The sequence below is a fragment of the Polaromonas sp. genome (assembly GCF_012927415.1).
In the GTDB taxonomy this organism is placed as follows: Bacteria; Pseudomonadota; Gammaproteobacteria; order Burkholderiales; family Burkholderiaceae_C; genus Polaromonas.
Genome location: NZ_JABBPF010000036.1, coordinates 1 through 46,590, shown reverse-complemented (window position 1 = coordinate 46,590; position 46,590 = coordinate 1). Strand labels below are relative to the sequence as shown.

The window sequence follows — 46,590 nt, the reverse complement described above, 5'->3', positions numbered from 1 at the left end:
TCCAATGCGGGTGCGCTGCGGCCAATGCCGGCGGTACGGGCGATGATGCTGGAGCCGCCAGGGTATTCCAGCTGGTCCATGGCTTCCTTGAGGTCGGCCCGGTCTTCGCCCTCAATACGGCGGCTCACGCCACCGCCGCGCGGGTTGTTGGGCATCAGCACCACATAGCGGCCGGCCAGAGATACAAAAGTCGTCAGCGCCGCGCCCTTGTTGCCGCGTTCTTCCTTTTCGACCTGGACCAGCAGTTCCTGGCCTTCCTTTATCACATCGCTGATGCGCGCCTGGCTGACCGGTACGCCTTGCGCAAAGTATTGCTTCGAGATTTCCTTGAAGGGCAGAAAACCGTGGCGGTCTTCGCCGTAGTCGACAAAACAGGCTTCAAGTGATGGCTCGACGCGTGTGACGACAGCCTTGTAGATGTTGCCCTTGCGCTGCTCGCGCCCTTCGATTTCAATTTCGTAGTCGAGGAGTTTTTGTCCGTCAACAATCGCCAGGCGGCGTTCTTCTGCCTGAGTGGCGTTTACCAGCATCCGTTTCATCGGGTATTCCTTGTCGTTCTTCGTTCTAATGCCCAAAAATGGGTCAACGACGCCAAGAGCAACGCTATGCGAACGTGGGGAATTGCCGGAGAGCCTTTGACAGCACGCTGGCCGACTGAAAAATCAGTCAGCCAAGTGGTCTGGGCGTGGGCGCGTGGATGGCGTGAGCAGGGGTCCGGCAGGAGGTTGCTACAAAAAAAATAGCTTTTTGCGCCCGTTGCACATGGACTACAGGCTGATTTGTGCCATAGAGCAGGGCCAAAAGGCGCCGCAGGCATGCAAAAACCAGACCGTTCCGTGTTGTCATCAGAGGCTTCCTGTCAATGGACTTGGTCTCACGTGGATCCGTGCGCAGTCGTCAGCCCGTGGCTAGCGGCTGCACACCTAATATTCCGTAGTTGTATTCGCAAAACGTCGCCTCGTCTGCGTAACAATTCCCGTGTCGCGAGGTGCCTGGCACTCATCGCCCGCGGGCAATTGCCACCAGTGGCATCGACCTTCCAGCGAGGCTGTTTGCAGGCCTTTTCAGGGGCTTTGGATTGGCGTGGATTAAACTCCAGACAAATCAACTACTTACAGCGCATCGCTAGTGAAATACATTATAGGGGTAGCGTCAGGCAAGACAAAGCGCCCGGCAAAAGCACCGGCCAGGCCAATCTTTTCGGCAGTTCAGCCCCAGACAAAAGCTCTGCCAGCGCAGCCAGTGCCCAAAATTTCTGAAGCTGTTGCGCCGGCAATGGCGCAAGCAACGCTGGTCACGGTGGACGAAGATTACGCGGGTCAGCGGCTCGACAATTTCCTGATCCGCCAGCTGAAAGGCGTGCCCAAAACTCATGTTTATCGCATCATCCGCAGCGGCGAGGTCCGGGTTAACAAGGGCCGGGCGCATGCGGATACCCGCGTCGAGGCAGGGGACCTCGTGCGCCTGCCGCCGGTGCGCACGTCAGAGCGGGCCGAACAGAAGGCCCAAGCCATGTTGCAAGTCATGACCGTGGTGGCGCGCCACGGCGCGAGTTCCACCATAGGCGGTCATGCGCCATCACGCGAATTTCCGATTTTGTTTGAGGATGATTTTTTGCTGGCGATCGACAAACCGGCCGGTGTGGCCGTGCATGGCGGCAGCGGCGTGAGTTTTGGCATCATCGAGCAGTTGCGCATGGCCAGGCCGGAGGCCGATTTTCTGGAGCTGGTGCACCGGCTGGACCGCGAGACCAGCGGAATTTTGCTGATTGCCAAGCGCCGCATGGCTTTGAAGCTGCTGCAGGAGCAATTCCGGGAGCGCGAGACCGACAAGGTCTACTTGGCGCTGGTCAGCGGCAACTGGCCCGCCAACCAGCGTGTGATTGACAAGGCGCTGCACAAATACCTGCTGCCCAATGGCGAGCGGCGTGTCAAGATCGTGCCCAATGACCATCCGGATGCGATGCGCTCAGTCACGCTGGTCAAGGTCAAATCTGTCATCGCCGCCAGTCCGCTGGTGCCGGCGACGCCTTTTACCCTGCTGGAAGTCACCATCAAGACCGGCCGGACGCACCAGATTCGCGTCCATCTGGCAGGCGCTGGTCATCCGATCGCAGGCGACGACAAATACGGTGACTTCGAGCTGAACCGGACACTGCAACGCAGCAGCCCCGGGGCGGCATCGTTGAAGCGCATGTTTTTGCACGCCTGGAGCCTGAAGTTCAACCACCCTAAAAGCAGAAAAGCGATTCAACTGCAAGCCGCCTTGCCCGAAGAGCTGCAGCAGTTTTTGCCGTCGCGCGCGGTGGAGCCCTGTTCCGGGCCCACCGCAGAGACTGAGAAATCCTGAGGAATTCGACCAGCAAGTCATGCCAAAGCGCTTCGGCCAGCGACAATCCGTGCATGGACACACGAAACTTTGACCTGATCGCCTTTGACTGGGACGGAACGCTGTTCGACTCCACCCAGATCATCGTGCGCTGCATCCAGGCGGCGGTATGCGACGTGGGTGGTAAAAAGCCGACCCAGAAGGCTGCGGCTTATGTCATCGGGCTGGGCCTGATGCAGGCGCTGGCGCACGCCGCGCCCGACGTGCCGCCTGAAAAATACCCCCAGCTGGGTGAGCGTTATCGTCACCATTACGCACGGCACTTCAACGACCTTAGCCTGTTTGCGGGGGTCTTGCCGCTACTCGATGCGTTGAAGGCGCGTGGCCATCTGCTGGCGGTGGCCACCGGAAAATCCCGTCACGGGCTGGACGAGGCGCTGCAAAGCGTCGAGCTGAAAGACGTTTTTGACGGCTCCCGCACCGCCGACGAGACGGCCGGCAAACCCGATCCGCTGATGCTGCATGAGCTGATGTCACAGTTTGACCTCCCGGCAGACCGCGTACTGATGGTTGGTGACACCACGCATGACTTGCAGATGGCACTGAACGCCGCCTGCCCGAGTGTCGGCGTGAGCTACGGCGCGCATGAGCCTGAGACATTTACGGTTCTTAAACCCCTTCATGTGGCGCATTCGGTGCGGCAGTTGCATGATTGGTTGCTAGTCAACGGTTAATTCGCAGCTCGAGCAACCATGAGTGAACTGCAGCTACTTTGCAATAGTTCGGATTTGCTGGAGAGCGGCTTGGCTGTGCCTTTTGACATCATCTATGCCGGACAGACCTGCCGCGCCTTCGCGGTGCGCTACCAGGGTCAGCCGCAGGCCTACCTGAACCGCTGCACCCATGTGGCGATGGAGCTGGACTGGCAGGCCAACCGCGTCTTTGACGCGAGTGGCCAATGGTTGCTGTGCGCCAGTCATGGTGCGGCTTACCGGCCCGATACCGGGCAATGCGCAGGTGGTCCGTGCCGCGGCGGGCTGGTCAAAATCACGCTTTCCGAGTGGACCGGTGTGGTTTTTTGGCATGCTGCTTACAACCTCAAGCCCGTCCTGTTTTAAATACTTCTCTAAACTAGTCCCATGAACGATTCAAACCGCACCGGCAACCCCGACCCTTCCCCAGAGTTTCCAAAAGAGCCCACATTTCAGCCAAATCAGCCTGATGTCCAATACTCACGGTTACCTGATGCTCCTGATTTCGTAGCATCAAAAACGTCGGGAGCTGGCCCGTCCGGTGGCCCGGGGTGGGAGCGCGAGACGCTGGAAAAACTGGCGTTTGCTTCGCTCAATGAGCAAAAAGCCACGCGCCGCTGGAAAACCTTGGTTCGCATGTCCTGGCTGGCATTCTTTGTTTTTCTGGTCTGGCTGGCCTTTCATCGCAGTGCCGCAACCACCGATGCAAGCACGCCTCACACGGCGGTGATCGAGATTAAGGGGGAAATTGCCGCGGGCGCCGATGCCAGTGCCGAGTTTGTCAATGCTGCGCTGCGTGCAGCGTTTGAAGATGAGGGTTCCAAGGGCATTGTGCTGCTCATCAATTCTCCAGGCGGCAGCCCGGTCCAGGCCGGCATGATGAACGATGAAATCCTGCGCCTGAAGGCCAAATACAAAAAGCCGGTTTATGCCGTCGTGGAAGAGACCTGCGCCTCAGCTGCCTATTACATCGCCGTGTCGGCTGACAAGATTTACGTCGACAAAGCCAGCATAGTAGGCAGCATCGGCGTGCTGATGGACGGTTTTGGTTTTACCGGCCTGATGGACAAGCTGGGCGTTGAGCGCCGCCTGCTGACCGCCGGAGAAAACAAGGGCTTCCTTGACCCCTTCAGCCCGCAAAGCGACAAGCAGCGTGTGTTCGCGCAGGCCATGCTGGACCAGATTCATCAGCAGTTCATCACGGTGGTCAAGCAAGGACGCGGCAAGCGTCTGAAAGAAACGCCGGAGATGTTCAGTGGCCTGTTCTGGAGTGGTCAGCAGGCGGTCGATCTGGGTCTGGCTGACCAGTTGGCCAATCTGGACTATGTCGCCCGGGAAGTGGTCAAGGCCGAGGAAATTATTGATTACACCCGCCGTGACAATGTGGCAGAACGCCTGGCCAAGAAGTTTGGCGCGGCGATGGGCGAGGGCGCAATGAAGGCATTCAAGGCGATTCCGGCGCTGCGCTGAGCGCTTTTTTTAGCTGATCAAAAATCCTGCTATTTCCGCTAGTCGCGGGATCCTTGATGTGCGTTGGCCAGCCGCAAGCAATCAGCGCCCAATACAAAACACGGTAGGAAGATCGAGCGGGAGTGTCGGCTTGTCACGCTTCCAGTGGCTCACCGGCGCACTGCGGGACATGCTGGTTCCAAGCGTCAGGCCGCAGCTCAGCGCGAGCCGTGTGTTGCCCTGAAGCGTTTGCAGCAGGCCTTGCAACAGTGCCGCGTTGCGGTAGGGCGTTTCAATAAAAAGCTGGGTCTGGCCGGTTTTCAAAGCCAGCGATTCCAGTTCCCTGATGCGCTGGGCACGGCCGGAAAGATCTTGCGGCAGGTAGCCGGCAAAGGCGAAATTCTGGCCGTTGAGGCCACTGCTCGCCAGCGCCAGCATCAGCGACATCGGCCCGGTCAGCGGCACCACCTGCAGGCCCAGATCATGCGCGGCGCGGACCACCGACGAACCCGGGTCGGCGATGGCCGGCATGCCGGCTTCGCTCACCAGACCCATATCGCGGCCTTCCATCGCCGCGACCAGCAGCGGCCGCGCATCGAAGTTGCCGGTGTGGTCCCCCTTTTTGTGAACTTCGCGTGGCAACTCCTGAATCTGTAGCGCCTGCACCGGGTTGGACAAGGGCTGCAGTTCGTTAATACGCTTCAGATAGGCGCGCGTGCTTTTTGCGTTTTCGCAGATCCAGCAGCAGAGCCGGGCCGCGACCTGCAGCGAGCTCAAGGGCATCACGTCCTGCAGCGGGGCTTGCACGTCACAGCCGAAATCAAGTGGTGCCGGGACCAGATAGAGCTTGCCCTTGGCGATCGCGGTCATGGCTTGACTTTCTTGCCGGCCAGCAGGGCGACGCCGGCAGCCCGAATCATGTTGCAGGTGCGGATCAGCGGCAGGCCGACCAGCGCGGTCGGATCGTCGCTCTCAATGGACTCGAGCAGCGCGATGCCCAAGCCTTCGCTTTTGGCGCTGCCGGCGCAGTCATAAGGCTGCTCAGCGCGCAGGTAGTTCTCGATCTCGTCATCGGCGAGTTCGCGAAACTTTACCCGGACCGCCGCCAAACTGCTTTGCTCGAAGCCGCTTTCCAGACACACAACGGCGACCGCAGTTTGAAAAATCACGGTTTTCCCACGCATCTGGCGCAGCTGAACGACGGCCTGTTCATGATTGCCTGGCTTGCCCAGCGGCAGGCCATTGAGGTCGGCCACCTGGTCGGAGCCAATTACGACGGCGTGCGGAAAACCATTTGCCACCGCGCGGGCTTTGGCCAGCGCCAGGCGTTCGGCCAGCCGGCGCGGATTTTCGTCCGGCAAAGGACTTTCATCGACATCTGGCGCGGCCACATCGAACGGGATTTGCAGGCGTTGCAGCAGTTCGCAGCGGTAACGTGAGGTGGAGCCCAGTACCAGCGATCGGGATACTGGCTGGCTGGCAGGTGTGATGTGGGGTAGCGCTGGAGATTCGGCGGCTGGACGAGATACAGGATTCATGCCTTGATTCTCTTACACTGCAGACATGTCCCAATTTAATCAAGCCAGCAGGCTCAACATGCAGGCCTTAGCCCTTGAAGGCGTACCTCTCACCGGAACCACTTTGCTGCAAGATATGGAGCGTCTTGCCCATGAGGTGCAAGTCGTTCAGCCCGATTCTTGTGTGAATTGGCAGGCCAGCGCAGAGTTGCGGCCGGGTTCTGGTGCCGAAGACGATGTCTGGTTGCATTTGCAAGCCAAAACGTCGGTTGCCCTGATCTGCCAGCGCTGCATGGCCACTGTCGCCGCGCCGCTTGAGGTGGACCAGTGGTACCGCTTTGTGGCAACTGAAGAGATTGCGATGGCGGAAGACGATGAGTCTGAAGAGGACCTGCTGGTGATGGAGCCGCAGTTTGACCTGCTGGCCGTGCTGGAAGATGAGTTGCTGATGGCGCTGCCGCTGGTGCCGATGCATGACGAGTGCCCTGTCCCCCCGGTGTTGCGGGCCGGCGATGAGGAACTTTCGGCTGAAACTGGCGAGAAGCCGAATCCGTTTGCGGTGCTATCCGGGCTCAAGAAGAAAAATGAGTGAAGAAATACTGATTTTTTCGATTGCGACGCGCTCGTTCGTGGCCATCGCGTAACAGCCCGGTCAGGCCTTGTCGGAAATTGCCGAGTCTCACGCTATAATCTGGGGCTTCGCGTACCAAGGTAGCGCTGTTGCCCCTTGCAGACTGATGCAGGGCTCCAGTCACCAGAAACTGAAATTTGGTGCGTAATTAACCAACACCACACCCCGTCAGGAGCGAATCATGGCTGTCCAGCAAAACAAAAAATCCCCTTCAAAGCGCGGTATGCACCGCTCGCACAATGCACTGAACGTGCCAGGCATCGCTGTGGAATCCACCACCGGTGAAGTCCATTTGCGCCATCACATCAGCCCCACCGGTTTCTATCGTGGTCGCAAGGTGTTGAAAACCAAAGCCGAAGCATAATTCCGGGTTTCAGGTACTGGCCCGCACTCATCCTGCGGGCCTTTCTTTTGCTCCATTTAAAATTTTGACGTCCGCAGTCTTCTCATGATCAGGATTGCTGTCGATGCCATGGGTGGGGACGTAGGCCCTGCGGTGACACTGCCTGCGAGCCTCGCATTTCTGGAGGGCCACCCTGAAGCCGCGTTGCTACTGGTGGGCCAGCCTGAACTCATGGCGGTGCACCCGCTGTACTCCCGGCTGCAGGCACACGCCCGATGCCAGATCGTCGCGGCCAGTGAGGTTGTGACGATGGACGATTCAATCGAAGTCGCGCTCCGGCGCAAAAAAAATTCATCCATGCGGGTGGCCTTGAATCAGGTTAGCGAGGGTGTTGCCCAGGCTGCCGTATCCGGGGGCAACACTGGCGCCCTGATGGCGATTGCGCGCTACGTGCTCAAAACGCTGGACGGTATCGACAGGCCGGCAATTGCCTCCCAGCTGCCCAATGCAGCTGGCCGGGCTACCACCGTGCTTGATCTGGGTGCCAATGTGGACTGCACCGAAGACCACCTGCTCCAGTTTGCAGTCTTGGGCTCGGCGCTGGTGGCGTCCATTGACGATAATCCGGCGCCCAGCGTGGGCCTGCTCAATATCGGCGAAGAGGCGATAAAGGGTGGTGAGATGATCAAGAAAGCGGGCAAATTATTGCAGGCGGCATCTAACTGCGGCGATATCAATTTTTTTGGGAATGTCGAGGGGAACGACATCTTCAAGGGCACTACCGATATTGTTGTATGCGATGGATTTGTTGGAAATGTAGCGCTCAAGACCAGTGAGGGTTTGGCCAACATGATTGGCGACTTCATCAAGGCAGAATTTTCACGCAATATTTTTACCAAAGCTGCGGCGCTCCTTTCGTATCCTGTGTTGAGCGCGTTTAAAAAGCGGTTTGACCATAGGCGCTATAACGGTGCCGCACTTCTTGGCCTGCGGGGCCTCGTCTTCAAGAGCCATGGCTCGGCAGATGCGTTCGCCTTTGAGCGGGCACTGAATCGGGCTTATGATGCTGCTCGGAACAATTTGCTGGAAAGGGTTCGTGAACGTATCGCGCATGCTGCGCCCCTGCTGGGCGCGAAAAGGCCCGCCACGTTAATCGAGATGGTTCCTGTGCTTGCCACCTTGCCGGCTGACCCACACGGTTCGACCACTGCACACTAATTTAAAGTAATGACCCGTTATTCACGCATTACCGGCACTGGCAGCTACTTGCCACCGCGCCGACTGACCAATGTCGATCTGGCGGCCGAGCTCGCGGCCAGGGGCGTTGAAACATCGGATGAGTGGATCGTGGAGCGTACCGGCATTCGGGCGCGCCACTTTGCGGCGCCCGACGTCACCAGCAGCGATCTGGGCGTGGAGGCCGCCAAACACGCGCTTGAAGCGGCAGGGCTGCAACCCGCCGAGATTGACCTCATCATTGTTGCTACGTCTACACCCGACATGGTATTTCCTTCGGCAGCCTGCATTTTGCAGAACAAGCTGGGCATTGCGGGTTGCCCTGCTTTTGACGTGCAGGCAGTTTGCAGTGGCTTTGTCTATGCGTTGACCATCGCCGATTCGATGATCAAGACAGGCTTGGCCAGCAAGGCGCTGGTCATCGGCGCAGAAGTGTTTTCGCGCATTCTGGATTTCTCCGACCGGACCACCTGTGTTCTGTTTGGCGACGGCGCGGGTGCGGTAATTCTTGAGGCGTCGGACACTCCCGGCATTCTTGCCAGCGACCTGCATGCCGATGGCAAGCATGTCGATATTTTGTGCGTTCCCGGTCATGTCTCGGGCGGTCATGTGCTTGGGAATCCGCTGCTGAAAATGGACGGACAGGCGGTGTTTAAATTGGCAGTAGGCGTGCTTGACAGCGCGGCACGTGCAACCCTGGCCAAGGCAAATCTCACGGCGGCGGATATCGATTGGTTGATTCCGCATCAAGCCAATATTCGCATCATGCGAAGCACTGCCAAAAAATTAAAGATGCCGTTCGATAAAGTAATTGTCACCGTAGATCAGCATGGCAACACCTCGGCTGCGTCGATCCCTCTGGCGCTGGATGATGCCGTTCGAAGTGGCAAGGTAAAAAAAGGCGACGTCCTGATGCTGGAAGGCGTGGGCGGCGGCTTCACTTGGGGTGCAGTGCTTCTCAAATACTGAGATGGCTGCATTGACCAGTCGGTTGACCTCTGACAGACAGGTGGCCGCTTGAATTTCCAATTGCCACACCGCACCGTGCAAAAGGACCGCTTTGCCGCGCTATTCCTGGTTGTGGCTTTTGTTTTGGCCGGATGGAAAATTGCCGGACGCCCTCCTGCCGAAAATTTCGCCACTGTCAAGCAGCCGACGGCAGCATCGACGAATGCTCGACATGCGGCTCCCGAAACCCCCGTGACGGCTAGCCAGCCACCGCCAAAGCTGTCTGCGGATCGCCGCTTCCGGGTTGACGCGGGCTTTGTTTCCTCCACACCCGGCGAAGCCGTGCATGCGGCCTCGGTGGTCGAGTTGCGCGATGGTGGTTTGCGGGCGGTGTGGTTTTCTGGCTCACGTGAGGGGGCTGCGGATGTGGCCATCAAGAGCGCCGTGATGGACGCCAAAAGTCTACGCTGGAGTGCTGAAAGCACGCTCTTTGAGCGGAAGAGACTTCAGCGCGGCCTTTGGCGTTACGTCAAGAAAATCGGCAATCCGGTGATTGCCCGCGCGCCGGATGGTTCGCTCATGCTCTGGATGGTGAATGTTTCGCTGGGCGGCTGGGCAGGCAGTTCCATCACCTGGGCGCGGTCTGGCGATGAAGGCGCAAGCTGGAGCGATCCCGCAAGGCTGGTGACCTCACCATTTCTCAATATCAGCACCCTCGTCAAAGGCGCACCGGTCTTTTACCGAAACGGTGAAATCGGATTGCCGGTCTACCACGAGTTTGTCAGTAAATTTGCAGAAATTCTGCGTATCAGCCCTGAGGGGAAGATTCTTGACAAAACCCGCATCCCCGGCAGCCAGGCCAGCTTGCAACCGGTGCTGCTGGTAGCCGACCCCGAACACGCGCAGATATATATGCGCTCCGGCCGTGCCACAGCCCTGATGACGTCAGCGACGGACGATGCTGGCAAAACCTGGTCGGTCACTCATGCCGCCAGCTGGCCCAACCCGGATTCGGCACTTGCAGGGGTGGTGACTGCAACCGGCCAGCAATGGCTTGCCTTGAACCCGGATTCCAAAAACCGGGAAATTCTGGCACTGTTGCACACTCATGCGGGAGGCTCCTTTGATGGTGTGAAGCCGTGGGTCGTGGAGTCGTCCGCCACGCCCCAAACGCGCCTCTCAATCAGCGATTACGAGCGCGTGCTGGACGAAGAACTCAAGGCCGGTGGTGCCAGTGGAGCACAGGCGCGGGCCTATATCGCCAGCGCCAGGCGTCAGCTGTGTGGCGCTGAGACTTGCTCCCAGGAGTTCTCCTACCCTTATTTGCTGCAAAGCCGTGATGGTTACCTTCACCTGGTTTACACATGGCACCGCAGCCGCATCAAGCATGTCCGGCTTGATCCCTTGCTAGTTCTTCAAGTCCCTCAAACTGTGCCGGTTGCCCCGGTATCCATAAACCATGCCCCCGCTAACTGATCTGCTGGCCTTGCTTGGCATTGATCTGGTGTTGTGCGCCGGAGGTTTGCGACTACTGAACGGCAAGCGTGGAATGGGCTGCTGGACCAACTGGATCGCGCTTGTCTGCTTCGTAATTTTCTGGCTTCCGGTGGGTGCAGCGCAGCTGCCGGTCCTGGCGTATATCCGCGGCGTGAGTTCGGATTTAAGCGTCACGCTAGTCTCGCTGGCTTGTCTGGGTTTGTGCCAACGGCTGTTTGGGGTTCCTGCCGTCGCGCAGCGGGAAAAAATCGCACTGTATGGGGCAGTCGCCGCCACTGCGATATTTTTATATCCCCTTTCCCTTGGTTGGGGCGACTGGGATGTTTATCGCGCCGGATGGGGCTCATACGGCATGTTGCTAGCGCTGCTCGGGTTGTCTCTGCTGTGTTTGAGTAAAGGATTTCGGCTTCTGCCGATGCTGGTGGGGCTGTCGCTGCTGGCCTGGAGTGCGGGTCTGATGGAGTCGGCCAATCTATGGGACTACCTTGTTGACCCCTGGCTGGTGATAGCCGCGTTTTTTCAATGCATGAAGACTGGCGCGCAAGGGTTGCTGCTTCAATTCAGATGGCCTGGGGCGGCTGCCAAGGTCATCCAGCCGCAGCGGTTCTGATGAAGCGCGATGAAAATGTGGTGCGGCTGTCCGGCATCTTTCTACAATGAGCGCAATTCATTTTTGCGATTGATAACCGGAGTGATCATTTGAAATTGTTTGCTTTTGTTTTTCCTGGTCAGGGCTCACAGTCTGTGGGCATGCTGGATGCTTGGGGCGACCATCCAGTGATCAGGCAAACCCTGGCGGAAGCTTCCGACGCACTGGCTGAAGATGTCGGCCTGCTCATCAAAAACGGCCCCAAGGAAGCGCTGGCCATGACCACCAACACGCAGCCGGTCATGCTGGTGGCCGCTGTAGCGGCTTATCGGGTGTGGATGACTGAAACAGGTGTTGCACCGGCGGCGGTGGCGGGTCATTCCCTGGGTGAATATTCCGCGCTCGTGGCCTCTGGCGTGTTGTCGCTGACGCAGGCCGCGCCCCTGGTTCGCTTTCGGGCGCGGGCGATGCAGGATGCTGTCCCGGTCGGTGAGGGCGCCATGGCGGCTATTCTGGGCATGGACGCTGCCAGCGTCATTGAAGGCTGCGCCGAAGCGGTGAGAACCTTTGGGCCGAACACGCCTGAAGTGGTGGAAGCTGTCAATTTTAACGACCCACTGCAAACCGTGATCGCCGGCAGCAAGGCTGCGGTCGAAAAAGCCTGTGAAATCCTCAAGGCCAGCGGGGCAAAACGTGCCCTGTCCTTGCCGGTCTCCGCGCCCTTTCATTGCAGTTTGATGAAGCCGGCGGCCGAAAAGCTCAGAAAAAAACTGGCTGACATCGAGTTTTCAGCGCCACAAATCCCCGTCATCAACAATATTGACGTTTCCGCCGAAACTGACCCTGAACGGATCCGGCTGGCGCTCTACCGGCAGGCGTTCGGGCCGGTGCGCTGGGTTGAGTGCGTGCAAGCCATCAAGGCGCGGGGACTGACGACCTTCATTGAATGCGGACCCGGCAAAGTGCTGGCCGGCATGGTCAAAAGAATTGATTCCGGTTTAACGGGCGCGCCCCTGTATGATCCGGCCTCGTTGGCGCAAGTGAAGGAAATACTGGCATGAGTGAAATGAAGTTCGAAGGGCAGGTGGCGCTGGTCACTGGCGCGTCGCGCGGCATAGGTGCAGCCATTGCGCTGGACCTGGCCCACAAAGGCTTGAAAGTGACGGGTACTGCAACCACCGATGAGGGGGCCGCAAAAATCAGCCACACGCTCGCCGCTTTTCCCGGCTGTGTCGGCAGAAAGCTGGATGTGAATGATGCGGCTGCAGTCGAAGGGCTCATTGACAGTCTGGTCGCAGAATACGGTGGGTTGCAAGTGTTGGTGAACAATGCCGGCATTACGCGAGACATGCTGGCGATGCGCCTCAAGGATGATGATTGGGATGCGGTTTTGGACACCAATCTGAAAGCGGTGTTCCGCATGAGCCGTGGGGTCATGCGCACCATGATGAAACAGCGTTATGGCCGCATCATCAGCATTACCTCTGTCGTGGGCGCGTCGGGTAATGCGGGGCAGGCTAATTACGCTGCTGCCAAAGCGGGCGTAGCCGGCATGACGCGTGCGCTGGCGCGCGAACTGGGTTCGCGCAACATCACGGTCAACTGCATCGCCCCAGGCTTTATCGAAACCGACATGACGGCCCGGTTGCCTGAAGCGCAGCAAAAGGCATTACTGGGACAAATCCCGCTGGGCCACCTTGGCAAGCCTCAGGATATTGCGCACGCCGTGGCATTTGTCGCGAGTCCGAAGGCGGCTTACATCACGGGCCAAGAGATTCACGTCAACGGTGGCATGTACATGTAGATGTTTTGCCAGAAGTATTTGCGCTGCCGTTTCCAGGAAAATAGCAGCCCGATAGTGTTAGAAGTAAAGAAAATCGAAGCCGGTTTCTCTCCGTCCGGCCCGGTGCTTGGGGCATCAGCTCCAACGCGGTAAAATCACGGATTAATTTACAACCCTCAGAGGGATTTATGAGCGATATCGAAGCACGCGTTAAGAAAATCATTGCCGAACAACTTGGCGTAGAAGAAGGTCAAGTCACCAGCGAAAAAGCCTTTGTGGCCGATTTGGGCGCTGATTCGCTTGACACCGTAGAACTGGTGATGGCACTGGAAGACGAGTTTGGTATTGAAATTCCCGACGAAGATGCCGAGAAAATCACGACCGTCCAGAACGCGATCGACTACGCGAACACGCACCAAAAAGCCTAACGCTTTTGCGCTTTTGTCGTCATCAACCTGAATAGCCATTTGTGGTCTTTTCAGGTTTTTTTCAGGATTTGTGAATGAACCGTCGTCGTGTCGTCGTGACAGGTCTGGGTTGTGTCAGCCCGGTGGGAAATACCGTCGCCGATTCTTGGGCCAACGTGCTTGCCGGAACGCCCGGCATTGACTTGATTACCCAATTTGATGCAAGTAATCTTGCCTGCAGATTTGCCGGTGAGGTCAAGGGTTTCAACATCACGGATTACATTCCTGAAAAAGAAGCGCGACACATGGATCGTTTCATCCATTTGGGCCTGGCGGCAGCATGTCAGGCGGTGGCTGATAGCGGTTTGCCGACCGGAGAAGCTCTCGGCGACGAGATGGCAACCCGCATCGGTTGCAATATTGGTTCGGGCATCGGAGGTTTACCGATGATTGAGCTGATGCACGGTGAACTCGTGAATCGCGGACCGCGCCGCATTTCGCCGTTTTTCGTGCCAGCCACGATTATCAACATGATTTCCGGCCACGTGTCTATCAAGTTTGGCTTCAAGGGGCCAAACATTGCGGTCGTGACAGCCTGCACCACAGGCCTGCATGCAATTGGCCTTTCGGCGCGCATGATCGAGTACGGCGACTGCGATGTGATGGTGGCCGGAGGGGCTGAAGCGACGGTATCAGCTCTGGGTATCGGCGGTTTCGCTGCGGCCCGTGCGCTTTCGACCCGTAATGAAGATCCTAAAACAGCGTCACGCCCCTGGGACAGAGACCGTGATGGTTTTGTATTGGGTGAAGGTGGAGGCGTTGTGGTGCTGGAAGAGTACGAGCATGCCAAGGCACGCGGCGCAAAAATTTACGCCGAAGTCATTGGCTTTGGCATGAGTGCTGATGCTCATCATATGACCGCGCCAGATATCGATGGTCCCCGCCGCTCCATGGCCATGGCATTGAAAAACGCGGGCGTCAATGCCGACCAGGTTCAATACCTCAATGCCCATGGCACCTCCACACCGCTGGGTGACTTGAATGAAACCAACGCCATCAAGGCGGCATTTGGTGCTCATGCCAGGGACATGGTGGTCAGCTCAACCAAATCAATGACCGGGCACTTGCTGGGAGGCGCTGGCGGCATTGAGTCGGTGTTTACTGTGCTGGCGCTCTATCACCAGAAGATACCGCCCACCATCAACATCTTTAATCAGGATCCGGAATGCGATCTCGACTTCTGCGCCAACACGGCGCGTGATGCCAACCTCGATGTCGCGGTCAAGAACAATTTTGGATTCGGTGGTACCAATGGCACTCTGGTATTCAAGCGAGTCTGAGGTGCTTGGCCGTCCACGGTTCCAATACGCGCCAAGCCACTGACTGCCTTGACCATGCACAACGCCCCGTCGGTCGTTTATCCGCTGGGGCGTTCGCGTTTTCTGAGCCGATTGTTGCTGGCGTTGTGGCTTGCGGGGCTGCTGCTGGCGTTGTTATGGCTTTATCTCGGCCAGCGACTCGACTGGCGAGTGGGTTTGGCATTTGCGGCCGTGCTGGGTGCCGGCGTGGCCGCGCGGGCGGGCTGGAGCAATACACCGACCGGCCAGCTGGTGTGGAACGGTGAAGTCTGGCGTTGGGAGAGCGCAAGCTACCAGACCGGAATCGCAGAACACGAACTTTACGTCATTGCCGATTTTCAGTCCATGTTGCTGTTGAGGCTGGAGAACCAGGCAAGCGCCAGCTTGTGGCTGTGGATGGAGCGAAGTGCCTTCCCGGAGCGTTGGCTGGATTTGCGTCGTGCGGTCTATTCTGCGCGCAAAGGGCCTGCATCCCCGCAGCAGCACGACTTGTCGCCGCCGGTTGTGGCAGTATCCGACGCTATGCCTCTGGTTGAAGTATCGCGAGTAAAGTCATGAGCACCGATCTGCCCCCCGTGTCACCCGAAAACGCAGCCGATAGCGATGCCATACTGGTGGAGCGCACTGTAGCAGGTGATCAAAAAGCTTTCGAGCTGTTGGTTATCAAATACCAGCGGCGCATCCAGCGGCTGATTGGACGCATGGTTCGCGACGTGGACTTGGTGGAGGATATCGCCCAAGAGACGTTTATTCGCGCTTACCGGGCTCTAGCCCAGTTCAGGGGTGAGTCCCAGTTTTACACCTGGCTTTACCGAATTGCGGTGAATACTGCAAAAAAAGCCTTAATGGACCTCAAACGCAATCCTACAGTCTCCGAAAATGCCTACAAATCAGCGGACGACGATGAAACTTCCCCGCTCGAAAACGAACTAACAACTTCAGAAACTCCAGATGCGGTGTTGGCCAGCAAGGAAATCGCCGAAATTATTAACGCGGCCATGGAGGCTCTGCCTGAAGAGCTCAGGCAGGCGATCACTCTGCGTGAGATCGAAGGCTTGAGTTATGAGGAAATTGCGGAAGCAATGATTTGTCCTATAGGCACGGTACGGTCCCGCATTTTCAGAGCACGGGAAGCGATTTCGGCGAAGGTCAAGCCCTTGCTGGAAAACCAGTCGGGAAAACGCTGGTGAAATCTTGGGTGCATCTGCCGTGAGGACGATGAACCAGGGCCAGTTTTACAGTTATTTAAATACCGGCACGTTACTGCCATGAACATCATGAAACCGTCTTTGCAAACCAGCGAACTCATTTCTGCCTTGGCCGATGGTCAGTTGGAAGGGGAAGAGTTTGCGCAAGCGCTTCAGACCTGTCGGCTTGACGAGTCCGCGCTGCCCTGCTGGAACACTTATCACCTGATTGGCGATGTTTTGCGCTCGCCAGGGCAAACGGCTTATTCCATATCCGGGGACGCTGGGTTGGCATTTGTCAGTCGGCTCAACAAGCGTCTTGTCGGAGAGCGACGGATTGATCTGGCGCCCGGCTTGGTAAAAGTGACTCCGGGTAAACCGGTAGGGGTGGCGGCAACGGTGTCTCATCATCGTGGTGCGGCGTCCAATGATGGAAATTTTCGCTGGAAACTGGTGGCGGGCCTGGCCTCTCTGGCAGCGATTTCAGCCATTGCATGGAATGCATCGGGCCTTCTGGGCTTCGCTGCTGCGCCGCAACTGGCCCAGGCCTCGCCCCCGCGAGTCATCGTTGCTTCCCCGCAGGGCCCGATGGTGAGAGATGCCAGGCTCGAGGAATTGTTGTCGGCGCACAAGCAATTGGGCGGGACTTCAGCCTTGCAGGAACCCTCGGGATTTTTGAGAAATGCCACTTTCGAGATGCAGCAGGACGCGCGTCGCTAAATGGCAGCTGAGTTACGAAAAAATCGTCACATTCTCATGAATTTCAAGAAATTTCGCGATGTAGTCCTTTGTTTATCGGCACTCATCGCTATGAGTTACGTAGCAGCCCAAGGCGCCTCGATTGCCACAAAATTGGTCGCCGGGTCATCCCAAAGAAATGTTGTTTCGCCCACCGAGGAAAAGTTTGGCGCAACGGTGAAGGCGCGCGAAGCGGCTGGCCAGGAGGCGAACCTCCCGGCATCCACGGCGGCTGCCGACTCAAGGTCTCTCAACGACTGGTTGATGCGCATTCACCAGGGTTCAAAAAAGCGCGACTATATCGGAACCTTCGTGGTGTCGGCGGGTGGCATCATGACAAGCGCCAAAATATGGCATGTATGCGAAGGCAATCAGCAGATGGAGCGGGTAGAAATGCTGACGGGCGCACCGCGATCAATTTTCAGGCATAACGACCAAGTCGTTACCTTCATGCCTGACCAAAAGCTTGTTCGCAGCGAAAAACGCGAGTCATTGGGGCTATTCCCTGAGTTACTCCAAGCGGCTGACAGCCATATCGCCGATTACTACAAGGTCCGGGAAGAGGGGATTGACAGGGTGGCCGGCGTCGAAACCAGCATTCTAGGTCTTGTACCCAGAGACAGGCTGCGCTTTGGCTATCGCGTCTGGACCGAGCGAAAAAGTGGACTGCTTGTGAAACTGCAAACACTGGATACCGACGGGAAATTGCTTGAACAGGCCGCATTTTCAGAGCTGGAACTTGATGCACCCGTGAAAATGGACAAGCTTGTCCAGATGATGGGCAAGTTAGAGGGCTACCGTGTCGAAAAGACGGTACTGGTCAAGACCACCGCTAGCGCTGAAGGCTGGACGCTGAAGGCGCCTGTCGCCGGCTTCAAGTCTGTAAGTTGCTACAAACGGCCGGTTGCAGCAGAAAATGGAGCTTCCGGTGGAGATCCTTTGCAGTGGGTTTTTTCCGACGGCCTGGCCTCCGTTTCCATCTTTGTCGAGCCGCTTGACCGGCAGCGCCACTACCGGGAGTCCACCCTGTCAATGGGCGCTACCCAGACGATGACACGATTGATTGAACCCTACTGGATTACGGTAATGGGAGAAGTGCCCGTGACGACCTTGCTGCTTTTCGCCAACGGGCTGGAACACAAAAAATAAACAAGCAAGAATGCTGTTGCTACTTCGCAAGAAGTTTGCCGCCTGGCGGTGCTTGTTTTTGTCCCGCCGATTTTTTTTACCGGCATGGCCGGCTTGCTGACCCCGATTATTTACGACGAGGCTGACGATGCTTGAATTGAACTTGAAACCCTTGCGACCTTTCCTGGCTGCCAGTGTGATGGCCATAGCCACCACGGTTGCCGTACTTCCCGTGACCCCCGTCTGGGCGCAAAACCGCACACTGCCCGACTTCACGGATCTCGTTGAGCAGGTGGGGCCCTCGGTGGTCAACATCCGCACCCTGGAAAAAGTCAAAGCGTCGACTGCGGGCGGTGTCGACGAGCAAATGCTTGAATTTTTCAAGCGTTTCGGCATTCCCGTTCCACCCAATATGCCCCGCGCCCCGCGACCAGACCGGGCCCAGCCCGATGAAGATCAGCCTCGCGGCGTGGGCTCTGGCTTCATTCTTACCACTGACGGTTTTGTCATGACCAATGCACATGTGGTCGAGGGCGCTGATGAAGTCATGGTTACCCTGCCCGACAAGCGTGAATTCAAGGCCAAAATCATCGGGACTGACAAGCGCAGCGACGTGGCGGTGGTAAAGATCGATGCAACAGGCTTGCCCGCCGTAAAAATCGGTGACATCAATCGCCTGAAGGTCGGTGAATGGGTAATGGCCATCGGTTCGCCGTTTGGCCTGGAAAACACGGTGACCGCAGGCATTGTGAGTGCCAAACAGCGTGATACCGGCGACTACCTGCCTTTCATCCAGACCGATGTGGCCATCAATCCGGGCAACTCGGGTGGTCCGCTGATCAACATGCGCGGAGAGGTGGTGGGTATCAATAGCCAGATCTATTCCCGCTCTGGAGGCTTTCAGGGTATTTCCTTTGCAATCCCGATTGACGAGGCGACGCGTGTATCCGACCAGCTGCGCAACAGCGGCAAGGTTACGCGCGGACGCATCGGTGTGCAGATTGACCAGGTTACCAAAGACGTGGCCGAGTCCATTGGTCTGGGCAAAGCGCAGGGCGCGCTGGTAAGGGGAATTGAAAGCGGAGCACCCGCAGAGAAAGCCGGTATGGAAGCTGGCGACATTATCATCAAGTTTGACGGCAGGCCGATTGAGAAAGCCAGCGACCTTCCCCGCATGGTCGGCAACGTGAAGCCCGGCACCAAGGCTGTCGTGACCGTATTCAGGCGCGGTGCGACCAAGGACCTGTCGGTTGCGATTGCAGAAGTCGAAGCCGAAAAGCCTGCCCGAAAGGTGTCAGGAACAGAGGCCGCGCCACCTGTGGCAATCCCCTCAAATGCGCTGGGCCTCGCCGTCAGCGAGGTAAACGACACCCAGAAAAAAGAACTCAAGATCAAGGGCGGCGTCAAAGTTGACGCGGTCGAAGGTGCGGCGGCCAAGGCTGGTCTGCGTGAGGGTGATGTGATTATCCAGATGGCAAACGCTGAAATCACCAGTGTGAAAGAGTTTGAAGCTGCGCTGCTCAAAGCTGGCAAGGCCAAACCCGTGACGGTGCTAGTACGGCGTGGTGAGTTTGCCCAGTATGCGGTGATCAAGCCGACGCGTTGATTTCTCCCTACTCTCGGTTGACCGCACCCAGCAGATCCGTTGCCGGGTTTCTCTAAGGGCGCCGTGAGTTTTGAAGGTTTCCAGAAGTCCAGAAAGCTTGATTTCTTAAAGTGCACCAGCATTCAAAAGCAAATTTTGAAAAGTCGTTAAACGGGCAGGGTTTTGCTGGTTTTCTTGTTGGTGTTCGCTAACATGAAATCACGATTGATACCAAGTTTGGTTAAAATAAATCAGAATTTGTGACTGGATTGGCTGTGTCGATTTTGATGACTGGCGGTATTTTCGAGAGATTAGTTCTAATCAGTGCCAATCTACGGATTGCCCACAAGTTACCCAAAGCCAAACAGTATAAAATTGTGAATAAGTTGTGTATAAGTTTCTTGTTGCAAGCCTGCAACGACAAAAATATGGCCGTTTTGGGACTATTCGCTGGCGGCTTTTTGCCTACAATGAAGCTCCAACTATCGCAGTTGCCATAGATTGTTGGTTCAGGGCGCGTCACATCGAGACGCGCCCTTTTTTATGGCCATCGCGATTGGCTTTTCATCTCTTCGCAATACAAACAAGCACTTAGGCGTTCCCGTTGATGAATCACATCCGAAACTTTTCGATCATTGCGCACATTGATCACGGTAAATCCACGCTGGCAGACCGGCTCATCCAGCGTTGCGGAGGCTTGCAGGATCGCGAGATGAGTGCGCAGGTTCTCGACTCGATGGACATCGAGAAAGAACGTGGAATAACCATCAAGGCGCAGACCGCTTCGCTGAACTACAAGGCACGAGACGGCGAGGTTTACAACCTCAACCTGATCGACACACCGGGCCACGTTGACTTTTCATATGAAGTCAGTCGCTCACTATCTGCGTGTGAGGGTGCGTTGCTGGTAGTGGATGCAAGTCAGGGTGTTGAAGCGCAGACCGTGGCAAATTGTTATACCGCGCTCGACCTCGGCGTGACGGTCGTGCCGGTGCTCAACAAAATGGATTTGCCGCAGGCTGACCCCGAAAACGCGAAGCAGGAAATCGAGGAAGTGATCGGCATTGATGCAACCGATGCGATTCCCTGCAGCGCCAAGACCGGCATGGGCATTGACGAGATTCTCGAAGCCGTGGTGGCCCTCATCCCGGCGCCCAAGGGCAACCCCGACGGCGCCCTGCGCGCGATGATTATTGACAGCTGGTACGACGCTTATGTAGGCGTCGTCATGCTGGTGCGCGTGGTAGATGGCCGTCTGGCCAAGGGCGACCGCATCAAGCTGATGGCCAGCGAAGCAACTTACAGCGCAGAGCAACTCGGTGTCTTTACGCCTCACACCGAAGCGCGCCAGTCACTCGAAGCCGGCGAGGTGGGCTTTGTGATTGCTGGCATCAAGGAACTTCAGGCCGCGCGCGTAGGCGACACCGTCACCCAGATCAAGGCTGGCAGCGGTGGCGCTGCTTTCACTGCGACTCAGGCACTGCCGGGTTTCAAGGAAATCCAGCCACAGGTATTTGCCGGCCTTTATCCGTCGGAAGCCAGCGAGTACGAGTCGCTGCGCGATGCGCTTGAAAAGCTCAAGCTCAATGATGCTTCGCTGCATTACGAGCCCGAGGTCAGCGAGGCGCTTGGTTTTGGCTTTCGCTGCGGCTTTCTTGGCTTGCTGCACATGGAAATTGTTCAGGAAAGGCTGGAGCGGGAGTTTGATCAGGACCTGATCACGACCGCGCCCAGCGTGGTGTATGAAGTGCTCAAGGCCGACGGAGAAATCATCAGGGTCGAGAACCCCTCGAGAATCCCCGATGCCGGGCGGGTCAACGAGATTCGCGAGCCCATCGTCACCGTGCATCTATACATGCCGCAAGACTATGTTGGCGCCGTCATGACACTGGCCAATCTGAAACGGGGCGTGCAGTTGAACATGGCTTACCACGGCAAACAGGTCATGCTGACTTACGAAATGCCGCTGGGCGAGATCGTGCTCGACTTCTTTGACAAGCTTAAATCCGTCTCGCGGGGCTATGCGTCGATGGACTATGAGTTCAAGGAGTTTCGCGCCTCCGATGTGGTCAAGGTTGATATCTTGCTCAATGGCGAAAAAGTCGATGCCTTATCCATCATCGTTCATCGCAGCCAGTCAGCCTACCGAGGAAGGGCTGTGGTGGCCAAAATGCGCGAAATCATTTCACGTCAGCAGTTCGACGTGGCGATCCAGGCAGCCATTGGGGCCAACGTTATTGCGCGTGAGACAATCAAGGCTTTGCGGAAAAATGTGATTGCCAAGTGTTACGGCGGCGACATTTCACGCAAACGCAAGCTCCTCGAAAAACAAAAAGCGGGTAAAAAACGCATGAAACAAATCGGTTCGGTGGAGGTGCCTCAAGAGGCCTTCCTCGCCATATTGCAGGTGGAAGATTGATGCGCGGCGCAATGAGTTCCATCACCGCCGTAGTGCTGGCCGCATTCGTAAGCTATGGCGCGGCGTGGTATTTCGGCATCGTAGAGGGCAACTTTTCGCTGCTGCTGTTTCTGGCGACGGTGGTGACGGGCGTCTATTGGCTGGCTGAGCAGTTTTACTTTTTGCCACAGCGGCGCAAGGCTGTTCTCGCGCTTGAAGCCAATGCCGTGAAGCGCAAGGCCGAGCTGGCCAAAATGGGCATCAACCAGGTTGACGACAATACCCGTGAAGTTGGAAGCCGGCTCATCATGCAGCCCTGGTGGCTGGACTGGACCGCTGGGCTGTTTCCGGTCATCATCATTGTTTTCCTGCTGCGTTCCTTCCTGTTTGAGCCCTTCAAAATCCCGTCGGGCTCGATGATTCCGACGCTGCTGGTAAATGACCTGATTCTGGTCAATAAATTTCACTATGGGCTACGCCTGCCGGTGCTCAATATCAAGGTGCTCGACAACCACAATCCCGAGCGCGGCGATGTGATGGTGTTTCGTTACCCGCCCAAGCCCAGCCTCGACTACATCAAGCGCGTGGTAGGCGTGCCCGGTGACGAGGTGGCCTATCTCAACAAGAAGCTCACCATCAACGGCAAGCCTTTGCCGAAGACCCCATTGGCTGATTTTTTTGACGAAGACGTGTTGCGCTACGCCAAGCAGTTTCAGGAAACCAATGGCGGCCGGACTTACCGCCTGCTCAATGACGATGACCGCCCGGCATTCATTGCCGGAGCCGACAATTTCCCTTTTAGGGAAAATTGCCGATACAGTAGCGAGGGCGTGGTTTGCAAGGTGCCGGAAGGTCAGTATTTCATGATGGGTGACAACCGAGACAACTCGCTTGACTCCCGCTATTGGGGCTTTGTGCCGGAGAAAAACATCGTCGGTAAAGCTTTCTTCGTTTGGATGAATTTCGGCAACCTCAAACGCATCGGGTCTTTCAATTAACTTCGGTATTGGGCAGAGGCTGCGAAGCTCCAAGCCTTGAATCCCCAAATTTCTCCAAGCAGGATAAAAAATGAAAAATCAGCAACGGGGCATATCCTTTATCGGCCTTTTGTTTGTAGGCGGCGTGGTTGCCTGCACCGGTATTCTGGCCGCCCAGGTGGTGCCGACGCTGATTGAATACCAGGCCATCACCAAGGCGGCGAACAAGGCGAAAGATGGCACCACGGTGGCAGAGGTGAAATCCATCTTCGACAAGGCCGCCGCGATTGACGACATCGCCTCGATTTCGGGAAAAGACCTGGAAGTCACCAAGGAAGGCAACAAGACCGTCGTGGCCTTCGCTTATACTCGCGAACTTCATATGGCGGGCCCCGCCTTTCTGCTGCTCAAGTACAACGGTCGATCCAAGTAAGTGCGAGCCAGCACTCCATCAAGCCCGGATTTGCCGGCATTGCAAAAACGGCTTGAACATGATTTTGCCAATCCCCGGCTACTGATACAGGCCCTGACGCATCGCAGCTTTTCGGCCGACCACAATGAACGCATTGAATTCCTCGGTGATTCGGTGCTTAATCTGGCTGTGGCCGGGTTGCTGTATGAGCAACTGAGCGAATTGCCTGAGGGTGATTTGTCCCGGGTCCGCGCCAATCTCGTCAAGCAGGACACGCTTCACAAGCTGGCCGTCGTACTGGGTTTGCCGGAAATGCTGCGGCTGGGCGAAGGCGAAGCCCGGTCTGGTGGCCAGAAAAGGCCATCCATCCTCGCCGATGCCCTGGAGGCGGTGATAGGCGCTGTTTACCTGGACGCAGGCTATGACAAGGCCGACCAGCTGGTGCGCCGGCTGTTCCGGGATGTGGAAGTCAATCCGCAGATGCAGGCGATTGGAAAAGACCCGAAAACCGAATTGCAGGAGTGGTTGCAGGGGCGAAAAATGAACCTTCCAATCTACCGGGTCGTGGGTACCATGGGCGCGGCGCACCAGCAGACATTTGATGTGGAATGCGAAATCTCTGAATTTGGCCGCGCTGAGCGGGGGATTGGCGGGTCACGTCGGGCCGGTGAGCAGGCCGCGGCAGCGGCCATGCTGCTGTTGGTCAAGACACTCGCTTCCTGACGCATCGCTGCAGGCCTTTGCAGAAACTTTGAAGAAGTCTCAAGAGGTCTCAGCCCAACCCTATTAATCTGATTATGAGCACCGGAAAAAAAGAACCCCACCAGTCCGCGAAAACTTCGCCACACGACGCTGCTGCGCTGCCAAAAACGTCTACCGAATCCGGGCAGAGCAAGGATGCGCTGGATGCAATGCTGAGCCACGCACTGCCGTCGCGCGGGCCCGCCTTACCGGCGGAAGAAGTTGCCAGCAACGCTGCGCCTGCTGGCGAACAGCGTTGCGGCCTGATTGCCATCGTTGGCAAACCCAACGTGGGCAAGTCAACCTTGCTCAACGCTCTGGTGGGCCAAAAAGTCAGCATTACCTCCCGCAAGGCGCAGACCACGCGTCACCGCATCACGGGTATGCGCACGCGGGATGCCACGCAGTTTGTCTTTGTCGACACGCCCGGCTTTCAGACCCGGCATGGCAATGCGCTGAACCGTTCGCTGAACCGCACGGTAGTGGGGGCGGTGAATGACGTGGATTTGATCGTTTTTGTGGTCGAGGCTGGCCAGTTCAATCTCGCGGACGCCAAAGTGCTGGCACTGCTGCCGGAAAAAACCCCCGCAATATTGCTGGCCAACAAGTTTGACCTGATCCATCGCCGTGCGGAAATAGCGCCCTGGCTCAGGTCCATGCAGGAGCGTCACAACTTTGCCGAGTTTGTTCCCATGTCGGCCAACAATGCCAAGGACGTCGAGCGGCTGTTCGGTATCTGCGAAAAATATCTTCCGGTTCAACCCTGGATGTACGGCGCCGACGAACTGACTGACCGCAGCGACCGCTTCATGGCGGCCGAAATTATTCGCGAAAAGCTGTTTCGCCTGACCGGTGACGAACTGCCCTATACCTCGACCGTCATCATCGACCAGTATGAAGAAGAAGGCAATCTGCGCAAGATTGCCGCCACCATCGTGGTCGAGCGCGACGGTCACAAGGGCATGATCATTGGCGAGAAGGGCGAAAAGCTCAAGCGCATAGGCACGGAGGCGCGGCACGAACTCGAAGTGCTTACCGGCGGCAAAGTTTTCCTGGAGATCTGGGTCAAGGTCCGTTCCGGCTGGGCCGATGACGAGGCGCGCGTCAAAACCTTCGGCTATGAGTGAAACAGGGCTAACGCGAGTCGCTTCGTGTCGTTCGCCGTCTGCCCCAGGGGTTGAATCTGGCCGGTGTGGCGCTGCGTCCGGTGGCTTAAGGCCGTGAGCCGTGGCTACCCAACGAATCAGCAACGAGCCCGCCTATGTGCTGCACCGTTACGACTGGAGCGAGTCCAGCCTGATCCTGGACGTGTTCACCCGCCAGTATGGGCGAGTGGCGCTGGTGGCGCGGGGAGCCAAAAAACCCAGCTCCAGCTTCCGGCCTATCCTGCTGCCGATGCAGTTGCTGCACGTTGCCTTCGGTGGTGACGCTGAAATCCGCAGCCTTAAAGGCGCCGAATGGCAGGGCGGCCATGTGATGCCCACTGGCGACGCGCTGTTGTCGGGCTACTACCTCAACGAGTTGCTGATGCGCCTGTTGGCACGCGATGACCCGCATCCGGTGCTGTTTGACGCCTACGCCGCCACGGTGCAACTGCTGGCGAGCCAGAACAGCGACACACTGCAGCTGGCGCTGCGCGCTTTTGAGTTGCGTCTGCTACGCGACATTGGCTTGCTGCCCATGCTGGATACTGAAACGGCCACGCTGCGCACCTTGCATGCCGACACGCACTACGTCCTGGTGGCAGAGGCCGGCCTTCGGCAGGCGCATGACGACGACCGCGTCAGCCTGCCCGGCGCACATTGGCAGGAATTGCAGCAGGCGCTCGGTGACAAAGCTTTGTTTTCTGATACCGTTCGGGCGTGCATACCCGGCCTCAATGAGCTGAAAATCCAGCTGCGCGCCCTGCTGCACTACCATTGCGGTGTGAAGGTTCTTAAAACCCGGCAAATGATGATGGACCTGCAAGCTCTTTAACCGTTAAATCCGCCATGATTGCACTATTTCACCCCGACCATCCGGCAACCCCTCCCGGGGCCCGCAAGACTGCCTTGTCGGTCAATGTCAACAAGGTTGCGTTGCTTCGCAATACCCGCCACCTTGATATTCCTAGCGTGACTCGCGCCGCCGAATTGTGTCTGCAGTCCGGTGCGCAGGGCATCACTGTCCATCCCCGGCCCGACGAGCGGCATATTCGTTCCGATGACGTGTACGAACTGGCGGCACTGATGAAGGACTGGCCGCATTGCGAATTCAATATTGAAGGCAATCCCCTGCAAAATCTGATGCATTTTGTCCGCGACCTGTCCGCCAGGGGCCTGCCGCTGCATCAATGCACTTTTGTGCCCGACAGTGAAGACCAGTTAACCAGCGACCATGGCTGGAACTTCCCGCAGGATGCCGAACGACTCAAGCCGCTCATTGAACAGGCACAGGCGCGGGGAGTGCGGGTGAGCCTGTTCATGGACCCTGTTCCCGAAATGATGGCCGCCGCCAAAGCGGTTGGCGCCGACCGGGTTGAGCTCTACACGGAAAGCTACGCCAGCGGCTGGTCCAGCAGCGCGAAAAACAAGGCTTTGAGCCGCTTTGTCCAGACCGCGCAAGCAGCGGCAACTGTCGGTCTGGGCGTGAATGCGGGTCACGATCTCAATCGTGACAACCTCACGGAATTCCTGCATGCCGTTCCCGGGGTGCAGGAGGTGTCGATTGGCCACGCCTTGATTGCCGACGCGCTGGAGCTGGGTTACGCGGCCACCGTCAAGGACTATCTGCGCTGCATCAACGAGGCGTTTGCGCCGGTCCTGCCTTCCTGATGATTTACGGCATCGGCACGGACATCTGCGACATACGCCGCATTCGCGCCAGTCTTGATCGCCACGGTGAGCGCCTGGCGCAGAAAATCCTGAGCGAGGGCGAACTCAAAACCTGGAGGGCGCGCAGCGCGCGCTGGCCCGACCGGGGCGTCAGCTACCTCGCCACACGCTTTTCAGCCAAAGAGGCTTTCAGCAAGGCGATTGGCCTCGGGATGCGTATGCCCATGACCTGGCGCCATTGCGAAATTGCCAAGGCCGCGAGCGGCAAACCCCAAATCGTGTTGCATGGCGCGCTCAAGAACTGGTTTGAGTCGCACCAGCTCACTGCCCATGTTTCCGTGACTGATGAAACCGACTACGCTGCCAGCTTTGTAGTGGTGGAACATCTGAATAACCCTGTTTGATCCATGACCCCCCACCTTACCGAACACGCCCCTCTTATCATCGACATCGCAGGGCTGTCGCTCGGCAAAGACGATCGCCGCCGTCTCAAGCATCCGCTCACCGGCGGCATCATCCTGTTTGGTCGCAACTGGAAAGACCGCCAGCAGCTGAGAGACCTGTGCGCCGACATCAAAAGCGTGCGCCAGGATTTGCTGATCTGCGTTGACCACGAAGGCGGCCGGGTGCAGCGCTTTCGAACCGATGGCATGACTCACCTGTCGTCGATGCGCGCGCTTGGCGAGCAATGGATGAAGGACCAGCTGGCCGCCACCAATGCCGCCACGGCTTGCGGCTATGTGCTGGGTGCCGAATTGCGCGCCTGCGGCGTGGACTTAAGCTTCACGCCCGTGCTTGATCTCGACTATGGCGAAAGCGGCGTCATTGGAGACCGTGCTTTCGGCCGCGACCCGCGCGTCGTCACGCTGCTGGCCAAAAGCCTGATGCACGGGCTGCTGCAAAGCGGCATGGCCAACTGCGGCAAGCATTTCCCCGGCCACGGCTTTGTCAAAGCTGATTCCCACACTGACATTCCGGTCGACAAACGCAGTCTGAAAAAGATTCTGGCCGACGACGCCGCACCCTATGAATGGCTCAACACCACGCTCACCAGCGTCATGCCAGCGCATGTGATCTACCCCAGGGTCGATGCCCGGCCCGCCGGTTTTTCAGAAAAATGGCTGACTTTCATCCTGCGTGGCCAGCTTGGTTTTGGCGGCGCAATTTTCAGTGACGACCTGAGCATGGCTGGCGCTCGCGTCATCGACGGCAAGCACGTCAGCTACACCCAGGCCGCCGTCGCTGCGCTCAACGCGGGCTGCGACATGGCGCTGCTATGCAACCAGTCGGTGGGTGGCGGCAAGCCAGTCGACGAGTTGCTCGACGGCATGGCCGAAGCGCTGCTCAAGGGTGAGTGGGAAGCGCTGGAGTCCAGCGAAATGCGCCGGCTCGATCTGCTTCCGACCCGCCCGGCCCACGATTGGGACGAGCTGATGCTGCACCCGGCTTATATGCATGCGATGGGGCTGATTTGCTGATCTTTGAGGAGGCTCAGGCCGCCGGCCAAGCCAGCTTCCCGGCCGTGTCGATATGCGTCAGGTAGACCCGCAGATCAAATTCGTACTGGTGGTACTGCGGCTCCATATGGGTGCAGAGCTGGTAAAAAGCCTTGTCATGCGCCTTTTCCTTGATGTGTGCCAGCTCGTGCACCGCAATCATTTTCAGGAACTCCATCGGCACCTCCTTGAACAGCGACGCGATGCGGATTTCGCGTTTGGACTTGAGCTTGCTGCCTTGGATACGTGACACGGTGGTGTGCGTTCCCAGCGCGTGGGTAATGATCTGGAGCTTGCTGTCAAACGCCACTTTCGACAGCGGTTCCGAGTTGCGTAGAAAATCGTTTTTCAGCGCCATCACGAAGTCATACAAAGCCTTGTCGGTTCGCACATTGTGCGCGAGGCGGTATTTGGCGAGCAGTGTTTCGCCGAGCCGGCCTTGTGTCAGCAGCTGCCGCACCTGCGCTTTGAGGCTTTCGGGGTAGCCTGTGAGGTATTTCATGGAAATCCGTATTGCTATAAATTTCATAGCATACTATGACGATAGTTATTGGACGTGGGGCAGAAATGACCATAAATCGGGTGATTTGTGCCGATTTGACTTTCGGTGGGCGTCGCTGGTTGCAATCTTAGCCCCGTCAGTCCGTTGACGCAGGGAAAGGGTCGACCGCAGCTTTCGGGTTCAGTCGGCGATATTTTGCTAACCTAGGGCCATGAATCAATCGACTGTTTCTGCTGACAAAAATCCGCTTCGCGCCAGCCCGCTGGTCAATCTGGCGCTGCAGGGCGGCGGCTCGCATGGAGCGTTCACCTGGGGTGTGCTTGACGCATTGCTGGAAGACGGCCGCATTGATATCGAAGGTGTGAGTGGCACCAGCGCCGGTGCCATGAACGCTGTTGTGCTGGCGCACGGGCTGACGCAGGCGCAGGGCCAGTCGAGGACCGGCCGAAATGACGCTGCCAGGCAGGCGCTGGGCAAGTTCTGGACCGGTATTGTGGATATGGGGGCCTTGTCTTCCTCGGTATCCAAATCGTTGTCCGATTGGCAACGCGCGCCTTTCAATGTCCTGTTTGGGCAATTGGGTCACGGGATCTGGTCGGGCAAATCCTGGAGCGATGAAATTACCCGTTACTGGTCCAGCACCTTATCGCCTTATCAGAGCAACCCGTTTGACATCAACCCGCTCAAGGGTTTTCTGGAGTCCCAAGTCGATTTCGAGCGGCTGGCGGCAGCGCCGCACCCGGCCACGCCCAGGGTTTTTGTGGTGGCGACGCGCGTCAGAACCGGCAAGGCCGAAGTGTTTTCAGGCAAGCGCCTGACGGCCGATGCGGTCATGGCATCGGCCTGCCTGCCGATGGTGTTTCGTGCGGTCGAGATTGACGGCGACCACTTCTGGGACGGCGGCTACACCGGCAATCCGGCGCTGCATCCCTTGATCTACGAGTGCTGGAGCCGCGACATCATGCTGGTGCAAATCAACCCCATCGAGCGTGCCGAATTGCCGACCCAGCCGGGGCAGATCGCCGATCGGGTCAACGAAATCACGTTCAATGCGGGCCTGGTTGCCGAGATGCGCGCCATTGATTTCGTCAAGCGCCTGCTGGCCGCGGGCAAGCTTGATCCCGCCCAGTACAAGGATGTGCTGATGCACCGCATTGATGGCGGCGAAGCGCTGGAGAAATACAGCGCCGCCAGCAAGGCCTCGACCGGGGCAGACCTTATTTATGCGCTACGCGACTTGGGCAAGCGCTGCGCCAAAGAATGGCTGGCCAAACGCTACAAAATGATCGGCGTCGAATGCAGCGTCAACATTGCACGCGACTATCTAGACGATTTGCGGCTGCCGGTTGAAAGAGCGCCTGGTGCTGTTGTCAAGCGGCCAGACGGACTCGCCTGAAGCGGCGATTCCGACTTTAGACCTCCCGGCGAAGCGCCGGGAACAGGATCACGTCGCGAATGCTCGGGCTGTCGGTCAACAGCATCATCAGCCGGTCTATGCCGATACCGCAGCCGCCGGTGGGCGGCATGCCGTATTCCAGCGCGCGGATGAAGTCATGGTCGTAGAACATGGCTTCGTCGTCGCCACTGTCTTTGGCTTCGACCTGGGCGTTGAAGCGAGCCGCTTGCTCCTGGGCATCGTTGAGTTCGCTGAAGCCATTGCCGAACTCGCGGCCGGTGATGTAAAGCTCAAAGCGTTCGGTCACGCCGGGATTGGTGTCGCTGGCGCGCGCCAGCGGCGAGATTTCGACGGGGTGCTCGCAGATGAAGGTCGGCTGCCAGAGTTTTTCTTCCACCGTTTCCTCAAAATACATCACCTGCAAGCTCGCCAGCGAGCGCGTTGACAAACGATTTTTATCCTCGTTAAGGCCGAGTTTTTTAAGCGCCTTGGTAAGCCAGGCCGGGTCGTCCACCTGTTCGCCCGCCTCGGTGTGCTTGCGGATGGCTTCGCGAATGGTCAGGCGTTCAAAGGGCTGGCTCAGATCGACCGGCTTGCCGGCATAGGTCAGCTGGAGCGAGCCACAGACTTTCTGGGCGGCATCACGGATCAGCGCTTCGGTGAAGCTCATCAAATCGGTGTAATTCCACCACGCCGCGTAAAACTCCATCATGGTGAACTCAGGGTTGTGGCGAACGCTGATGCCTTCGTTACGGTAGCTGCGATTGATCTCGAACACACGCTCGAAACCGCCGACGATCAGCCGCTTGAGGTAGAGCTCTGGCGCGATGCGCAGGTACATTTCCTGATCCAGCGCATTGTGATGGGTCTTGAATGGCTTGGCATTGGCGCCGCCCGGAATCGAATGCAGCATCGGCGTTTCGACTTCCAGGAAATCATGCGCCACCATGAAGTCGCGAATTCCGCTGACCGCCTTGCTGCGCGCCATGAAACGCCTGCGCGCGCCCTCGTCCATGATCAGGTCGACATAACGCTGGCGGTATTTGACTTCCTGGTCGGCCATGCCGTGGAATTTGTCGGGCAGCGGGCGCAGGCTTTTGGTCACCAACCGGATGCTGTCAGCGTGGATCGACAATTCACCGGTTTTGGTCCGGAACAGCAGACCGGTGGCCGCGATGATGTCACCGAGGTCCCAGTGCTTGAACGCCGAATGGACTTCTTCGCCCACGCCGGCGTTGTTGATGTAGAGCTGTATGCGGCCGCCGGACGGGCCGAACGAGGCGTCTTGCAGGGTGGCAAAGCTGGCTTTTCCCATGACGCGCTTGAGCATCATGCGGCCGGCGACATGAACTTTTACCGCCAGTGCCTCCAGCTCTTCGTTGCTTAGCTGGCCGTACTGCGCAAACAGGGCCTCGGCACGGTGTCCGGGCTTGATGTCGTTGGGAAAGGCTACCCCCTTGCCTTCAGCCTGGTCTTCACGCAAGACCTTGAGCTTTTCGCGGCGCTCGACCATGAGCTGGTTTTCGTCTTGGTGAACGGGGGCAATGCTGGCGGTAGTGTGCGAATTCGGCTGGCTGGACATAGGTCGGTATTCCGGGAAAGAGGATTGCTCAAGGGCTCAAGCGCAATGCCAACAAAAAAGTGGCAAAAGCGCCGAATCTTCGATTTTAGGTTTTAAGCAAGCATTTTTCCCGGCGGCATGATGCAAAAAGCGAATTTGCCCCAAGTACCGTTCTGTCTGCCGCAAGATTTCAGAATGAAATGCCGGTGCGTTCCAGCATGTCGCAGATCAGCTCCAGCCTCAGCAAAGGGTTGTCCAGTTCCATCAGGCGCTGTTTAAGATCCGGTGGCATGGGCAGCAATTCGCACCAGCGATTGGCGACCCAGCCACAGTCGTCGAGCTGGTAGGGCGCCAGCATCGGCATCTGATCGGATGGAACGTTGCGTTCCTGCAGGTTCTGAATCAGTTTTCCCAGCGCGTCGGCGGCTTTTTGCAGGTCGTCGGGAATCTTCACGGGCCGCTCGTCTTCCAGCTGCGTGACATCGGCAATCCACAGGCCGTGTTTCAGCTTCTCTTGTCGGGTGATCTTGAAGCGCCGGACACCGCTGCACTGAATTACCATCAGGCCGGGTTGGGGAACAGCAAAACCGGTAATGGTTGCAAGGGTGCCAATCGGGTTGAAGGCTTCGTGCGCAAAAGCGTCGCCGCTGGGCACGGCACCTTTGCCTGAAACGTCTCCGGGCTTGCGAACCTCGGAGCCTTCCGTCAGCGAGACCACGCCGAACGGCGCCCCCGTTTTGTGGCATTTGCCGATCATGTCCAGGTAGCGCACCTCAAAAATCCGCAACGGCAACGAACCGCCGGGAAATAGCACGGTGTCTAGCGGAAAGAGCGGAAGGGACATTAAAGTCAAAGCTTCGGACATGGTAGGGTGCTTCGAATTGCAGTGAATCACATCATCCCACAGGCAATTTATTCACGACAGGTTTGGCAAGCAAATACCGCCAATTTTTGCGAGTTTCTTTCGGCTTGGTGCCTGTCTTGCAGCAACTGCATGTGCCAAGCGTGCGCTCAAATTGTGCGCTTGAGCGACCCGGGTCGTCACCCCACAGGCTGATGCGGCAGGCCAAGGACGGTCCTGTCAGCACGACATTTTTGGCGCAGCGCGGCAGCTTTGGCACGCGAAGCACGCCGTTTTCCGTCAGCTCACCGCATCGGCTGGCTGCTTGAGTAGCATCGCCAGCGAACTGGCCACGGTTTTTCGCAATTCGCGGCGATCGCAGATAAAGTCAACCGCGCCCTTGGCGAGCAGAAACTCGGCACGCTGAAAGCCTTCGGGCAGGGTAACGCGCACGGTCGATTCAATGACGCGCGGCCCGGCAAAGCCGATCAGCGCCTTGGGCTCGGCAATCACGACGTCGCCGATAAAGGCAAAGCCGGCGCTTACGCCGCCCATGGTCGGGTCAGTCAGCACGCTGACGTAAGGAAGGTTTTTCTTGGCCAGACGGGTCAGCGCGGCATTGGTTTTAGCCATTTGCATCAGGCTCAGCAGCCCTTCCTGCATGCGGGCGCCACCGGTGGCCGTGAAGCAGATGAAGGGCACTTTTTGCTCTATCGCTGCATGGACGCCGCGTACAAAACGCTCGCCCACGACGCTGCCCATGCTGCCGCCCATAAAATCAAATTCAAAACAGGCCACCACGACGCCAATACTGTGCACGGCACCGCCCATCACTATCAGCGCATCGGTTTCGCCGGTGTTTTCCATCGCCTCTTTCAGGCGTTCGGGGTATTTTCGGCTGTCCTTGAATTTCAGCGCATCGACTGGAAGCACCTCCTGGCCCAGCTCATAGCGCCCTTCAGCATCAAGAAACGCATCCAGCCGGGCCCGCGCCCCAATACGATGGTGGTGGTTGCATTGTGGACAGACGTTCTGGTTTTTTTCGAGGTCAGTCTTGTACAGCACCGCCTCGCAACTCGGACATTTGATCCACAGGCCTTCCGGCACACTGCGGCGCTCGGTCGGGTTGGTGGGGCTGATTTTTGGGGGAAGGAGTTTTTCTAACCAAGACATGGTGTCAATCCTTGTTGATTCGGGCATGCATTAGCGGCGCTTGTTGGGCGGAAGGCGCCATTATGCGCCGCGCTTCTCCCGCTAAAAGTCAGTCCAGGGCAGTCCGGATTTCTTTCAGAAAATCATGGGCGACAGCTGCAACCTTGTCACGGGGCTGGTTTTCAATCAGCTGGATGATCTTGCTGCCAATGACGACAGCATCAGCCACCTTGCCGATGGCCTTGGCGGTTGCCGCGTCTCGAATGCCAAAACCCACGCCCACGGGGATGCCCACATGCCGGCGAATGCGCGGCAGCATGGCTTCGACAGAGTTGACGTCGAGCGTGCCGGCGCCGGTCACCCCCTTGAGCGAAACGTAGTACACATAGCCGCTGGCGACTTCGGCCACCTGGGCCATGCGCTTTTCTGTACTGGTGGGGGCGAGCAAAAAGATCAGGTCCATCTGGTGCGCGCGCAACCGGGCCGCAAACCCGACGCATTCCTCTGGCGGGTAGTCGACGATCAGCATGCCGTCCACACCGGCTGCGGCTGCATCGCGGATGAAGGCGCTTTCGGTGCTGCCCGCGCCATGCTTGATGTCATAGCGCTCCACCGGGTTGGCGTAACCCATCAGCACTACTGGTGTGGTGTTGTCCTGGGTGCGAAAGGCGCGGACCATATCGAGCACCTGGAGCAGGCCTACCCCTTGGGCCAAAGCCTTTTCGCCAGCCTTCTGAATCACCGGGCCGTCGGCGCTGGGATCGGAAAAGGGCACGCCCAGCTCGATCACGTCGGCGCCGCCCGCGACCATGGCATGCATCAGCTCGGGCGTAACGTCGGCATACGGGAAACCTGCCGTGACGTAGGGAATCAGCGCTTTGCGGCCTTGGGACAGCAGTGCGTCCAGCGTGGGTTTAATGCGGCTCATGGCTTGAACTCCACTACTTGTGAGCTCCCCTTGATGCTCTGGCCGTGGCAGGAAGGGCGGCAGTAAAAGTCGGCGCCCGACAGGTCGGCCACGGTGCCGATGTCCTTGTCGCCCCGGCCCGAGAGATTGACCAGGATGCTCTGGTCGCTGCGCATGGTTTTGGCGAGCTTCATGGCGTAGGCCACTGCGTGGGCGGATTCCAGCGCCGGAATGATGCCTTCGGTGCGGCAAAGGTAATGGAAGGCCTTGAGCGCTTCGGTATCGGTGATGCCGACATACTCGGCGCGTCCGATGTCCTTGAGAAATGCATGCTCGGGGCCGACGCCGGGATAATCCAGCCCTGCGCTGATGCTGTGCGTCTCGGTCACTTGGCCGTCGTCGTTTTGCAGCACATAGGTGCGGTTGCCATGCAGCACGCCCGGCAGGCCGCGCTGCAGCGACGCCGAGTGCTTGCCGCTGTCGAGGCCCTCGCCTGCGGCTTCCACGCCAATCAACCGGGTTTGCTCATGCGAGATGTAGGGATAAAAAATACCCATGGCATTGCTGCCACCGCCCACGCAGGCGACGACCGCGTCGGGCTGTTTGCCGGCGTTCATTTCGGGCATCTGGCTCAGACACTCAATGCCGATCACGCTCTGGAAATCGCGCACCATCATGGGGTAGGGGTGCGGCCCGGCTACGGTGCCAATGATGTAGAACGTGTTGTCGACGTTGGCGACCCAGTCGCGCATCGCCTCATTCAGCGCATCCTTCAGCGTCTTGCTGCCGCTTTCAACCGGCACCACGGTCGCACCCAGCAGGTTCATTCGGTAAACGTTGGGGCTTTGCCGCTTGACGTCCTCGCTGCCCATGTACACCACGCACTCCAGGCCGTAACGCGCACAAATGGTGGCGGTGGCCACGCCGTGCTGGCCGGCACCGGTCTCGGCAATGATGCGCGGCTTGCCCATGCGGCGCGCCAGCATCGCCTGGCCTATGGTGTTGTTGATCTTGTGCGCACCCGTGTGATTCAGGTCTTCACGCTTGAGGTAAATCTGCGCGCCGCCCTGCTCTCGGCTCATGCGCGCGGCATGATAGATGGGGGAGGGTCGTCCCACGAAATGCTTCAGCTCGTAGTGGAACTCGGCCAGGAATTCCGGATCATGCTGATATTTGGCGTAGGCGTCTTTCAGGTCGTTGATCGCGTGGGTCAGCGTTTCGGAAACAAAGCTGCCGCCATAAATACCGAAATGGCCAGCAAGGTCAGGTTGGTGATAGTCGTACATGATGAATAGGATTCTTTGCAAGTTGCTCGTCGGCAACGCGAACGGCTGCGACGAATTGACTGATTTTGTCGGCGCTCTTGATTCCTTTCGAAATCTCGACGCCTGAACTCACATCAACGGCCAGCGTTTTGCAACGCGGCCTGACTTGCAAAATACCATCGGTCACGTTTGCAGGCGTCAACCCACCAGACAAAACGAGGTGAGCGTTGACGTTTCGAGGAAGAAGTGACCAATTGAATGTTTTTCCACCGCCGCCATAACCCTCGACATGTGCGTCGAGCAAGATAGCTTGGGCTGCTGAATAATCTTGCGTGTATTTTAAGAGATCAAAGCGGGGCCTGCCTGGCTCGGGGTTTTCCTGCAGCGGGATGCGTGCCGCGCGCAGGAAAGGCCGGCCCGCCCGCAGACAGGCCTCAGGCGTTTCATCACCATGAAATTGCAGCACTGCGCACGGAATACGGTCGCAGGCCGCTATTATTTTTGTATCGGATTCGTTGACGAAAAGGAGCACTGGCGTCACAAACGGCGGCAGCCGGCGGACTAGCTCGGCTGCGCGCTCAAGCGTGAGATACCGCGGACTGGCTTCGTACAAGACAAAGCCGATAGCGTCCGCACCGGCTGCTACCGCCGCATCGACATCTGCTTCGCGGGTCAGACCGCAAATCTTGATGCGCGTTCGAGATGCGCCGCTTGTCGCTGCGTCTGCTTCGCTGTCCGAGGCGGCTGGACTTGCCAAGGCCAGCGTGGCGCTTCGGACAACGGCTTCCCTGTTCGTTGAAACTGTCATAGCAACCAATCATAAGCCGCCGTACTCGCTGGCAAATCGTAGTGGTCTTCATAGACCGGGCCAAGGAAATACAGACCGTGGGGGGAGAAGGTGGGCGCGGCCACATCGCGTCTGCGTGCGGCAACCACTTCGGCCATCCACTCGGGCGGGTGATTGCCCTGGCCAATGGCCAGCAGGCACCCCATGATGTTTCGGATCATGTGGTGCAGGAAGGCATTGGCTTCGAACTCGAAGCGCCAATATCCCGAAGCTGGCCCCTTGCGCCGGGAAATTTCAATCCGGCTGATAGTCTTCACGGGTGATTTGGCCTGGCACTGCGCCGCCCGGAATGAACTGAAGTCATGCTCTCCCAGCAAATGCGGTATGGACTGCTGCATCGCACGGCCATCAAGAGGGCGGTAGACCCAGCCGACGCGTCCGGCTTCCACGCTGGGGCGAACCGGCGACTCCAGCACCACATATGCGTAGCGGCGGGCTATGGCGCTTGCGCGTGAATGGAATTCATCAGGAACCTGCCGGGCCCACTGCACTGCTATGTCGGAGGGCAAAAAGGCGTTGGTGCCGCGTACCCAGGACGAAGTGTCACGCTGCACAGAAGTGTCAAAGTGCACCACCTGCATCAGCGCGTGAACACCGGCGTCGGTGCGCCCCGCGCAAAGGGTGCGCACGGGACGGGCGGCGAACTTCTCCAGCGCCAGTTCAAGCTTGTCCTGCACCGTTTTGCCGGAAAGCTGGCTCTGCCAGCCCTGGTAAGCGCAGCCGCCGTAACTGATACCGAGCGCAATCCTCACGAATAATATTCCGCCGATGAACGTCGGGGTTTCACGTCAGGGTAGCGAGCACACTAAACTTGGCTCACGAAAGGGCGTTGAGAAACGCCTGGGCCTTGACTTTCAAGGGGCCGCTGGCTTTGGAAAGCACTTCGTCAGCCAGCGATCTGGCGCCGTCGGCGTCACCCAGGGCGCGGAATTCTTCGGCCAGCAGGAATTTGATTTCAAGCGGGTCTTGCGGCTTGGCCGCCGTGGCCAGCTCTGGCGATTCTGTGGTGGGTCCAAGATCGAGCGACAGCGAACTCATGTCAAATTCGAGCATGCCTTTGTCTTCAGGCGGGGCGGTGAACGCTTTGCGTGTCGGGAGTGGCAGCGGCGCGGTAAGAGGCTCAGGCGTGAAGTCCATGCCTTCAGAGAGAAAAGTAATATCGGGTGAAGCAGGATTTTCAACTGTTGGGGGCTTCGCAGAATCGAAACCACCCGGCAGAGCCGCTATGGCACGGCCGAAATCCAGGTCCAGATCCAAATCGTGTGGGGAAACCGCCGCTGCCGAATCCTTGACGTGGGCAGAGCCGACGGGCTGATGTTCGTAGGGTGAAGAAACCGAGATGGCGGCAGGAGCAGTGGACTGCTCAGGCTGATCGTCCAGCGAGAAATCCAGGTCAAGGTCCACAGGGTGCACGGCTACAGGGGTGGGCACTGCGATAACAGCGCCGACCGCTGCTTCGTTGGCCCGCAGGTTGCCGGCTGGCGTTCCACGGGCTTGATACATCGGATTGGCTGGGTCGAGCTCCCGGCCCGCCTCTGCGATGTAAGCCCATTCAGGGCCGAAACCCTGTGTCAGCTTGAAAGCGTCAATGGCCACGCCCTCAAACGCTTTGCTGTCTCGGCGCTTGGCATAAATTTCCAGCAGTTTGGCATGAATTGCGACGCGCGCTGGATGGGTGCGCAGGGCCTCTTTGAGAATTTCTTCTGCCTGCAGGTCGCGTCCGTAGGCGAGATAAACATCCGCCTCGGCCACCGGGTCCACGTCTCCGGCTGCATCAAGCTGGCTGGAGGTGTAGGCCATGGACGAGCCCGAAACGTTGCTTTCGCTCGTATCGATGCGCTGTCCGCCGCTGGCACCGAAGAAGGAATCGGGTTGCAAACGGCTCTCGAGGAAAGAGCTGTCTACGTGGCCTCTTCTGCTGTTTTGGCGATAGCGATAAAAGCCCAAACCGGCCAGCAACGCCAGCAGAGCAATGGCACCGGGTAAAAGCAACGGGTTTTCAAGCAACTGATTCATGAAACCAGGTTCTGTCTGCGCTGGAGAAGTCGCCACCGCCGGCTTCTTGACGGCCACAGGAGCTGCCACGACTGCGGCCCTGGCTGTGGAGCCGGGCTGGGAGGCCGGTGCGACTGGAGCAACCGGAGCAGCAAGGGGCGCCGCGGCCGATGCCGCAGCAACTGGCGCCGTATCTGCGCTGCGGGCTGCAGCGCTGGCTGGCGGCACAACCGCGGGCGAGGCGGTTAGCGCAGAATTGACCACTGCCACTACCACCGGCGACGGTACAGAAGGCGTGGAGGCAGCAACGACTGACGCGGGCGCCGGGTTGGCGACAGGGGTTGCGGCAGGCGGGGCATTCAATTTGTTCAGGTCAGCGATATTTTTTGACAACTCGGCAATACGGCTGCTGGCAGCTTTTTCCTCCTGTGCCCTGGCAATCTTTTCTTCTGTGGCAATGCCGGCCTTGCCCTGAACGGCGCCCTTGGAAAGGGTCAGCTTGTCGGGGGTGGCGTTGGCCGGTGCGCGTTCTTCAACTTTTGCCTGCAGTTTGCCGCCAGCCTGGCGGTTTGCGCTGTCGACCTGCGTCGCGGGCACGCTCCGTGCCAGCTGGCGGCGAAAGGCGTTGAAGTCCCTGCTTTGCGCAACGATGATCTGGGTGGCCTCGCCGGGCGAGATGGCGCTTGCAGCTTGTGCACTCGGGATATCCAACACCGCGCCAGACTTGATGCGATTGATGTCGCCGCCAATGAAAGCCTCGGGATTGCTGCGCAGCAAGGCCACCAGCATCTGATCGAGCGACACACTGGTCGGCTTGGTTTGGGCGGCGATCTTCCCTGCGGTATCCCCGGCCCTGACCGTGAGCTGTTTCTCGCTTGCCGGTATTTTTTCAGCCGGACTGGCTTTGACGACAGGTGTCCTTACAACCGGTGCGGGCCGTGCAGCCGCTGAAACGGGAGGGGAATACGGGGTAGGCGAAGGGGGCCTGGCCGCTACCGGGGCGCTTGGCATGGCAGGCCGCGACAGTATTGCTGGGTTTGGCTCTACTGGGTTTGTATTGGACCGCAGGTTGGGCGGGTCGAGCAGCATGGTGTAGTCACGGCTTATACGGCCGGACGACCAATTGGCCTCAAGAATCAGGTCCACAAAAGGTTCGGTTACCGGGCGGCTGCTCGTCAGTCTGAGGTATGCCCGACCATCGGCGCGGCGCTGCAGCTTGACTTCGAGGCCCGCTGCCATCACGGCGTTGTATTCGAGTCCCGCTGCCTTGAAGGCTTCCGCCGGTGCGATACCAGCTTTGAGGCTGGAGGCTTCTTCGACATTGATGTCGGCAATGTCAACCTCTGCGCGGAGTGGCTCCCCCAATGCGGATTGAACGGTAATCCGGCCCAGCGCCAGCGCGTGAGCTTCAAGACTTGCCAGGCTACCCAGCAATGCAACGGCACTTGCCAGGGCGCCGATGCGCCAACGACCGCTATTTTTCATGGGGTTTTGAGCCTCCAGTGCTCGGTCTGCATGTAACTTCAAACTGCTTAAGCGCACAAAAACCTTGATACGAATTTTCGAAAAACAACCTTAACATCAAGGCATTAGGCTGACAAGCTAAGACATCGCTTAAGTTTTGACACATCGGGTAAGCATAGGCTTACAAGATCCGGTCGTTGTCTGAAGACAACGTATCGTGACATTTTGTACGGAGGGCGGTTGCAGCCAGACATTATCAATTTCGAAAAATGTTACAAATTTCAGGTTTGCAGGAGAATGCGCAACATGCGGCGCAGTGGCTCGGCAGCACCCCAGAGCAACTGGTCGCCGACAGTAAACGCTCCCAGATAGTCTGGCCCCATGGCCAGCTTGCGCAGGCGTCCGACCGGAATCTGCAGCGTGCCCGTGACGGCCACCGGCGTCAGGTCCTTGACGGACGCTTGGCGCGTGTTGGGCACGACCCGAGCCCAGGCGTTATCGGCCGCGATCATCGCTTCAATATCGGCCAGCGGCACGTCTTTTTTTAGCTTGAAGGTGAGTGCCTGACTATGGCAGCGCATGGCGCCAATGCGCACGCAAAAACCATCGACTGGCGTGGCAGCGGTGCCGAAAGCTTCACCCTGGCCCAGAATCTTGTTGGTTTCAGCGCCAGCTTTCCATTCTTCCTTGCTCATGCCGTCGCCCATATCCTTGTCGATCCACGGAATCAGACTGCCACCCAGAGGCACGCCAAAGTTGGCAGTTTCGAAAGCGCTCAAGGACTGCTGTTTGGCCAGGATGCGGCGGTCGATTTCCAAAATCGCCGATTTCGGGTCGTCCAGCAAGGCCTTGACTTCGCTGTTGAGCGTGCCGAATTGGGTCAACAGTTCGCGCATATGCTGCGCGCCGCCACCGGATGCCGCCTGATAAGTCATGCTCGTCATCCATTCAACCAGACCGGCCTTGTACAACGCGCCCACGCCCATCAACATACAGCTGACCGTGCAATTGCCGCCCACCCAGTTGTTGCCGCCCTTGGCCAGCGCGTTCTTGATGACCGTCAGGTTGACCGGGTCCAGCACGATGACCGCGTCGTCGTTCATGCGCAGGGTGGAGGCTGCATCAATCCAGTGGCCCTTCCAGCCGGCAGCGCGCAGCTTGGGAAACACTGCAGACGTGTAGTCGCCACCTTGCGCGGTGATGATGATGTCGCACTTCTTGAGGGCGTCAATGTCGAAAGCGTCTTTCAGGGTGGTTTCGTTCTTCGCCTGCGCCGGGGCCTTGCCGCCCGCGTTCGAGGTCGAAAAGAAGACCGGCTCGATCAGCTCGAAGTCGCCTTCGACCTGCATGCGGTCGATCAGTACCGAGCCCACCATGCCGCGCCAGCCGACGAGTCCGGTGAGATTGCTTTTGAGTTTCATGGGTTGCCCTTAAAAAGTACGAGAAATCGGCTTTTTGGCCCGGCTCATCGAGCCGGAAGGCACGACGAACCGGGCTTGTCAGCCTTTAATGGTGGTCGTTTGGGTGATCCGCGTAAAAACCGGTGCAGAGGTCACTCGCAAGGCTGCGTAGCAATGGAACGGTTCGCGGTTGGTAGGCATGGCATGCCATTGTAATCAGCCTTGACCGAAGACCCGCGCAGAGTGCAACGGAACCCCCGGGGTGGGAACTCGAAAGCGTGGTTTTAAGCCGGCATAGGTGTGGTTTTTCATTGAATGGCGAGAAAAAGCTTTAGGCCCGTTTTTTGATCCTGTAGCGTTGAGTGTTATAAATTGTTACTGACGGATAAACAGGTGTCGGGCTTTTGTCGTTTTGCCTGAACAGCAAGACTGCCATTGTTTGAATCCGGTGTGCTGTGACTAACGGTGTTCCCTGAGGCCAATCAGGATTTCAAATTTTCAAGGGATTTTTATGAGTGGATTCATGGGTTTTTTAGGTACGATTTTCCAGCTGTTGTTTTTTGGATTTGTGGTGCTGGGCGGTATCGCGCTGTGGGGCTACAACAAGCTGCGGAGCCTGTCGGAAGGCATTCGTGAGGCTTGGTCGAACATCGGAGTGACTGCGCGTAAACAGGTATCTCTGACCAACCAGCTGATTGAAATAGTTCGTGGATACCAGGAATCGGAAAAGCTCGTGATGTTGAAAGTGTCGGAGGATGCGTCCACGGCGGGCGGTATTGCGCAGATGCACCAGCAAGCGGGCATGGTCGTGTCAGCCATCTCGGGTATGGCGCAGAAATTTCCCGAGCTCAAGGCGAATCAGCAGTATCAGCAATTGATAGAAAGCATTCAGTCTTGTGAAGCCCATCTTGAACGCGTTCGGCAGACCTACAACGCGTCCGTCAAACAGTACAACATCAAGCGAAGTTCCATTCCCCATGTGCTTTACGCTTCCACGCTTGGCTTCAAGGCAGCGCCCTATCTGGAATTCAGCGGAGAGGGCGTCATGGCCGAAATGGGGGAACTCAAGAGCTTTGCTGCCGATGTCGACGGTGAACGCCTGAGCGCTTTGTTTGGTGCTGCCGGGGCCTCCGCAGTCCGTCTTGGAAACCGGGCATTGAGCGGCGGCAAGGTGCTTGCTGACGCAGCGCAGGAGCGCGCCAAACTGGCAATTGAAGCGCATAACGCAAAAAGCCGGGACAACCCCGAGGATTTAACCCGGGGATCAACCGATATTGAGCCGCACGCTCGATCCGGTACAGAACCGATTGTTAAATAGCCAGCGGTTCGGCGCTTCTCTCACCGCCAGCCCTTGACGATCTGCCGGCGGTGTGTCCTGCAGGTTAGCCGCAGGCAACTTCAAGGTCTCATGTCAGGGCTTTGACCACCGCATCGCCCATTTCAACCGTGCCGACGCGGGTTGTGCCTTCGCTGTAGATGTCGGGAGTGCGCAGGCCCTGGCTTAACACCTGGTCGACGGCTTTTTCGATGCGTACGGCGGCCTCGGGCTGGTTCAGGCTGAAGCGCAGCATCATGGCGGCGCTCAAAATTGTGGCCAGCGGATTGGCCACACCCTTGCCGGCGATGTCGGGTGCGCTGCCATGGCTGGGCTCATACAGGCCCTGGTTCTTGTCGTTCAGGCTGGCAGAAGGCAGCATGCCGATGCTGCCGGTCAGCATGGCGGCGGCGTCCGACAGGATGTCGCCGAACATGTTGCCAGTGACAACCACGTCAAATTTCTTCGGCGCCTGGACCAGTTGCATGGCGGCGTTGTCCACATACATGTGGTCCAGCGCCACGTCGGGATACAGAAGACCGATTTCAGTCACTACGTCTTTCCAAAGCTGGAAGGTTTCCAGCACGTTGGCCTTGTCAACGCTGGTGACGCGTCCTTCACCCCCTGAAGCTTTGCGCTTGCGTGCCGCCTGGAAAGCGACATGGGCAATTCGCTCGATCTCGGGACGCGAGTAACGCATGGTGTCAAAAGCTTCTTCTGCGCCGGGAAAATGACCGTCAGTGGCGATGCGGCGGCCGCGCGGCTGGCCAAAATAAATGTCGCCGGTCAGTTCGCGGATGATCAGGATGTCCAGGCCGGAGACCAGTTCGCGCTTCAGGCTGGAGGCGTCTACCAGTTGCGCGTAGCAGATGGCCGGGCGGAAATTGGCAAACAGTCCGAGGTTTTTGCGCAGGCCCAGAATCGCCTGCTCCGGACGCAATGGCCGGTCGAGCTTGTCGTACTTCCAGTCGCCGACCGCGCCAAACAGCACGGCGTCGGCGTCTTTGGCAAGCTTCAGTGTGGCTTCTGGCAGCGGGTGGCCATGTGCCTCGTAAGCAGCGCCGCCGACCAGCGCGGTCTCGGTTTCAAACTTCAAGTCCAGCACCTTCAGTACTTTGACGGCTTCGGCGACGATTTCGGTTCCGATGCCATCACCGGGAAGAATTGCAATTTTCATGAATGCTCTCTTTTTTATAGCTGCTTATAACCGTACTCATTGGACTAGAGCACGATTTGACTCATAAACACGATTAATTCGGGGGCGGGACAAGCGGCGAGGGCCAAGCCCGCCCGGTACCGGGTTTAAAGCCTGTGGCACCGGCAATCAGCCCGCCACTGTGTGGTTCAGCCAGGGTTTGGTCGCCAGCCGTTTGGCTTCAAAAGCCTTGATCTTGTCGCTCTGCTGCAGGGTCAAACCAATGTCGTCAAAACCGTTCAGCAAGCAGTATTTGCGGAAAGCCTGCACCTCAAAGGGCAGTTCTTCGCCTTGCGCCTTGACGATGACCTGGCGCTCCAGGTCAATGGTCAGCGTATAGCCGGGAAAGGCAGCTACTTCATCAAACAGCCGGGCCACCTGCGCCTCGGGAAGCACGATGGGCAGCAGGCCGTTTTTGAAGCTGTTGTTGAAAAAGATGTCGGCGTAGCTGGGTGCGATGATGGCGCGAAAACCGAACTGGTCTAGTGCCCACGGGGCATGTTCGCGCGAGGAGCCACAGCCGAAGTTCTTGCGCGCCAGCAGGATGGAAGCACCGGCGTAGCGCGGTTGGTTCAGCACGAAGTCGGGATTGGGCTTGCGGCTGGTCGGGTCCTGTCCGGGAAAGCCGGCATCGAGGTAGCGCCAATCGTCAAACAGATTTACCCCAAAACCGGTCTTTTTGATCGACTTGAGGAACTGCTTCGGAATGATGGCGTCAGTGTCGACGTTCTCGCGGTCCATCGGGGCCACAAGGCCTTGGTGTACGGTAAATTTTTGCATGCGAATCCCGGCCTGTTATTGGGCCGCATTAGAAACAGCGGAGCCGGCCCGCTGCACGTCCTGGCCAATGCCCCGGATGGTGTTGCAGCCAGACAGCGCGAAGGTGGAAATAAACAGGACGGCGATCGCCAGCAGCACGGTAGTTGATTTTTTCATCATGCACCTCAAACAAATTTACGGATGTCGACAAAATGGCCGTGCACGGCGGCGGCGGCGGCCATGGCCGGGCTGACCAGATGGGTGCGGCCGCCCGCGCCCTGCCGGCCTTCAAAGTTGCGGTTGCTGGTCGAGGCGCAGCGCTCGCCCGGCTCCAGTCGGTCGGCGTTCATCGCCAGGCACATTGAGCACCCCGGCTCGCGCCACTCAAAACCTGCGGCGACGAATATCTTGTCAAGGCCCTCGCGCTCGGCTTGCTCCTTGACCAGGCCAGAGCCCGGCACCACCAGGGCCAGCTTGACGTTTTTGGCGACTTTCTGGCCCAGCCGCTTGACAACAGCCGCAGCTTCGCGCATGTCCTCAATCCGGCTGTTGGTGCACGAACCGATGAACACCTTGTCGATGTACAGGTCGTTCAGCGCCTTGCCGGGCTCCAGGCCCATGTAAATCAGCGCACGCTCGATGGCGCCACGTTTGTTGGCGTCTTTTTCCTTGTCCGGGTCGGGTACGCGGCCATCAATCGACAGCACCATCTCAGGCGACGTACCCCAGGTAACCTGCGGCAGGATCTGGCTGGCGTCGAGTTCAACGACGGCGTCGAATTTGGCGCTGGGGTCTGAATGAAGCGTGTTCCAGTACGGCACGGCCATGTCCCACTCGACGCCCGTGGGTGACAGCAAGCGGCCTTTCACATAGTCGATGGTTTTCTGGTCAACCGCCACCAGGCCGGCGCGTGCGCCGCCTTCAATCGCCATGTTGCAGACCGTCATCCGGCCTTCCATGCTGAGCTCTCGGATGGCAGAACCGGCAAATTCAATGGTGTAGCCGGTTCCGCCAGCCGTGCCGATCTTGCCGATGACGGCGAGCACGAGGTCTTTGGCAGTGCAACCCCTGGGCAGCTGGCCTTCCACCCTGACGAGCATGTTTTTGGCTTTTTTGGCAAGCAGGGTTTGCGTCGCCATGACATGCTCGACCTCGCTGGTGCCTATGCCGTGCGCCAGCGCGCCAAACGCGCCGTGGGTAGAGGTGTGCGAGTCGCCACAAACCACCGTCATGCCGGGCAGGGTAGCGCCGTTTTCAGGGCCGATGACGTGCACGATGCCCTGCCGTTTTGACATGAAGGGGAAGAACGCCGCCGCGCCGAATTCCTTGATATTGGCGTCCAGCGTGGTGATCTGCTCCTTGCTGACCAGGTCGGTGATGCCGTCGTAGCCCAGTTCCCAGCCGGTGGTGGGCGTGTTGTGGTCGGCGGTGGCGACGATGGAGCTGATGCGCCAGACCTTGCGGCCGGCTTCGCGCAGGCCTTCAAAGGCTTGCGGACTGGTCACTTCATGGACCAGATGGCGGTCGATGTAAAGGATCGAGGTGCCGTCTTCCTCGGTGTGAATGACGTGTTCGTCCCAGATCTTGTCATACAGCGTGCGGCCGGGCGCTTCTTGATTCATGCTTGCCATCAGTTTTCCTTCGTAATCTCGTCGTAATTTTCGGTTAATTTTAGGCG

General features: G+C 58.2%; 47 protein-coding genes. 30 read left to right on the top strand and 17 right to left on the bottom strand.

The window, feature by feature from the left end:
- The coding region (locus tag HHJ19_RS04050; RefSeq protein ID WP_296904291.1) for a S1 RNA-binding domain-containing protein at positions 1-539 on the bottom strand (539 nt) is incomplete at its 3' end.
- A gap of 736 nt (positions 540-1,275) precedes the next feature.
- On the opposite strand from HHJ19_RS04050, the gene HHJ19_RS04045 reads away from it, so the two are divergent.
- The 4 genes from HHJ19_RS04045 to HHJ19_RS04030 are packed head-to-tail and all read left to right on the top strand — an operon-like array spanning position 1,276 to position 4,550.
- Positions 1,276-2,349, top strand: coding sequence for an RluA family pseudouridine synthase (locus tag HHJ19_RS04045; RefSeq protein WP_296904300.1), 1,074 nt, complete (start codon positions 1,276-1,278; stop codon positions 2,347-2,349).
- Positions 2,350-2,402: 53 nt separating this feature from the next.
- Complete coding sequence (locus tag HHJ19_RS04040; RefSeq protein WP_296904289.1) at positions 2,403-3,062, top strand: HAD-IA family hydrolase; 660 nt, start codon at positions 2,403-2,405, stop codon at positions 3,060-3,062.
- 18 nt (positions 3,063-3,080) lie between these two features.
- Positions 3,081-3,446 carry a Rieske 2Fe-2S domain-containing protein gene (locus HHJ19_RS04035; RefSeq protein ID WP_296904287.1) on the top strand — a complete coding sequence of 122 codons (366 nt, stop codon included), beginning with the start codon at positions 3,081-3,083 and terminating at the stop codon, positions 3,444-3,446.
- A 21-nt stretch (positions 3,447-3,467) separates the two neighbouring features.
- A complete protein-coding gene (locus HHJ19_RS04030) occupies positions 3,468-4,550 on the top strand; it encodes a S49 family peptidase (protein WP_296904285.1) in 1,083 nt (360 codons plus the stop codon).
- An 81-nt stretch (positions 4,551-4,631) separates the two neighbouring features.
- Here HHJ19_RS04030 and HHJ19_RS04025 read toward each other — a convergent pair whose 3' ends face one another.
- Together HHJ19_RS04025 and HHJ19_RS04020 are read right to left on the bottom strand one after the other, a co-directional pair.
- On the bottom strand, positions 4,632-5,399 hold the full coding sequence (locus HHJ19_RS04025; protein WP_296904283.1) for an SAM-dependent methyltransferase: 768 nt from the start codon (positions 5,397-5,399) through the stop codon (positions 4,632-4,634).
- Positions 5,396-6,067 (bottom strand): Maf family nucleotide pyrophosphatase, encoded by a 672-nt coding sequence (locus tag HHJ19_RS04020; protein ID WP_296904281.1) that lies wholly within the window; start codon positions 6,065-6,067, stop codon positions 5,396-5,398. Before HHJ19_RS04020 ends, HHJ19_RS04025 begins: the two co-directional genes overlap by 4 nt.
- Positions 6,068-6,092: 25 nt before the next feature.
- Here HHJ19_RS04020 and HHJ19_RS04015 point away from each other — a divergent pair, with 25 nt between their 5' ends.
- The 24 genes from HHJ19_RS04015 to nagZ all read left to right on the top strand — a co-directional run bounded on the left by HHJ19_RS04015 (position 6,093) and on the right by nagZ (position 28,295).
- Positions 6,093-6,638: a YceD family protein gene (locus HHJ19_RS04015; RefSeq protein ID WP_296904279.1), complete on the top strand. Its 546-nt coding sequence runs from the start codon at positions 6,093-6,095 to the stop codon at positions 6,636-6,638.
- Positions 6,639-6,858: 220 nt separating this feature from the next.
- The gene (gene rpmF / locus HHJ19_RS04010; protein WP_296904277.1) at positions 6,859-7,041 is read left to right on the top strand and encodes a 50S ribosomal protein L32; all 183 of its coding nucleotides are present in this window, start codon (positions 6,859-6,861) and stop codon (positions 7,039-7,041) included.
- Positions 7,042-7,125: 84 nt separating this feature from the next.
- Positions 7,126-8,238 (top strand): phosphate acyltransferase PlsX, encoded by a 1,113-nt coding sequence (gene plsX / locus HHJ19_RS04005; protein ID WP_296904275.1) that lies wholly within the window; start codon positions 7,126-7,128, stop codon positions 8,236-8,238.
- Between the two features lie 9 nt (positions 8,239-8,247).
- Positions 8,248-9,225, top strand: coding sequence for a beta-ketoacyl-ACP synthase III (locus HHJ19_RS04000; protein WP_296904273.1), 978 nt, complete (start codon positions 8,248-8,250; stop codon positions 9,223-9,225).
- A gap of 48 nt (positions 9,226-9,273) precedes the next feature.
- On the top strand, positions 9,274-10,680 hold the full coding sequence (locus HHJ19_RS03995) for an exo-alpha-sialidase (protein WP_296904271.1): 1,407 nt from the start codon (positions 9,274-9,276) through the stop codon (positions 10,678-10,680).
- A complete protein-coding gene (locus HHJ19_RS03990; RefSeq protein ID WP_296904269.1) occupies positions 10,664-11,311 on the top strand; it encodes a hypothetical protein in 648 nt (215 codons plus the stop codon). The genes HHJ19_RS03995 and HHJ19_RS03990 overlap by 17 nt, the downstream gene beginning before the upstream one ends.
- 89 nt (positions 11,312-11,400) lie before the next feature.
- Positions 11,401-12,351: an ACP S-malonyltransferase gene (fabD, locus tag HHJ19_RS03985; RefSeq protein WP_296904267.1), complete on the top strand. Its 951-nt coding sequence runs from the start codon at positions 11,401-11,403 to the stop codon at positions 12,349-12,351.
- On the top strand, positions 12,348-13,094 hold the full coding sequence (gene fabG / locus HHJ19_RS03980) for a 3-oxoacyl-ACP reductase FabG (protein ID WP_296904265.1): 747 nt from the start codon (positions 12,348-12,350) through the stop codon (positions 13,092-13,094). The genes fabD and fabG overlap by 4 nt, the downstream gene beginning before the upstream one ends.
- 167 nt (positions 13,095-13,261) lie before the next feature.
- The gene (gene acpP / locus HHJ19_RS03975; RefSeq protein WP_011484542.1) at positions 13,262-13,501 is read left to right on the top strand and encodes an acyl carrier protein; all 240 of its coding nucleotides are present in this window, start codon (positions 13,262-13,264) and stop codon (positions 13,499-13,501) included.
- A gap of 74 nt (positions 13,502-13,575) precedes the next feature.
- The gene (gene fabF / locus HHJ19_RS03970) at positions 13,576-14,820 is read left to right on the top strand and encodes a beta-ketoacyl-ACP synthase II (RefSeq protein WP_296904263.1); all 1,245 of its coding nucleotides are present in this window, start codon (positions 13,576-13,578) and stop codon (positions 14,818-14,820) included.
- 54 nt (positions 14,821-14,874) lie between these two features.
- Positions 14,875-15,396: a hypothetical protein gene (locus HHJ19_RS03965; protein ID WP_296904261.1), complete on the top strand. Its 522-nt coding sequence runs from the start codon at positions 14,875-14,877 to the stop codon at positions 15,394-15,396.
- A complete protein-coding gene (gene rpoE / locus HHJ19_RS03960; RefSeq protein ID WP_296904259.1) occupies positions 15,393-16,028 on the top strand; it encodes an RNA polymerase sigma factor RpoE in 636 nt (211 codons plus the stop codon). Before HHJ19_RS03965 ends, rpoE begins: the two co-directional genes overlap by 4 nt.
- Positions 16,029-16,115: 87 nt before the next feature.
- Positions 16,116-16,745: a sigma-E factor negative regulatory protein gene (locus HHJ19_RS03955; RefSeq protein WP_296904257.1), complete on the top strand. Its 630-nt coding sequence runs from the start codon at positions 16,116-16,118 to the stop codon at positions 16,743-16,745.
- A complete protein-coding gene (locus tag HHJ19_RS03950; RefSeq protein ID WP_366929381.1) occupies positions 16,746-17,912 on the top strand; it encodes a MucB/RseB C-terminal domain-containing protein in 1,167 nt (388 codons plus the stop codon).
- 127 nt (positions 17,913-18,039) lie between these two features.
- Positions 18,040-19,497, top strand: a complete 1,458-nt coding sequence (locus HHJ19_RS03945; protein ID WP_296904255.1) for a DegQ family serine endoprotease — start codon at positions 18,040-18,042, stop codon at positions 19,495-19,497.
- 586 nt (positions 19,498-20,083) lie between these two features.
- Complete coding sequence (gene lepA, locus HHJ19_RS03940; RefSeq protein ID WP_296904253.1) at positions 20,084-21,895, top strand: translation elongation factor 4; 1,812 nt, start codon at positions 20,084-20,086, stop codon at positions 21,893-21,895.
- A gap of 11 nt (positions 21,896-21,906) precedes the next feature.
- A complete protein-coding gene (lepB, locus tag HHJ19_RS03935; RefSeq protein WP_296904252.1) occupies positions 21,907-22,872 on the top strand; it encodes a signal peptidase I in 966 nt (321 codons plus the stop codon).
- A gap of 70 nt (positions 22,873-22,942) precedes the next feature.
- Positions 22,943-23,284 (top strand): DUF4845 domain-containing protein, encoded by a 342-nt coding sequence (locus tag HHJ19_RS03930; RefSeq protein WP_296904250.1) that lies wholly within the window; start codon positions 22,943-22,945, stop codon positions 23,282-23,284.
- Positions 23,285-23,986 (top strand): ribonuclease III, encoded by a 702-nt coding sequence (gene rnc, locus HHJ19_RS03925; protein ID WP_296904248.1) that lies wholly within the window; start codon positions 23,285-23,287, stop codon positions 23,984-23,986.
- A gap of 188 nt (positions 23,987-24,174) precedes the next feature.
- Complete coding sequence (gene era, locus HHJ19_RS03920) at positions 24,175-25,131, top strand: GTPase Era (RefSeq protein WP_296904295.1); 957 nt, start codon at positions 24,175-24,177, stop codon at positions 25,129-25,131.
- Between the two features lie 100 nt (positions 25,132-25,231).
- A complete protein-coding gene (gene recO, locus HHJ19_RS03915) occupies positions 25,232-25,981 on the top strand; it encodes a DNA repair protein RecO (protein WP_296904246.1) in 750 nt (249 codons plus the stop codon).
- 14 nt (positions 25,982-25,995) lie between these two features.
- Positions 25,996-26,817: a pyridoxine 5'-phosphate synthase gene (locus HHJ19_RS03910; RefSeq protein ID WP_296904243.1), complete on the top strand. Its 822-nt coding sequence runs from the start codon at positions 25,996-25,998 to the stop codon at positions 26,815-26,817.
- On the top strand, positions 26,817-27,221 hold the full coding sequence (acpS, locus tag HHJ19_RS03905) for a holo-ACP synthase (protein ID WP_296904242.1): 405 nt from the start codon (positions 26,817-26,819) through the stop codon (positions 27,219-27,221). The genes HHJ19_RS03910 and acpS overlap by 1 nt, the downstream gene beginning before the upstream one ends.
- A gap of 3 nt (positions 27,222-27,224) precedes the next feature.
- Entirely contained in the window at positions 27,225-28,295 is a 1,071-nt protein-coding gene (nagZ, locus tag HHJ19_RS03900) for a beta-N-acetylhexosaminidase (RefSeq protein WP_296904240.1), read from the top strand.
- Between the two features lie 13 nt (positions 28,296-28,308).
- Here the strand turns inward: nagZ and HHJ19_RS03895 are convergent, their stop codons facing one another.
- Complete coding sequence (locus tag HHJ19_RS03895; RefSeq protein WP_296904238.1) at positions 28,309-28,815, bottom strand: YgjP-like metallopeptidase domain-containing protein; 507 nt, start codon at positions 28,813-28,815, stop codon at positions 28,309-28,311.
- A 211-nt stretch (positions 28,816-29,026) separates the two neighbouring features.
- Between HHJ19_RS03895 and HHJ19_RS03890 the strand changes: the two genes are divergently transcribed.
- Positions 29,027-30,211: a patatin-like phospholipase family protein gene (locus HHJ19_RS03890; RefSeq protein ID WP_296904237.1), complete on the top strand. Its 1,185-nt coding sequence runs from the start codon at positions 29,027-29,029 to the stop codon at positions 30,209-30,211.
- A gap of 16 nt (positions 30,212-30,227) precedes the next feature.
- Here HHJ19_RS03890 and lysS read toward each other — a convergent pair whose 3' ends face one another.
- The 9 genes from lysS to asd form a co-directional block, all read right to left on the bottom strand.
- Positions 30,228-31,793 carry a lysine--tRNA ligase gene (gene lysS / locus HHJ19_RS03885; protein ID WP_296904235.1) on the bottom strand — a complete coding sequence of 522 codons (1,566 nt, stop codon included), beginning with the start codon at positions 31,791-31,793 and terminating at the stop codon, positions 30,228-30,230.
- 169 nt (positions 31,794-31,962) lie between these two features.
- Entirely contained in the window at positions 31,963-32,637 is a 675-nt protein-coding gene (locus HHJ19_RS03880; RefSeq protein WP_296904233.1) for an LON peptidase substrate-binding domain-containing protein, read from the bottom strand.
- Between the two features lie 276 nt (positions 32,638-32,913).
- Positions 32,914-33,786 (bottom strand): acetyl-CoA carboxylase, carboxyltransferase subunit beta, encoded by an 873-nt coding sequence (gene accD, locus HHJ19_RS03875; RefSeq protein WP_296904231.1) that lies wholly within the window; start codon positions 33,784-33,786, stop codon positions 32,914-32,916.
- Between the two features lie 88 nt (positions 33,787-33,874).
- Complete coding sequence (gene trpA / locus HHJ19_RS03870) at positions 33,875-34,693, bottom strand: tryptophan synthase subunit alpha (protein ID WP_296904229.1); 819 nt, start codon at positions 34,691-34,693, stop codon at positions 33,875-33,877.
- Complete coding sequence (trpB, locus tag HHJ19_RS03865) at positions 34,690-35,958, bottom strand: tryptophan synthase subunit beta (protein WP_296904227.1); 1,269 nt, start codon at positions 35,956-35,958, stop codon at positions 34,690-34,692. Before trpB ends, trpA begins: the two co-directional genes overlap by 4 nt.
- On the bottom strand, positions 35,936-36,694 hold the full coding sequence (locus HHJ19_RS03860) for a phosphoribosylanthranilate isomerase (protein ID WP_296904293.1): 759 nt from the start codon (positions 36,692-36,694) through the stop codon (positions 35,936-35,938). Before HHJ19_RS03860 ends, trpB begins: the two co-directional genes overlap by 23 nt.
- Positions 36,695-36,741: 47 nt before the next feature.
- The gene (truA, locus tag HHJ19_RS03855; protein WP_296904225.1) at positions 36,742-37,536 is read right to left on the bottom strand and encodes a tRNA pseudouridine(38-40) synthase TruA; all 795 of its coding nucleotides are present in this window, start codon (positions 37,534-37,536) and stop codon (positions 36,742-36,744) included.
- A gap of 64 nt (positions 37,537-37,600) precedes the next feature.
- Positions 37,601-40,264 carry a FimV/HubP family polar landmark protein gene (locus HHJ19_RS03850; protein WP_296904223.1) on the bottom strand — a complete coding sequence of 888 codons (2,664 nt, stop codon included), beginning with the start codon at positions 40,262-40,264 and terminating at the stop codon, positions 37,601-37,603.
- Positions 40,265-40,524: 260 nt separating this feature from the next.
- The gene (asd, locus tag HHJ19_RS03845; RefSeq protein ID WP_296904221.1) at positions 40,525-41,664 is read right to left on the bottom strand and encodes an aspartate-semialdehyde dehydrogenase; all 1,140 of its coding nucleotides are present in this window, start codon (positions 41,662-41,664) and stop codon (positions 40,525-40,527) included.
- Positions 41,665-42,166: 502 nt separating this feature from the next.
- Between asd and HHJ19_RS03840 the strand changes: the two genes are divergently transcribed.
- Complete coding sequence (locus HHJ19_RS03840) at positions 42,167-42,961, top strand: LemA family protein (protein ID WP_296904219.1); 795 nt, start codon at positions 42,167-42,169, stop codon at positions 42,959-42,961.
- Positions 42,962-43,049: 88 nt separating this feature from the next.
- On the opposite strand, the gene leuB is transcribed toward HHJ19_RS03840, so the two are convergent.
- From leuB to leuC, 4 genes are all read right to left on the bottom strand, one after another.
- Entirely contained in the window at positions 43,050-44,135 is a 1,086-nt protein-coding gene (gene leuB / locus HHJ19_RS03835) for a 3-isopropylmalate dehydrogenase (protein WP_296904217.1), read from the bottom strand.
- Between the two features lie 147 nt (positions 44,136-44,282).
- Positions 44,283-44,933 carry a 3-isopropylmalate dehydratase small subunit gene (leuD, locus tag HHJ19_RS03830; protein ID WP_296904215.1) on the bottom strand — a complete coding sequence of 217 codons (651 nt, stop codon included), beginning with the start codon at positions 44,931-44,933 and terminating at the stop codon, positions 44,283-44,285.
- Between the two features lie 15 nt (positions 44,934-44,948).
- Positions 44,949-45,089, bottom strand: a complete 141-nt coding sequence (locus HHJ19_RS03825) for an entericidin A/B family lipoprotein (protein WP_296904213.1) — start codon at positions 45,087-45,089, stop codon at positions 44,949-44,951.
- Between the two features lie 8 nt (positions 45,090-45,097).
- Positions 45,098-46,534 (bottom strand): 3-isopropylmalate dehydratase large subunit, encoded by a 1,437-nt coding sequence (leuC, locus tag HHJ19_RS03820; protein WP_296904211.1) that lies wholly within the window; start codon positions 46,532-46,534, stop codon positions 45,098-45,100.
- Between the last annotated feature and the right edge of the window lie 56 nt (positions 46,535-46,590).

Excerpts from the sequence above, each read along its gene's own strand:
- HHJ19_RS03910 (WP_296904243.1), top strand. The coding sequence starts at position 25,996 with ATGATTGCACTATTTCACCCCGACCATCCGGCAACCCCTCCCGGGGCC.
- HHJ19_RS03825 (WP_296904213.1), bottom strand. The coding sequence starts at position 45,089 with ATGAAAAAATCAACTACCGTGCTGCTGGCGATCGCCGTCCTGTTTATT.
- HHJ19_RS04015 (WP_296904279.1), top strand. The coding sequence starts at position 6,093 with ATGTCCCAATTTAATCAAGCCAGCAGGCTCAACATGCAGGCCTTAGCC.
- era (WP_296904295.1), top strand. The coding sequence starts at position 24,175 with ATGCTGAGCCACGCACTGCCGTCGCGCGGGCCCGCCTTACCGGCGGAA.
- trpA (WP_296904229.1), bottom strand. The coding sequence starts at position 34,693 with ATGAGCCGCATTAAACCCACGCTGGACGCACTGCTGTCCCAAGGCCGC.
- HHJ19_RS03930 (WP_296904250.1), top strand. The coding sequence starts at position 22,943 with ATGAAAAATCAGCAACGGGGCATATCCTTTATCGGCCTTTTGTTTGTA.
- HHJ19_RS04030 (WP_296904285.1), top strand. The coding sequence starts at position 3,468 with ATGAACGATTCAAACCGCACCGGCAACCCCGACCCTTCCCCAGAGTTT.
- asd (WP_296904221.1), bottom strand. The coding sequence starts at position 41,664 with ATGAAACTCAAAAGCAATCTCACCGGACTCGTCGGCTGGCGCGGCATG.
- plsX (WP_296904275.1), top strand. The coding sequence starts at position 7,126 with ATGATCAGGATTGCTGTCGATGCCATGGGTGGGGACGTAGGCCCTGCG.
- HHJ19_RS04040 (WP_296904289.1), top strand. The coding sequence starts at position 2,403 with ATGGACACACGAAACTTTGACCTGATCGCCTTTGACTGGGACGGAACG.
- HHJ19_RS03945 (WP_296904255.1), top strand. The coding sequence starts at position 18,040 with ATGCTTGAATTGAACTTGAAACCCTTGCGACCTTTCCTGGCTGCCAGT.
- rpmF (WP_296904277.1), top strand. The coding sequence starts at position 6,859 with ATGGCTGTCCAGCAAAACAAAAAATCCCCTTCAAAGCGCGGTATGCAC.
- HHJ19_RS03840 (WP_296904219.1), top strand. The coding sequence starts at position 42,167 with ATGGGTTTTTTAGGTACGATTTTCCAGCTGTTGTTTTTTGGATTTGTG.
- HHJ19_RS03990 (WP_296904269.1), top strand. The coding sequence starts at position 10,664 with ATGCCCCCGCTAACTGATCTGCTGGCCTTGCTTGGCATTGATCTGGTG.
- trpB (WP_296904227.1), bottom strand. The coding sequence starts at position 35,958 with ATGTACGACTATCACCAACCTGACCTTGCTGGCCATTTCGGTATTTAT.
- HHJ19_RS04045 (WP_296904300.1), top strand. The coding sequence starts at position 1,276 with ATGGCGCAAGCAACGCTGGTCACGGTGGACGAAGATTACGCGGGTCAG.
- HHJ19_RS03965 (WP_296904261.1), top strand. The coding sequence starts at position 14,875 with ATGCACAACGCCCCGTCGGTCGTTTATCCGCTGGGGCGTTCGCGTTTT.
- leuC (WP_296904211.1), bottom strand. The coding sequence starts at position 46,534 with ATGAATCAAGAAGCGCCCGGCCGCACGCTGTATGACAAGATCTGGGAC.
- HHJ19_RS04025 (WP_296904283.1), bottom strand. The coding sequence starts at position 5,399 with ATGACCGCGATCGCCAAGGGCAAGCTCTATCTGGTCCCGGCACCACTT.
- HHJ19_RS04020 (WP_296904281.1), bottom strand. The coding sequence starts at position 6,067 with ATGAATCCTGTATCTCGTCCAGCCGCCGAATCTCCAGCGCTACCCCAC.
- HHJ19_RS03880 (WP_296904233.1), bottom strand. The coding sequence starts at position 32,637 with ATGTCCGAAGCTTTGACTTTAATGTCCCTTCCGCTCTTTCCGCTAGAC.
- acpP (WP_011484542.1), top strand. The coding sequence starts at position 13,262 with ATGAGCGATATCGAAGCACGCGTTAAGAAAATCATTGCCGAACAACTT.
- HHJ19_RS03955 (WP_296904257.1), top strand. The coding sequence starts at position 16,116 with ATGAAACCGTCTTTGCAAACCAGCGAACTCATTTCTGCCTTGGCCGAT.
- HHJ19_RS04035 (WP_296904287.1), top strand. The coding sequence starts at position 3,081 with ATGAGTGAACTGCAGCTACTTTGCAATAGTTCGGATTTGCTGGAGAGC.
- HHJ19_RS03950 (WP_366929381.1), top strand. The coding sequence starts at position 16,746 with ATGGCAGCTGAGTTACGAAAAAATCGTCACATTCTCATGAATTTCAAG.
- HHJ19_RS03850 (WP_296904223.1), bottom strand. The coding sequence starts at position 40,264 with ATGAAAAATAGCGGTCGTTGGCGCATCGGCGCCCTGGCAAGTGCCGTT.
- HHJ19_RS03890 (WP_296904237.1), top strand. The coding sequence starts at position 29,027 with ATGAATCAATCGACTGTTTCTGCTGACAAAAATCCGCTTCGCGCCAGC.
- HHJ19_RS04000 (WP_296904273.1), top strand. The coding sequence starts at position 8,248 with ATGACCCGTTATTCACGCATTACCGGCACTGGCAGCTACTTGCCACCG.
- leuB (WP_296904217.1), bottom strand. The coding sequence starts at position 44,135 with ATGAAAATTGCAATTCTTCCCGGTGATGGCATCGGAACCGAAATCGTC.
- lepA (WP_296904253.1), top strand. The coding sequence starts at position 20,084 with ATGAATCACATCCGAAACTTTTCGATCATTGCGCACATTGATCACGGT.
- nagZ (WP_296904240.1), top strand. The coding sequence starts at position 27,225 with ATGACCCCCCACCTTACCGAACACGCCCCTCTTATCATCGACATCGCA.
- lysS (WP_296904235.1), bottom strand. The coding sequence starts at position 31,793 with ATGTCCAGCCAGCCGAATTCGCACACTACCGCCAGCATTGCCCCCGTT.
- accD (WP_296904231.1), bottom strand. The coding sequence starts at position 33,786 with ATGTCTTGGTTAGAAAAACTCCTTCCCCCAAAAATCAGCCCCACCAAC.
- HHJ19_RS03895 (WP_296904238.1), bottom strand. The coding sequence starts at position 28,815 with ATGAAATACCTCACAGGCTACCCCGAAAGCCTCAAAGCGCAGGTGCGG.
- leuD (WP_296904215.1), bottom strand. The coding sequence starts at position 44,933 with ATGCAAAAATTTACCGTACACCAAGGCCTTGTGGCCCCGATGGACCGC.
- fabF (WP_296904263.1), top strand. The coding sequence starts at position 13,576 with ATGAACCGTCGTCGTGTCGTCGTGACAGGTCTGGGTTGTGTCAGCCCG.
- fabG (WP_296904265.1), top strand. The coding sequence starts at position 12,348 with ATGAGTGAAATGAAGTTCGAAGGGCAGGTGGCGCTGGTCACTGGCGCG.
- lepB (WP_296904252.1), top strand. The coding sequence starts at position 21,907 with ATGAGTTCCATCACCGCCGTAGTGCTGGCCGCATTCGTAAGCTATGGC.
- acpS (WP_296904242.1), top strand. The coding sequence starts at position 26,817 with ATGATTTACGGCATCGGCACGGACATCTGCGACATACGCCGCATTCGC.
- rpoE (WP_296904259.1), top strand. The coding sequence starts at position 15,393 with ATGAGCACCGATCTGCCCCCCGTGTCACCCGAAAACGCAGCCGATAGC.